This window comes from Sideroxydans sp. (assembly GCF_054604835.1).
In genome coordinates this window covers 55,707-105,359 of sequence record NZ_JBTSFG010000007.1, presented here as the reverse complement: position 1 = coordinate 105,359, position 49,653 = coordinate 55,707, and the positions used below count along the sequence as shown (strand labels likewise).

General features: G+C 60.4%; 51 protein-coding genes (1 of these 51 cut by a window edge). 22 read left to right on the top strand and 29 right to left on the bottom strand.

Features of this window, described 5'->3' with window-relative positions:
* Positions 1–46: 46 nt before the first annotated feature.
* Both ACYCZ5_RS11910 and ACYCZ5_RS11905 read left to right on the top strand, forming a co-directional pair.
* Complete coding sequence (locus tag ACYCZ5_RS11910; RefSeq protein ID WP_461545022.1) at positions 47–199, top strand: hypothetical protein; 153 nt, start codon at positions 47–49, stop codon at positions 197–199.
* A gap of 37 nt (positions 200–236) precedes the next feature.
* The gene (locus ACYCZ5_RS11905; RefSeq protein WP_461545021.1) at positions 237–1,709 is read left to right on the top strand and encodes a hypothetical protein; all 1,473 of its coding nucleotides are present in this window, start codon (positions 237–239) and stop codon (positions 1,707–1,709) included.
* Here the strand turns inward: ACYCZ5_RS11905 and ACYCZ5_RS11900 are convergent.
* Together ACYCZ5_RS11900 and glk are read right to left on the bottom strand one after the other, a co-directional pair.
* The gene (locus ACYCZ5_RS11900; protein WP_461545020.1) at positions 1,706–3,397 is read right to left on the bottom strand and encodes a SulP family inorganic anion transporter; all 1,692 of its coding nucleotides are present in this window, start codon (positions 3,395–3,397) and stop codon (positions 1,706–1,708) included. The two genes, ACYCZ5_RS11905 and ACYCZ5_RS11900, sit on opposite strands and share 4 nt — an antisense overlap.
* Before the next feature lie 36 nt (positions 3,398–3,433).
* Entirely contained in the window at positions 3,434–4,417 is a 984-nt protein-coding gene (gene glk, locus ACYCZ5_RS11895; protein ID WP_461545019.1) for a glucokinase, read from the bottom strand.
* 111 nt (positions 4,418–4,528) lie between these two features.
* Here glk and ACYCZ5_RS11890 point away from each other — a divergent pair, with 111 nt between their 5' ends.
* Positions 4,529–5,377 carry a zinc dependent phospholipase C family protein gene (locus ACYCZ5_RS11890; protein ID WP_461545018.1) on the top strand — a complete coding sequence of 283 codons (849 nt, stop codon included), beginning with the start codon at positions 4,529–4,531 and terminating at the stop codon, positions 5,375–5,377.
* On the opposite strand, the gene ACYCZ5_RS11885 is transcribed toward ACYCZ5_RS11890, so the two are convergent.
* A complete protein-coding gene (locus ACYCZ5_RS11885) occupies positions 5,374–6,990 on the bottom strand; it encodes a methyl-accepting chemotaxis protein (protein WP_461545017.1) in 1,617 nt (538 codons plus the stop codon). The two genes, ACYCZ5_RS11890 and ACYCZ5_RS11885, sit on opposite strands and share 4 nt — an antisense overlap.
* 125 nt (positions 6,991–7,115) lie before the next feature.
* The gene (locus ACYCZ5_RS11880) at positions 7,116–7,709 is read right to left on the bottom strand and encodes an SRPBCC family protein (protein WP_461545016.1); all 594 of its coding nucleotides are present in this window, start codon (positions 7,707–7,709) and stop codon (positions 7,116–7,118) included.
* Positions 7,710–8,142: 433 nt separating this feature from the next.
* Here ACYCZ5_RS11880 and ACYCZ5_RS11875 point away from each other — a divergent pair, with 433 nt between their 5' ends.
* Positions 8,143–8,565 carry a YkgJ family cysteine cluster protein gene (locus tag ACYCZ5_RS11875; protein WP_461545015.1) on the top strand — a complete coding sequence of 141 codons (423 nt, stop codon included), beginning with the start codon at positions 8,143–8,145 and terminating at the stop codon, positions 8,563–8,565.
* Between the two features lie 32 nt (positions 8,566–8,597).
* On the opposite strand, the gene ACYCZ5_RS11870 is transcribed toward ACYCZ5_RS11875, so the two are convergent.
* On the bottom strand, positions 8,598–9,131 hold the full coding sequence (locus ACYCZ5_RS11870; RefSeq protein WP_461545014.1) for a phosphatase PAP2 family protein: 534 nt from the start codon (positions 9,129–9,131) through the stop codon (positions 8,598–8,600).
* Complete coding sequence (locus tag ACYCZ5_RS11865) at positions 9,097–10,311, bottom strand: glycosyltransferase family 4 protein (protein ID WP_461545013.1); 1,215 nt, start codon at positions 10,309–10,311, stop codon at positions 9,097–9,099. Before ACYCZ5_RS11865 ends, ACYCZ5_RS11870 begins: the two co-directional genes overlap by 35 nt.
* 213 nt (positions 10,312–10,524) lie before the next feature.
* On the opposite strand from ACYCZ5_RS11865, the gene ACYCZ5_RS11860 reads away from it, so the two are divergent.
* A complete protein-coding gene (locus ACYCZ5_RS11860; RefSeq protein WP_461545012.1) occupies positions 10,525–10,941 on the top strand; it encodes a hypothetical protein in 417 nt (138 codons plus the stop codon).
* Positions 10,942–11,277: 336 nt separating this feature from the next.
* Positions 11,278–11,688 (top strand): hypothetical protein, encoded by a 411-nt coding sequence (locus ACYCZ5_RS11855; RefSeq protein WP_461545011.1) that lies wholly within the window; start codon positions 11,278–11,280, stop codon positions 11,686–11,688.
* A gap of 21 nt (positions 11,689–11,709) precedes the next feature.
* On the opposite strand, the gene ACYCZ5_RS11850 is transcribed toward ACYCZ5_RS11855, so the two are convergent.
* The 11 genes from ACYCZ5_RS11850 to ACYCZ5_RS11800 all read right to left on the bottom strand — a co-directional run bounded on the left by ACYCZ5_RS11850 (position 11,710) and on the right by ACYCZ5_RS11800 (position 19,561).
* Positions 11,710–12,450, bottom strand: a complete 741-nt coding sequence (locus tag ACYCZ5_RS11850; protein ID WP_461545010.1) for a UPF0149 family protein — start codon at positions 12,448–12,450, stop codon at positions 11,710–11,712.
* A gap of 55 nt (positions 12,451–12,505) precedes the next feature.
* Complete coding sequence (locus tag ACYCZ5_RS11845) at positions 12,506–13,378, bottom strand: hypothetical protein (protein WP_461545009.1); 873 nt, start codon at positions 13,376–13,378, stop codon at positions 12,506–12,508.
* Positions 13,378–14,187, bottom strand: coding sequence for a hypothetical protein (locus tag ACYCZ5_RS11840; RefSeq protein WP_461545008.1), 810 nt, complete (start codon positions 14,185–14,187; stop codon positions 13,378–13,380). The genes ACYCZ5_RS11845 and ACYCZ5_RS11840 overlap by 1 nt, the downstream gene beginning before the upstream one ends.
* A complete protein-coding gene (locus tag ACYCZ5_RS11835) occupies positions 14,180–14,698 on the bottom strand; it encodes a hypothetical protein (RefSeq protein WP_461545007.1) in 519 nt (172 codons plus the stop codon). Before ACYCZ5_RS11835 ends, ACYCZ5_RS11840 begins: the two co-directional genes overlap by 8 nt.
* Before the next feature lie 19 nt (positions 14,699–14,717).
* Entirely contained in the window at positions 14,718–15,017 is a 300-nt protein-coding gene (locus ACYCZ5_RS11830) for a DnaJ domain-containing protein (protein WP_461545006.1), read from the bottom strand.
* Between the two features lie 162 nt (positions 15,018–15,179).
* A complete protein-coding gene (locus ACYCZ5_RS11825) occupies positions 15,180–15,446 on the bottom strand; it encodes a hypothetical protein (protein WP_461545005.1) in 267 nt (88 codons plus the stop codon).
* A gap of 24 nt (positions 15,447–15,470) precedes the next feature.
* Positions 15,471–15,842 (bottom strand): diacylglycerol kinase, encoded by a 372-nt coding sequence (locus ACYCZ5_RS11820; protein WP_461545004.1) that lies wholly within the window; start codon positions 15,840–15,842, stop codon positions 15,471–15,473.
* Positions 15,843–15,955: 113 nt separating this feature from the next.
* Positions 15,956–16,717 carry a GNAT family N-acetyltransferase gene (locus tag ACYCZ5_RS11815; protein WP_461545003.1) on the bottom strand — a complete coding sequence of 254 codons (762 nt, stop codon included), beginning with the start codon at positions 16,715–16,717 and terminating at the stop codon, positions 15,956–15,958.
* Between the two features lie 10 nt (positions 16,718–16,727).
* A complete protein-coding gene (locus ACYCZ5_RS11810) occupies positions 16,728–17,534 on the bottom strand; it encodes a lysophospholipid acyltransferase family protein (RefSeq protein ID WP_461545002.1) in 807 nt (268 codons plus the stop codon).
* A 6-nt stretch (positions 17,535–17,540) separates the two neighbouring features.
* The gene (locus ACYCZ5_RS11805) at positions 17,541–17,675 is read right to left on the bottom strand and encodes a hypothetical protein (protein ID WP_461545001.1); all 135 of its coding nucleotides are present in this window, start codon (positions 17,673–17,675) and stop codon (positions 17,541–17,543) included.
* The gene (locus tag ACYCZ5_RS11800) at positions 17,672–19,561 is read right to left on the bottom strand and encodes an EAL domain-containing protein (RefSeq protein WP_461545000.1); all 1,890 of its coding nucleotides are present in this window, start codon (positions 19,559–19,561) and stop codon (positions 17,672–17,674) included. Before ACYCZ5_RS11800 ends, ACYCZ5_RS11805 begins: the two co-directional genes overlap by 4 nt.
* Positions 19,562–19,698: 137 nt before the next feature.
* Here ACYCZ5_RS11800 and ACYCZ5_RS11795 point away from each other — a divergent pair, with 137 nt between their 5' ends.
* From ACYCZ5_RS11795 to prmC, 6 genes are all read left to right on the top strand, one after another.
* The gene (locus tag ACYCZ5_RS11795) at positions 19,699–21,741 is read left to right on the top strand and encodes a CHASE2 domain-containing protein (RefSeq protein ID WP_461544999.1); all 2,043 of its coding nucleotides are present in this window, start codon (positions 19,699–19,701) and stop codon (positions 21,739–21,741) included.
* A 52-nt stretch (positions 21,742–21,793) separates the two neighbouring features.
* The gene (locus ACYCZ5_RS11790) at positions 21,794–25,543 is read left to right on the top strand and encodes a tetratricopeptide repeat protein (protein WP_461544998.1); all 3,750 of its coding nucleotides are present in this window, start codon (positions 21,794–21,796) and stop codon (positions 25,541–25,543) included.
* 37 nt (positions 25,544–25,580) lie between these two features.
* Positions 25,581–25,976 (top strand): hypothetical protein, encoded by a 396-nt coding sequence (locus ACYCZ5_RS11785; RefSeq protein WP_461544997.1) that lies wholly within the window; start codon positions 25,581–25,583, stop codon positions 25,974–25,976.
* An 83-nt stretch (positions 25,977–26,059) separates the two neighbouring features.
* Positions 26,060–27,313 (top strand): glutamyl-tRNA reductase, encoded by a 1,254-nt coding sequence (gene hemA / locus ACYCZ5_RS11780; RefSeq protein ID WP_461544996.1) that lies wholly within the window; start codon positions 26,060–26,062, stop codon positions 27,311–27,313.
* Positions 27,310–28,392: a peptide chain release factor 1 gene (gene prfA, locus ACYCZ5_RS11775; RefSeq protein WP_461544995.1), complete on the top strand. Its 1,083-nt coding sequence runs from the start codon at positions 27,310–27,312 to the stop codon at positions 28,390–28,392. Before hemA ends, prfA begins: the two co-directional genes overlap by 4 nt.
* A gap of 5 nt (positions 28,393–28,397) precedes the next feature.
* Positions 28,398–29,255, top strand: a complete 858-nt coding sequence (gene prmC, locus ACYCZ5_RS11770) for a peptide chain release factor N(5)-glutamine methyltransferase (protein WP_461544994.1) — start codon at positions 28,398–28,400, stop codon at positions 29,253–29,255.
* Between the two features lie 190 nt (positions 29,256–29,445).
* Here prmC and argH read toward each other — a convergent pair whose 3' ends face one another.
* Positions 29,446–30,834: an argininosuccinate lyase gene (gene argH, locus ACYCZ5_RS11765; protein ID WP_461544993.1), complete on the bottom strand. Its 1,389-nt coding sequence runs from the start codon at positions 30,832–30,834 to the stop codon at positions 29,446–29,448.
* 36 nt (positions 30,835–30,870) lie between these two features.
* Between argH and ACYCZ5_RS11760 the strand changes: the two genes are divergently transcribed.
* The 5 genes from ACYCZ5_RS11760 (at position 30,871) to ACYCZ5_RS11740 (ending at position 34,838) form a co-directional block, all read left to right on the top strand.
* Positions 30,871–31,902 (top strand): sensor histidine kinase, encoded by a 1,032-nt coding sequence (locus ACYCZ5_RS11760; protein ID WP_461544992.1) that lies wholly within the window; start codon positions 30,871–30,873, stop codon positions 31,900–31,902.
* On the top strand, positions 31,899–32,681 hold the full coding sequence (locus tag ACYCZ5_RS11755; protein WP_461544991.1) for a LytR/AlgR family response regulator transcription factor: 783 nt from the start codon (positions 31,899–31,901) through the stop codon (positions 32,679–32,681). Before ACYCZ5_RS11760 ends, ACYCZ5_RS11755 begins: the two co-directional genes overlap by 4 nt.
* A gap of 1 nt (position 32,682) precedes the next feature.
* Entirely contained in the window at positions 32,683–33,465 is a 783-nt protein-coding gene (locus ACYCZ5_RS11750; protein ID WP_461544990.1) for a nucleotide-binding protein, read from the top strand.
* A complete protein-coding gene (locus tag ACYCZ5_RS11745) occupies positions 33,462–34,097 on the top strand; it encodes a hypothetical protein (protein WP_461544989.1) in 636 nt (211 codons plus the stop codon). The genes ACYCZ5_RS11750 and ACYCZ5_RS11745 overlap by 4 nt, the downstream gene beginning before the upstream one ends.
* Before the next feature lie 111 nt (positions 34,098–34,208).
* Positions 34,209–34,838: a hypothetical protein gene (locus tag ACYCZ5_RS11740; RefSeq protein WP_461544988.1), complete on the top strand. Its 630-nt coding sequence runs from the start codon at positions 34,209–34,211 to the stop codon at positions 34,836–34,838.
* Positions 34,839–34,890: 52 nt separating this feature from the next.
* On the opposite strand, the gene ppc is transcribed toward ACYCZ5_RS11740, so the two are convergent.
* Positions 34,891–37,662, bottom strand: coding sequence for a phosphoenolpyruvate carboxylase (gene ppc / locus ACYCZ5_RS11735; protein WP_461544987.1), 2,772 nt, complete (start codon positions 37,660–37,662; stop codon positions 34,891–34,893).
* An 83-nt stretch (positions 37,663–37,745) separates the two neighbouring features.
* Between ppc and hemC the strand changes: the two genes are divergently transcribed.
* From hemC to ACYCZ5_RS11715, 4 genes are read left to right on the top strand one after another with little or no spacing between them, the layout of a single operon-like run.
* Positions 37,746–38,690 (top strand): hydroxymethylbilane synthase, encoded by a 945-nt coding sequence (gene hemC / locus ACYCZ5_RS11730; protein WP_461544986.1) that lies wholly within the window; start codon positions 37,746–37,748, stop codon positions 38,688–38,690.
* Positions 38,683–39,441, top strand: a complete 759-nt coding sequence (locus ACYCZ5_RS11725) for a uroporphyrinogen-III synthase (protein ID WP_461544985.1) — start codon at positions 38,683–38,685, stop codon at positions 39,439–39,441. The genes hemC and ACYCZ5_RS11725 overlap by 8 nt, the downstream gene beginning before the upstream one ends.
* 7 nt (positions 39,442–39,448) lie before the next feature.
* Complete coding sequence (locus tag ACYCZ5_RS11720) at positions 39,449–40,534, top strand: uroporphyrinogen-III C-methyltransferase (protein WP_461544984.1); 1,086 nt, start codon at positions 39,449–39,451, stop codon at positions 40,532–40,534.
* A complete protein-coding gene (locus ACYCZ5_RS11715) occupies positions 40,531–41,724 on the top strand; it encodes a heme biosynthesis HemY N-terminal domain-containing protein (RefSeq protein ID WP_461544983.1) in 1,194 nt (397 codons plus the stop codon). The genes ACYCZ5_RS11720 and ACYCZ5_RS11715 overlap by 4 nt, the downstream gene beginning before the upstream one ends.
* Here ACYCZ5_RS11715 and ACYCZ5_RS11710 read toward each other — a convergent pair.
* Entirely contained in the window at positions 41,684–42,703 is a 1,020-nt protein-coding gene (locus tag ACYCZ5_RS11710; protein WP_461544982.1) for a CDP-6-deoxy-delta-3,4-glucoseen reductase, read from the bottom strand. The genes ACYCZ5_RS11715 and ACYCZ5_RS11710 overlap by 41 nt on opposite strands.
* A 52-nt stretch (positions 42,704–42,755) precedes the next feature.
* On the opposite strand from ACYCZ5_RS11710, the gene ACYCZ5_RS11705 reads away from it, so the two are divergent.
* On the top strand, positions 42,756–43,613 hold the full coding sequence (locus tag ACYCZ5_RS11705; RefSeq protein WP_461544981.1) for an SDR family oxidoreductase: 858 nt from the start codon (positions 42,756–42,758) through the stop codon (positions 43,611–43,613).
* Between the two features lie 18 nt (positions 43,614–43,631).
* Here the strand turns inward: ACYCZ5_RS11705 and ACYCZ5_RS11700 are convergent, their stop codons facing one another.
* The 9 genes in view from ACYCZ5_RS11700 to lptB are tightly spaced (at most 51 nt apart) and all read right to left on the bottom strand, a layout consistent with a single transcriptional unit that may run on beyond the window.
* Positions 43,632–44,231, bottom strand: coding sequence for a flavin prenyltransferase UbiX (locus ACYCZ5_RS11700; protein ID WP_461544980.1), 600 nt, complete (start codon positions 44,229–44,231; stop codon positions 43,632–43,634).
* The gene (locus tag ACYCZ5_RS11695) at positions 44,228–44,806 is read right to left on the bottom strand and encodes a Gx transporter family protein (RefSeq protein ID WP_461544979.1); all 579 of its coding nucleotides are present in this window, start codon (positions 44,804–44,806) and stop codon (positions 44,228–44,230) included. The genes ACYCZ5_RS11700 and ACYCZ5_RS11695 overlap by 4 nt, the downstream gene beginning before the upstream one ends.
* On the bottom strand, positions 44,787–45,182 hold the full coding sequence (locus ACYCZ5_RS11690; protein WP_461544978.1) for a NusG domain II-containing protein: 396 nt from the start codon (positions 45,180–45,182) through the stop codon (positions 44,787–44,789). The genes ACYCZ5_RS11695 and ACYCZ5_RS11690 overlap by 20 nt, the downstream gene beginning before the upstream one ends.
* Positions 45,169–46,005: an RNase adapter RapZ gene (rapZ, locus tag ACYCZ5_RS11685; protein ID WP_461544977.1), complete on the bottom strand. Its 837-nt coding sequence runs from the start codon at positions 46,003–46,005 to the stop codon at positions 45,169–45,171. Before rapZ ends, ACYCZ5_RS11690 begins: the two co-directional genes overlap by 14 nt.
* A 3-nt stretch (positions 46,006–46,008) precedes the next feature.
* Entirely contained in the window at positions 46,009–46,941 is a 933-nt protein-coding gene (hprK, locus tag ACYCZ5_RS11680) for an HPr(Ser) kinase/phosphatase (RefSeq protein ID WP_461544976.1), read from the bottom strand.
* 6 nt (positions 46,942–46,947) lie between these two features.
* On the bottom strand, positions 46,948–47,403 hold the full coding sequence (locus ACYCZ5_RS11675; protein WP_461544975.1) for a PTS sugar transporter subunit IIA: 456 nt from the start codon (positions 47,401–47,403) through the stop codon (positions 46,948–46,950).
* Positions 47,404–47,454: 51 nt separating this feature from the next.
* Positions 47,455–47,778 (bottom strand): ribosome hibernation-promoting factor, HPF/YfiA family, encoded by a 324-nt coding sequence (gene hpf, locus ACYCZ5_RS11670; protein ID WP_461544974.1) that lies wholly within the window; start codon positions 47,776–47,778, stop codon positions 47,455–47,457.
* A gap of 17 nt (positions 47,779–47,795) precedes the next feature.
* Positions 47,796–49,220, bottom strand: a complete 1,425-nt coding sequence (locus ACYCZ5_RS11665) for an RNA polymerase factor sigma-54 (RefSeq protein ID WP_461544973.1) — start codon at positions 49,218–49,220, stop codon at positions 47,796–47,798.
* A 29-nt stretch (positions 49,221–49,249) separates the two neighbouring features.
* Positions 49,250–49,653, bottom strand: partial view of an LPS export ABC transporter ATP-binding protein gene (lptB, locus tag ACYCZ5_RS11660; protein WP_461544972.1) — the 3' portion only. The gene runs 319 nt beyond the window's last position; only the last 404 of its 723 coding nucleotides appear in the window; its start codon lies off the right edge, out of view; it ends in the stop codon at positions 49,250–49,252.

Here is a 49,653-nt window from a genome sequence, read left to right as displayed (position 1 = left end):
CCCCCCCCCGACTCCAGTGAGCGGTTAGATAACTTAGGGAGGCAATATGCGTAGATTCATCGCTTTGATGCTGTCGGTCGGTTTCCTGTGTGTAACGACAGGTTGTGCCACGAAGAAAGAACAGGACGATTGGGAGCAATACCGTGCCAAGAAGGCACAGGATGAACTCTCGACCGAGACGCAGAAGAGCGCGCCCTGATTCCGGCCGGATGTAAGGTAGCTTCGGATCGTCTTGCATGACATCTGGTGATCGATGCACGCCGTTACTGTTGTGCGGGATGCTCATCGTGCCGCAATGCGTGGCGGCGTCTGACGATTTCGAAAGCTACCGCCGGCAGCAACAGCAGGGCATACACAAGCAGCAAGCTGAGTTCCAGTCCTACCGCGAGCAGCAGGATGCCGACTTCGCCGATTTCCTCAAGATGCGGTGGCGCGAGTTCGACAGCTTTCAGGGCAAAGTGCGCATCAAAGAGCCCAAGCCCGCGCAAATCCCCGTTGCGCCGGGAGTAACTCCACCCAGACAAATCATCGCACCGAAGCCGGTCGCGCCCGTGCGCCCCGCTCCGCCCGTGCCGTCCAAGCCCTTGCCGGTGTCGCCGGACAGCTTGCGCGTCGATTTCTACGGCAATCCGCTCGACTTCAGCTTCGATCCGGCATGGCAGCGTTACCGTTCTGTCGAGCAAGCATCATCACAAGCGATGAGTGCCTTCTGGACGATGATGAGCGGTAGCCGCTATGCGCAGACGCTGCAGGCTATCGACAAGGCCAGCCAACGACTCAAACTGGACGATTGGGGCAGGGTCTCACTCTGGCGCGCGGTGGCACAGTCCCTGCAGCCCGGTCGCAAGACTGAACAAAGACTCCTGCTCTGGTACTTCCTGATCAAATCCGGCTATGACGTGCGTCTGGGCTATGCGGGCAACGATGTCTATCTGTTCGTGGCGGTGCGGCAACCGGTGTATGCGACCAAGTTCACTCGCGTCGGCGACCAGACCTACTACGCCGTACTGGCGGACGATCGCGGCGACAGCATCGGTCGTTTCTATACCTATGAGGCCAACTACCCGGTCAAGTTGAAAGCACTGGATATCAGTTCTGCCGCGATCGGTTTCACGCGCGAAGTGCGTGCAGAGCGCAGCTTGTCTTTCGACTACAAAGGACAGGCGGTGAAGTTGAGCGTGCCGTATGACCGCAGCCTGGTCGAATATCTGGAAGGTTTTCCGCAGTCGGAGTTCGCGCTTTATTTCGATACCGATGGCAGCTCGTTGTTGCGCCGCAGTGTGTTGGCTGAGTTGCGCGCATACACGGCAAAGATGAAAGAACAGGAGGCGGTCAACTTCCTGCTGGCCTTCGTGCAGCGCGCTTTTGCCTACAAGACGGATAACGAGCAGTTCGGACGCGAGAAATATTTCTTCATCGAGGAGTCATTGTATTTTCCCTACAACGACTGCGAGGACCGCTCGGTGCTGTTCGCCTGGCTGGTGCGCGAACTGACGGGCCTGAAAGTGATCGGCTTGTTATACCCGGGTCATATGACGACGGCTGTCGCCCTCACGCAGCCGGGAAACAGTATGGCGAGCGTCGAACATCACGGGCAGCGATTCGTCATCGCCGACCCTACCTATATCGGTGCGACGGTCGGCATGGCGATGCCGGCCTATGCCGCGACCAAACCCAGCCAGATCGTAGCCATCAGGAACGGAAGCTAAGCGCCGTTCGGTTTCGGCAGCAGTTCGCGCGCGCGCCGCAGCGCCTCTTCCACGCTACCCACCACGTTCTCCCGGCCCACCTGGTCGAAGAAGCCGGACTGATGCATCAGGAAATAGGGCTGGGTATGCGGGCCGCACAGGATGAGGTGCTTGCCGCGTTTGCGCAGCTTGTTGTGCAGGTGTTCCAGCTTGTGCAGCGCGCTCGAATCCATGCTGATCACTTCGTGCATCTTGAGGATCAGCACCTCGGGTTCGTTATGCAACTCGATGAGGATGTTCTCCAGCTTGTCTGCCGCGCCGAAGAACAGCGCGCCGAACACACGGTAGATCACCACGCCCTTGGGAACCGCCTTGCGCATGACAGTGGCCTCGCCGTCGTCGGGCTGCGGCGACTCGTCCGCCACACTGACATGGGTGAGGTCGGTGATGCGGTGCATGAAAGAGAACACCGCTATGAACAGGCCGACCTCCACCGCCACCGTCAGGCCGAACATCACCGTCAGCACGAAGGTGACAACCAGCACGGCGCTGTCGCTCAGCGGATATTTGCGCAGTGTGCGGAAGCCTTCCCATTCGCCCATGTTGATCGCCACCACCAGCAGGATGGCCGATAGCGACGCGAGCGGGATGTATTGCGCCAGCGGCGCGGCGACCAGCACGATCACCAGCAGCGTCAGCGCATGCACGATGCCGGACACCGGGCTGGTCGCGCCGCTGCGCACATTGGTCGCGGTGCGCGCGATGGCGCCGGTGGCGGGCAGACCGCCGAAGAACGGCGTGACGATGTTGGCGATGCCCTGCGCGATCAACTCCTGATTCGAGTCATGCTTGTCGTCGATCATGCCGTCCGCCACCGCCGCAGACAGCAGCGACTCGATGGCGCCCAGCAGTGCGATGGTCATCGCCGGTGCGAACAGGTGGCGCAGGGTGGCGAAGGTGAGCTCCGGGAATTCGAAGCTGGGCAGACCCTGCGGGATGCCGCCGAAGCGGCTGCCGATGGTCTCGGTGGGCAGATTGAACAGGCCGACCAGCAGCGTGCCGATGATGAGGGCCACGATGGGTGAAGGCAGCTTCTGTGCCCAGCGCTTGGGATAGAACCAGATCAGCAAGGCCGAGGCGATGGCCAGCGCGACGGTGAGCGGGTCTATGCTGCCGATGGCCGCATAGATGGCGCGCAACTTGCCGAGGAAGTCGGCCGGCATCACTTCGATCTGCAGGCCGAAGAACTCCTTCACCTGACTCAGGATGATCAACACAGCGATGCCGTTGGTGAAACCGATGATGAGCGGGCGCGGGAAATATTTGATCAGGTTGCCCAGCTTGAAAAGTCCCATCGCCATCAGCATCACGCCGGCCATCATGGTGCAGATCAGCAGGTTGGCATAACCGTACTGCAGGATGATGTTGTACACGATGACGATGAACGCGCCGGTCGGCCCGCCGATCTGCACGCGTGAGCCGCCCAGGGCGGAGATGATGAAACCGGCGATGATGGCGGTGAAGATGCCCGCTTCGGGCTTCGCACCGGAGGCGATGGCAAAGGCGATGGCCAGCGGCAGGGCGACGATGCCGACGGTGATGCCGGCGGAGATATCTGTTCTGAAGCGCGCTTGATTGTAGTCGCGCAGTGAATCGATCAGACGGGGACGAAAGTAAGACGAGATCGTGGCAAGTATTGCGTGTTTCATGATGGCTGTTTCAGCACCTCCTGTTGGGTGGCGATCCTACGCCTGTCGTTGTGCGGCGAAAAGGGCCGGACCGTATAAAGCTGCGCGGTCGTTGAGGATGACGCGCACCGGTATCGCTTCGAGTAGCGGGCGCATGCGGCCCTTGTCGAAGAAGGCGTTGAGGAACACGCCACTTTCCAGCAGCGGCATGATCTTGGGCGCGATGCCGCCGCCGATATACAGGCCACCGCTGCACATCGTCTTCAGTGCCAGATTGCCCGCCTCGGCACCGTACAGGGTGATGAAGCGGTGCATGGTTTCGGTACACAGTGCATCACGTGCCGCGATCGCGGCTTGAGAGATGGCAGCTGCTTTGCCGTGCGCCTGCATCGCCTCAGCCAGCCAGTCGGGCGTGTGTCCGCCATTGCGTGCCAACAGGAAGTCGTACAGAGCGGGGATGCCCATACCTGACACCACGCGCTCCCAACTCACATGGCCGAAGCGCTCGCGCAGCGCGTGCGCGAAATCCAGCTCCAGCACATCGCGCGGTGAGAAGCAGGCATGTCCACCTTCGGTGGCATAGGGGCGATGACTGTGGCCATCCCAGAACAGTCCGGCCTCGCCCAGCCCGGTACCGGCGGCGATGATGGCGCGGTTGCCGTGCGTATGCGGGCTGCCCGCATGCAGGGTGAAAAGGTCGTCCGCCTGCAGCGCGGGCAGGCCGTAAGCGGTCGCTTCCAGATCGTTCAGCAGGTGGCAGTTGGCGAAGCCGAAACGCTTGCGCAGGGCTTCGGCTTCGATGCGCCATGGCAGGTTGGTGGTTTGTACCGTGTCGTGGTGTACCGGCCCGGCCACGCCGAAAGCGGCGGACTTTATCGCACCGGCAGTGGCCATGAATTCGGCCAGCAGATCATCGAAGGTTTTGTAGTCGGTGCTGACGAATTCGCGCTCGCTGGTGATCGTCGCTTGCGTGCCGCTGACCTCGACCAGCGCCAGTCGCGTCTTCGTGCCGCCGATATCACCTGCCAATACGCCCGCCATGTAAGCCTCTAGCCCGAAAGGAAATGTAGGCGCGGATGATACGCCCAGTCTTCATCAAAATCTCACGCACTTGTCATCTGCGCTTCATACGGGCTGCACATACTGCGCACCATGAAGATCGTGATGGGACATTGGCGCTGGTGGATCCCGCTGCTGTTATGGAGCGCGGATGCCAATGCATGGGGGCTGTACACCCACGTCTATTTCGCCCAGCTGCTGCTGTGGGCCGTGCCGCTCACCGACGCGCGCTTCCGCAAGGCCGTGCTCGCCTATCCCCGCCTGGTGCTGGCTGGCGCCTGTCTGCCCGACCTCGCGCTATGGAGCGACCGCAGCTGGGGCGAACCGTTCACCACCACCCACCAGTGGCAACGCGCCCGCAAGCTGCTGGACGATGCGCAGAGCGACGAGGAATGCGCGCTGTCACTGGGTTTCGTCAGCCACCTGCTGGTGGACGTGATCGCGCATAACCACTTCGTGCCCGCCCACGAGAAACTGTGGGGCAATGTGCCGGTGCTCACCCATGCCGCCTGTGAATGGGCGATGGACATGCATATCCGCGCGCAACTGTTCGCCGCACCGGGTGAGTTGATGGACGCGCACCGCAGCGAGCTGGCCGAATACGTCGCGCAACATTTCGCCTGCCCGCAGCCCATCGCCAAACGCGGTATCGCCATGCTGTCGGGTGCTGAGCAGTTGCTGCGCGTCAGCCACCTGTCGCAGTTATGCCATCGTGGCGGCAAGCTGTTCGACGGCGGCATGTCGCGTCGCTTCGACTATTACCTGAACGAGACCGGCGCGCGCCTCGCGCATATCGACCGCATCCTGACCGGCGAAGAGCCGGTGTGGGACGCCAACCCGCACGCCGACGATCCCGCCATCCGCCAGCGCATCGAACTGCTGCGCCCGCGCGAACTGCGCCACCGCATGCCGCTGCCGCAGGACGTGTTCAGCGAAGGTTAAGCCGCCTTTGCCAGCTTGAACTGTCCGACGGTATCGAACAGCACCTTGGAGCTGTTCGCCAGCGTCAGCATCTCGTTGCGCGCCTGCTCGAAGCTGACGGCGGTATCGGCGCTGATGGTGGCGACGGAGTCGATGTTGCGCCAGATGTGTTCGCCGGCGGCGGACTGGTCCTCGGTGGCGCTGGCGATCTGGCGCATCATGTCGGCCACGAGCAGGACCGCGTTCTCGATCTCCAGCAACATCTGTCCCATGCCTTCGCCGTGCAGCACGCCCTGCGCCACTTCCTGCTTGGCCAGCGTCATTGCCTTGCTGGCACCGGCCGTCTCGGTTTCGACGATCTGCACGATCTTGTTGATGTCGGTGGTGGCATTGGCGGTGCGTTCGGCCAGCTTGCGTACTTCGTCGGCGACCACCGCGAAGCCGCGTCCCTGCTCACCGGCGCGCGCCGCTTCGATGGCCGCGTTCAGCGCCAGCAGGTTGGTCTGGTCGGCGATGTCCTTGATGAGCGTGCTGACCGAGCCGATCTGCTTGATCGACTGATGCAGCGCCTGCATGGTCTGCACCGAGGAAGCCACGGTCTGGTCGATCTGGTTCAGCGCGACGATGGTGGCGCGGCCGGTGTCGCTGCCGGCGCGCACCAGGTCCAGCGTCTTGCTGGATGCGGCGGCAGCATTGCCCGCGTTGCTGGCGATGGTTTTGATGGTGCTGCCCATGCCTTCGATGGCATCGCTCACCTGCGAAGCCTTGGCTGATTGTTCCTTGGCGTTGGCCGTGACCGAGTGCGCCATCTGGCTCACGCCGTGCGCGGTGCGCTGCGTCTGGTCAGCCGAGGTGTGCACCTCGTGCAGGATGTCCTGGAAGCGCGCGATGAAGTTGTTGATGGTGGTGGCGAGATGGCTGATCTCGTCGTTGTTGTACACCGGCAGGCGGCGGCTCAGGTCGCCGTGATGCAGATGGGTGATCTCGCTGATGAAGGCGTCCAGTCGTTTGCGCAGGTGCTGGCCGAACATCGTCTGCGACACCAGTGTCAGCAGCCCCAGCAACAGCATCGGCGCCAGCACGATCCACAGCAGGTCGTTCATGCCGCTGCGGATGCTCAGGGCCGACGCGACTTCAAGTTCCTTGTTGGCCAGCGCCATCCCGTCCAGGCTGTGAACGATGGGCTCCAGATACATACCGTAGATGGCGTCTGGTATCACCAACGCATCTTCCGGGCTGGTCGCCGCGATCTTGATCGCGCTGCGGAAACCCTTGGCATATGCCGCCCATTGTTCGGCTATCTCCTGCAGTTGCTTCTGCATGTCGGCATCGGCCGTCGCTTCCGTGATGCGCTGCAGCGATACGGCGATGTCGGCGCCCGCCTGTTGCAACTGCGCCTCGCTCTCGACCATCACCGGGTCGGCGCGGCTCACCGCCAGCGCGGTCGCCTTGATCTCGATCAGGCTCTTGGATGTGGTCTGCAGCGACTGGTATACGCGGAACTCCTGACGCAGATGGTTCAGGTTCAGCATCACGAACACGATCACCGCCAGCATGCCGAGCAGCGACAGGCCAGTCATCAAACGCAACTGGTGTTGCAGGGTGAGCTTCTTGAGCGGTGAGAATAGCGTCATGGTCGTGTACTCCGAAGGATAAATATAAGAAGAATCTTATAGACTGTTTGTTGCAGTCCCGTGAATACGGTGCAGCCGCTAGATGATCTGAAGGGACAATGGTTGATCAGCGCACCCAGTGCCGTTCATCGCGTGGCGAGCCGGGTCGCTTGCGGGCATTTGCCGGATAGCTCGGCGTTTTGTTCTTCGGCCAAACGGGCGATCTCACCGAAGCGTTTTTCCAGATCGTGTTTGGCGAAGTGGTCGATGATGAACAGCGGTAGCAAGGTGTCCGGTTCCCATCGGCCTTCGAATCGCAGTGTGCTGCCGGATAAGGTCGGTTCGATCAGCCAATGACCGCTGAAGGATTTTGAATCGCCGGACAGTTGGGTGAAGGTCAGTTTGTTGTTGGGGTATTCGGTGAATTCCATCACCGAGTGCAGGTGGATGCGCATGAACAGCACGCGCTCTTCGGCGGTGCGCTCGACTTTCACTGTGTTGTCCGACTCGCGGTAGGCCTTGGAATCGAGGATGCCGGGCAGCTTGGTGGCGGACTCGTAATCGGTGAGATAAAGGTATGCCGCACATTGCGATAGCGAGGTGTCGAAACGGGCGTTGAGCAGATAGGTGCCGCCGTTCCTTTGTACTTCGACCAGTAATGCGTTATCGCCGGAGAGCGGAGTGGCATTGGCAGCAAGTGCCAGAAATAGTGCGACGACCGATATCGATGTGCGCTTCATGCCGCATGTTTATAGCCCTGTCGCATGAAAAGTATGTGAAGGATGCAATACAGTTTGATGATGCCATCCCCTCGATTGAGGGGATGATCCTGCAGCCGTAAAATCTTCCAGATTTTCTGCGGCATTAAGGAAGGTCTGATTAAGTCCGAAAGCCATGGTTCGATACATTTTCCGTTCGTCCCGATAACCAGCCACTTGCCAGCTTGCTGGCTTAGTGGATTGGCTAGTAGTTTCATCAGTGCCGCGCTTGCGCGGTGTATCGAGGGAGCGAACGGAAAATACTCACCACGAACGGACTTAATCAGACCTTCCTTAATATGTTCTTAACGGAAGTCATCCAGAATATGGCGCTCTGGAATGATCCAATGCCACATGGACGGCGGAAGGTCGCCCGATTGATCCCCTTGCAATCCGCTATTGCCGCACTACAAATATGCCCAAGACGATTCCGATCCAACCCGAGAGCAAATGCTCCAGCTGCAAGACCTCAAGTTGCTGCACCTACATCACGCAACCGATCAAGAAGCCCCGCGATCAAAGCGATTACAAGAATCTGCTCTGGCAGGTCTCGCATGAGAACGTCTCGGTGTTCAAGGACGGAGACGGCTGGTATCTGATGATCGATGGAAGGTGCGAGCATCTGCAAACCGACGGGCGCTGCGGGATCTATGAGAGCCGTCCCGATGCGTGTCGGGATCATAGCGACGAGTCATGCGAATTCGACAGGGTGCTGTCGGCTGATTTCAAGCTGTTCTTCCCGACGTATGAATCCTTGCTGGCGCATTGCAAGAAGAAATTCAAGGATTGGGGGAAAGAGGAAGTCGAACTCAGGAAAAAATCAAAGAAGAAATCCTGAAAGCGCTGAATGGATCAGCGCTTCCCTGGAACCTAGACTAACAGGAACGACACCCAGGCGATCATCGCCCCCAGCGCCGCACCGGCCAGCACATCGCTGGGATAGTGCAGCCCAAGGATGGGACGCGACAGGGCGACCATGCTGGTGAACGGCACCAGCAACCAGAACAGGCCGGGGTAGTAAGACAGCGCAACGAGGGTGAACACCACCGAGTGCAGCGTGTGGCCGGAAGGAAAGCTGAACTGGTCCAGCGTCTTGCCCACGCACTGGATGGCGGGATAGACGTTGAAGGGGCGCGGACGCAAGGTCTTGCCCTTGATGAGTTTGTACAGCACGGTGCCGGTCAGGCCCGCGCCCAGCATGTGCAGCACGGCAGGCACTGCCTCGTAACCATCCTGCAGCAGGAACGAGATCATCAGCACATACCAGAACACGCCGTCGCCCAAGCGGCTGGCGAGGCGGAACAGGTTGCGCACGGTGAAGCTGCGGCTCTGCCGGTTGCAGAGCACGCACAGGTCGACGTCGAACTTCTTAATCTGTTGCAGCGGAGAGCTGAGGTTGGCCATGTTTCACTCCCTGTGAACGTACGGTGTCCAGCAGTACAGCTTCCATCTGACCCATGATGTGTTCCCAGGTCAGCGATTCCACGGTGTCGCGTGCCGTCTTGCCCAGTCGGCGCACGCGCGGCAGATCGTTCGCCAGCGTGCGTGCCTCGGCGATGAAGGCATCGCTGTCGGCAAAGGTCGCCAGCAAGCCATTCACATCGTGTTTGATGTGCTGCTGCGCGGCGGCGTAGTTGTAGGCCAGCGTCGCCAGCCCGCTGGCCATCGCCTCGACGGTCACGTTGCCGTAGGTCTCGGTCAGGCTGGGGTAGAGGAAGATGTCGCCGGAAGCGTAGTGACGCGCCAGCGCCTCGCCGGTCTGCATGCCCGCGAAGATCACCTGCGGATGCTGCTTCTGCAGCTCGGCGCGCGCCGGGCCGTCGCCCACCATCACCAGACGCAGCAGCGGGTTGATCTTGCGCATCTGCTCGAACGCCTGGATCACCACCTGCAGGTTCTTCTCCGGTGCGATGCGGCTCACCAGCATCACCACCGGCGTGTCCTCGTCCGCGTTCCACGAAGCGCGCAGTTCCGCATCGCGCTTGGCTGGGTGGAACAACTCGGTATCCACCCCGCGCGACACCACCAGCACGTTCTGATAACCCTCGTGTTCCAGCTGCTGCTGCAGCGAAGCGGTGGGCACCAGCGTGCAGGCAGCCTTGTTGTGGAAGTGGCGCAGGTAGGCGGCGATGGGCTTCTTCAACAGGCCGATGCCGTAGTGCTGCGTGTAATTGTGGAAATTGGTGTGGAAGTCCGTGCTCACTGGGATCGCCAACTTGCGCGCCGCCGACAACGCCGACCAACCCAGCGGCCCCTCGGTGGCGATGTGCACCACGTCCGGCCGCTGCGCGCGCCACAACTTCAGCAGCAGATTCTTCGCGGGCAGGCCCGATTTCAGCTCCGGATAACCGGGGATCGGCATGCCCGACACCAGCGTCTCCGCATAGCTGCCCTCGGCGGCCGGCGCATCCTGCTTGCCCTGACGCGGCCGCACCATGTGGATGCGATGCCCGCGCTTGAGCAGCCCGTGCACCATGCGACCGATGGTGATCGCCACGCCGTTCACTTCCGGCACGTAGGTTTCGGTAACCAGCGCGATACTCAGCGCCGGCGCGACTTGGAGAGTTTCGTTCGGTGTATTCATGGCGCGCATCGTGGCGCGCGCGTGTGAATATTTGATTACGGGGGAGTGAAGAGTTTGTGACGGGGATGAGTGAGGCTAGAAAATATATAGGCCAAATTTCTGCTTGGAGGTCTTAGGATGGCGGGCTACGATGAAGGGAAATAGGGCAGTAATTGATCTAAGGTAATTCGATGTAGCCCCATTTAATCCGTTAGGCTACTTATGGGAGTACCGATGAATCTCCATTTCAAAATTATTTCTGCGCTTTTCCTGCTCTTCTGTCTGCCGTCTGTCGCTCAAGCTGGTGCTGACTCTTACACGTGCAAAATTCTTCAGGTGGTGGAATTGTCTGACGACGGACACATCGTCGAACACAAAGGCATTTGGAGAACCAGAATTGGTGAGAGCTTCGCTGTGAATCGAATCACAGGGAAAATGGTTGGCCTTCCATTCGGAACAGAGGGCTGGCTTGGTGGTGTCAAAGTACTCAACCGAGGCGGGGATGGAAATGGCTACAAGGCTTTGGTTCTCTCTGGGCAGCCAAATGTTTCCGCCAAGTACATTTACATTGCAGAGCAGAATGAACGTGCTTCTAAGCAGTTCTGGGGAAGCGGAGATGATCAGGTGATCTTTAGTGGGATTTGCATGTGAACTTATTGGTCAGCTTTCTAACACTGCGTTTCAAGGGACGCTGCGCAATAAAGCTGCGCCGGTGATTTCAGACGTTATGCCGTATGAAGATTACGCAGTCTCGGGGTCAGGTCTTGCATTACGACGTTCTCCTCCACGCCCAGTTAAACGGGTCGAGAAGTAATAAGGGATGGGACTAAACGGGTCAGCATCGAATTAACTTTTGGCACACTTATGTCCCGCCTCCGCGCTGAGTTCTTATTGCTCCTGTTGACCTTCTTGCCCGCCTTTAGCCACGCAGCCCCGTGTAAACCACAAATAGAGGGTGCCTTCTGGGCGGAGCGGGATCTGCGGATCGTGGGGCTGGATGCGGTTTACAGTGCTTGCCCGAGCTGGTTCAGCGGGGTGCGGGTGGGCGCTTCGTATTTCGCGGATGAGCGCTTCGAATACAAGGGCGTGACCAGTTCGGCGCGCTTGCAATACGGGGAACACATTTCGCCGTTCGTAGGCGTTGGTGTGCTGGTCGGCATGGCCAGCCATCAGGCAGATGCCACGCAGGACAAGCTGGACAATAACCGCAACGGACAGATCGACGAGCCGGGCGAGACGTACATGAAGCATGAATTCAGTGCGGTGCTTTATCCGGAGGTGGGTATCGCGTGGTACACACGGGTGGTGGGCATCACGCTTTCCGCACGGCGCTATTACAGCTCCACATTTTCCGGAAACATCATCTACAGCCTCGGTTTCAGCACGCCACTCGATTGAGTCGCGGCAGGCCCGAGCTTTTCAATCCTCGCCCTTATCTGCCCCGCAACACTTCTTGAACTTCCTGCCGCTGCCACAGGGGCACGGTGCATTGCGGCTGACATGCTTCATCTCGCTATCGTCGGACTTGCCGTGGATGCGTTCTTCTGCGGCGCGCCGTTGCGGTGCCCAGTATTTGTAGATCGCGGCCACGCTGGCGGGGATGGTCTTCGATAGCGCTTCGCGTTGCGCGGGTGTCTCGATCAGTGCTTCTTCTTCCTCGGTGATGTCCGGCGAGCCGAGCAGGTAGAGGGGGCGCAATACTTCGGCGGCGTGGCGGGCTTCGAGTAATTTCTTCCAGTTGTCGCGCTGCATGGCGATGCCGGTCATGTAGCCGTGCGCCCAGTTCTCTCCGTCCAGGTATTCGTGCTCGTCGCCTTCGTAGACGTTCAGATCGAAGATGGGTTCGAAGCTTTCCAGCTCCTGATTCATGCTCCATACGATGGCGTTCAGGTGGCGGGTCAGCAGGTCGGTGATGGTTTCCCGTTGCGCGTCGCTGGCGAACTTGGGTGCGTCGCTTGCGCTGGGGCCCCACACGCGCGGCATCCATTCGTCCTGCTCGGGCAGGGATGGGCCCGAAGCGAGGGCGGTGAAGAAGCCGTCCAGTTGGTCCAGCATCATCACTTCGCTGCTGGTGGCATCGGACATCAGGAAGTTGTCGAGCGCTTCCATCTCCGGCTCGGAGAGTGCGGGTTGGGCGGGTGTGGGTTCCTGTGCGGACATGAGGGCGCTTGCTTCCATTAGGTGTGTTGTGCGAGTTGAACAGCGGCGCGCCGTATCAGGCGTAGTCGATGTCCTGCTCGCTGCCGATGTATTGGTCTTGCAGGGTGGTGAGCAAGGTCTTGGCCTTGGTCTTGCCGTACAGTTTCTTGACGATGGTGTCGCGCAGTTGTTCCATGCGCTCACGCAGCAGTGGCTGATATTCGGGCGGGATCTTTTTCAGGAATTTGTCCCAGCTGGCATCGACATCGGGCTTGGTGTCGCGGATGTGGGCGATGAGGTTCTCAAGTGGCCGTTGTGCGGTGCGCGCGACGATGCGTCCATCGCCGTACAGTGCGAACAGTACGGCCACGGTCATCGCGGCACTGGCATCCATCTCGGAATCTCTGACCACGCCGCCGGCGTTGTGCTTGCGCAGCCATTTGCCGCAGTCGATGTATTGCTGGTTGCGTTTCCGGTCCGCCATCTCGTTCTGGAAGATGGCGTCACCCGACCAGTTCGATGCGGGGTCGGCGCTGCATATCTCCATGAAGATCGCTTTCAGGTTGCGCTGCTGCACGAAGGGATCGTTGTCGAAATCGGAGACGTAGGCGGTGTAGGGCAGGGCGGACAGTTCCTTCATATGGCGGAAGCCCATCTGGAACACGTATTCAGCGCCGTGCTGCAGCAGGAAGGAGAGTTTGGCTTCGCCGCTGTCGGCGATGTCCGCCTGACTGATCGCCAGCGAGATGCAGCCCACGGTGAGATGGAATGCGTCGTGTATGCCTTCTGCGGTGCGGTCGTTGGTGAACTTCTTGGCGACCAGTGCGGTGATGCCGCACAGTTCGTCGAACAGGATGCTGGCTGCTTGCTGATTGTCCGCGCGCTGGCCGAGCGCTTCCAGTGCTTGCACAAGCTGGGGCGTGCGGGCGGTGTAACTGGTGATGTTCATCAGGAGAAGATGTCCTCGCCCAGACTCGGACGTGCGCCCGGTTTGGCCGGCGTGGCGGCTTTGCTGGGCACTTGTTTGCGCAGGCGCAGCAGCAGTTCCTTGGTGCTGCGGCCCATGGCGAACTGGCTTTCGCGCGACTCTTCGTCTTCTTCGGGATCTTCGTCGCTCTCTTCGTCCGGGCTGGGGTGCAATTCGTTCTCGCCGGGGCGCCAGTCGGGGAAGATCTCGAACAGGATGCTGTCCCACGCTTCCTGGTCGTTGCGGATGATCTCCAGTGCCAGCGGGATCACATCATGGTCGGAAGTGGTGCTGCCGCTGCGCGGGGCGCCGAGGTTCTGGATGTCGTTGGCGATCTCGATGATCTCGTCGATGGCGGTGGAGAACATCACGGCAAAGGCCGTCGTACCCCAGGCTGTGGCCAGTGCCGCGTTGAGCAGCTCGGCGCGACGGTCTTCATCTTCGGTGGCGTACAGGATGCCGTGGATGTGTGCGAACAGCGATTCGGTGAGCACTTCCGGTTCGTCTTCGATCCAGTCTTCGTCCCAGGTGGCAGCGAAGTAGGCGAGACTCTCGGCCCAGGCTTTGGGCGAGATGAGCATGGTGGCCAGCGACAGCTTGCCGCCGTCGAAGGACGACAGGTGCAGCGAGGCGACATGCGCTTCCAGCGCGTTGAGCACCTCGACCACGGCGAGGTCGCCGAACTTCTCGGCGGTTTCGTTGATGGCTTCTTCTGCATGCTCGGGCGAGCCGGCCAGCACCAGTTCGGTGACTTGCAGGCTGATCGCTGGAAGCTGGGATCTGTCAGTCATTACCGTCTCCGCGTGTGTCGAACAGGTGTTCGATGTTCTCGCCGTGGAAGGACTCGTCTTCATCCTCGTCAGCGTTGGCTTTGTCTTCCTCTTCCTGCAGGGCGGCGAGCGAGTTGTCTTCTTCCTTCCAGCCCTTGGCGTTCTTGAACAGGAAGGCGGTGATGACCGCCTTGCGCGCCAGCTCGGGATCGGCGGCGAACACGGCGGCCAGCGCATCGCCGGAAGTGGCGGTGGTGGTGGATACCAGCTTCATCACCTTGGCGGCATCGCCCTCTTCATAATCCTGCGCTTCGGCCAGCAGGCCCTTGGCATCGCCGAACACCAGATGGTCGACCAGCGCGAAGCTCAGCATGTTCACATCGTCGATCACCGTGCCATTGGCGTACTCGCCGATCAGGGAGGCGATGACGCGCTCATAGCGCTTGCGGTCGGGCGGTTCGCCCAGTGTGTCGCTGATCTGGTAGCCGAGTTCGCGGGTCTGGTAGTGGAATTCTGGATGGATGCTTTTCATGGTGGTCTTCTTGAAATGTTTAACGGTCGTTGCGCGGCTGTTCGATGCCGCAACGGGTGAATAGGGCGCCCCACAGGTTCTGTGCTTCCTGCTGCGGGTCGACGACGATGCGGTTGTTCAGGCTGTAGTTGTACTCCGCCCGCTTCTGCGGGTCGGACAGCAGCTCGTACGCCTTCTTGATCGCGTCGAATCTGCGTTCGGCGCTGGCGTCTGGGTTGCGGTCCGGGTGATGGCGCATGGCAAGTGCGCGGTATGCCTTCTTGATGTCGTCGGTCGAAGCGGTCGGCGAGACGCCAAGGATGTTGTATGGGTTTTCCAATGAGGCCTCCTGCAAGGCGCGCGATTTTACCAAGTTCCTTCAAGGACTGTTGAGGTTCCACTCGATGCGGCAGGAACGGGCTTTGAGCAGGAATCCGGGACCCAAAGTGAACAGCGGCCGCTGCTCGCGCAACGACCGCTGTGCTTTTGCGGGGGAATGTACTTACTTTTTGGACTTCTTGTCTGCCATGGCCTTGAACTTGCCCGTTTCCTCGATATGGGTGTTCAGGGCTTTCATGTTCTTGCGCCATTCCTGCAGTTGTTCGTCTTCCACTTCAAGCTGGATGGCGAGCGCTTCTTCGCGGGTGAGTTTTTCCTTGTGCAGGCGTTTGGGCAATTTGCCGCTCATGCGGGAGAGCAGGCGTTCGGCTTCATCTTCGCTGAGTGCGCGTGCTTTGGCTTCGTATTCCGGGCTGCTGATCTTTGCCATTTTAGAATTCCTCCTGAGGTTTTATTATTTTGTCAGCAACACCAGACCCCACACCACGCAGACATTGAGCAGGCTCACCAGCACGGCCGAGCTGCCGATGTCTTTTGCGCGTTTGGCGAGGTCGTGGTTCTCCAGCGATATGCGATCCACGGTGGCTTCGATGGCGGAGTTGATGAGTTCGACGATGATGACCAGCAGCACGCTGCCTATCATCAGTGCCTTGGCGATCATCGTCACCGGCAGCCAAAGCGCGAGCGGGACGAGCACGATGGCTAGCCACACTTCCTGGCGGAAGGCGTCTTCATGTTTGTAGGCGGCGCGGAAACCTGCGATGGAGTAGCCGAAGGCGTTCCACAGGCGTACGAGACCGGTCTTTCCTTTGTGGGGACTTTGCAAAGTTTGCTCCTGAAGCGTTGTCATATTGGGCCCGATTGGGTTCGAAACTATACACAAAAAAGAACGCGCACCAGACAGCGTGCGCGCAAGGGAGGAGAGAACATGCAGCGTGCTTATGCCGCCTTTCTGAGGAAGTGCTTGGCATAGCGCGCGTTCATGCGCGACACCGGCATCAGGATGAACAGGTCGGCACAGTTGAAGTCGGGGTCCCATGCCGGTTCGCCGGCGATGTAGGCACCGAGGCGCAGATAACCTTTGATCAGCGGCGGGATGGTGACTTCCAGATCCTGTTGCAGCGATTCCAGCGGCAGGCGGCAGTGCGGGAACACGGTGTATTCGGACGGTGCGGCGTGCAGCTTGTGCACCTTGTTGTACACGCTGGCGGCGTAGTGGCCGCCGTCGGCCATGCTGATGCTGGCGCAGCCAATCAGGTATTCGTGGTTGTGTTTGCCGATGTAGTCGGCCAGGCCGCTCCACAGCTGGGTGATGGTGGCGCCGTCGCGATAGTCGGGGTGCACGCAGGAGCGGCCCACTTCCACCATGCGGTCGCGCAGGTTCTGCAGACGCGACAGGTCGAACTCGGTCTCGGAGTAATAACCGCCGGCATTGACGGCCTGCTCGGGCGGCAGGATGCGGTAGGTGCCGACCACTTTGTCGTTGCCGTGGTCGCGCACCAGCAGGTGGTCGCAATATTCGTCGAATCGGTCGATGTCCAGACCGAGTTCGGCGCTGGGCAGGTTGGCGCCCATCTCTTCGCCGAATACCTTGAAGCGGATGCGCTGTGCTTCGGCGATCTCGGCCACCGAGCGTGCCATGTTGAAAGTGAGGCGGCGCGTAGTTTCCTGTTTCTGCTGCTGACGGATCAGATCCAACATCGTCTTGCTCCTAAGTTGTCGATGGGAGCAGATTAGTGTCTGAATGTTGCGTGTCGGTTAACGCAATATGAAGCTTGTGTGACTCGGCTTGTTGCAGCGCGGCACTGATCGATTCATGCGCACGCCGGGCCAGTTCGCGGCGCTCGAAATCGGCAGCGTGCAGCGTGGGAGTGGGTATCAAGCGCACATGCAGCCTGGGTGTGTTGAGCAGCGTCCACATCGAAGCGCCGAAGGAGATGTTGTCGAAGTAGGCGGCGGCGGTGCTGCGTGCACCGCTTTCGTCCTGATAGCGGATGGCGATGGGATGCAGCGCTACGCTTGCGTCGATGGCCGGTTGCAATAGAAAGGCGTGGAAGTGCGCGACCTGTGCCCCGTCGGTGCTGGTGCCTTCCGGGAAGACGGCGAGGCATTCGCCTTGCTGCATCAAGTCGCCCAGTTGTTTATTGATACGGGCAGCGGCGCGTGCGTTGCCGCGCTCGATGAACAGCGTGTTGGCGCGCGCACACAGCCAGCCGATGGCCGGCCAGCGCCGCACTTCGGATTTGGCGACGAAGCGCATCGGTACCACACTGTTCAATACGAACACGTCCAGCCAGGAGATGTGGTTGCTGACGATGAGGCCGTTGCGCAATGCGCCCAGATCTACGGCTTGCAGCTTGACGTTGAAGATGTTGAGCAGATCGGCAGACCAGTTCTGCAGGATGGTGCGGCGCATGCCTGCAGGAAGTCGTGGATAGATCAAGGCCATGAGCAGGCCGTAGGCTATGTGCAACGCGAGGCGGAGCGCCCGGAACAGGGCGATGGATCTTTGCAGCATGCGTGCTCAGTCCAGCGAGAAGATGCACAGGGTGCAGAAGAAGGTGAGCGTGGCGTTGAAGCCTTTGGACATCAGCAGGCCGGGGATGCTGATGCGGCCATCTGCATGGTGGATGGATGCCTGGCGAGTGCTTCGCTTCATATCGTTTCCTTTGCGTAGGATGGATCGTAGTCGCGCTGTTCTACAAAGAGGCTGTTGCCCGGAATCTTCTTCGCCATCTTCTTGGCATCGGTCATGGCGGCGGAGACTTCGTGGTGTGACGAGAATTGGCCGGCCTCTATCCTGATCGCGCCGATGGACAGGCTGCTGAGGGGGTGGAACTTCACCGTGCCGTCGCGCCCTTCGCTGGTGTAACCGCCGGCGGCGATATGTTCTTCGCGGAACATCAGCGAGGCGGCCTGCTCGAACGAGCGCAACGCTTGTTCGCAGCGTGATTGCCAGTCGCGGCTTTGCATCAGTAGGATGAAATCGTCTCCGCCGATGTGGCCGAGGAAGTCGAGCTTGGGGTCGCATGTCCAGCTCAGCACGCGGCCGGTGAGCTGGATCATCTCGTCGCCCTTGCGGTAGCCGTAGGTGTCGTTGAATGGTTTGAAGTGATCAAGGTCGCAATAGCAGGCGACGAACGGGGTGTTCGCCTGCAGCAGGCGGCCGATGTGTTCGTTTATCGGCACGTTGCCGGGCAGCAGGGTGAGCGGGTTGGCATAGCGAGCGGCTTCCAGCTGCATCTGCGTGAGCTCGCGCAACAGCGCCTGGCCCGAGGCGACGCCGATGTAGCGGCCGCGCTCGGTGATGATGAAGCCCTCGGCGAAATGGCGGTCATCCGATTCGGCCAGGAAGTGGCTGAGTTCCTGTACCGGCATGTTCTTCTCCACCAGCAGCGGCGGGTTCTGGATCAGTTCCATGCAGGATTTGCGACCGTGCAATTCGCGCTGGTACGGCCTGGCGAAACGGTCGATGAAGCTGTAGCGGCTGATGAGCCCGACCGGTGTGCCGTTGTTGACCACCGGGATGGCGCGCAGCGCAGGATCGGCATTGAAGCGGTCGAAGATGTGTTCGATCAGCGTGTTCGGGTGCACAGGCTCGATGTAGGTCAGCAGCTTTTGCGCCGTGGTCTGCGCGTTGGGCGGGCAGGCGGGGCACGAGGCATCCGGGAAGATGGAGATGCTGGAAGCGTTGAGGATGCGGCCGGTCTCGGTGGAGGCGAACAGCGGCGGCGTGGGACTGGGGCGTGCGATGAAGTAACCCTGGCCGAGTGCGATGCCGAGTTCCTTCACCACTTTCAATTCGGCCTCTGTCTCCACACCTTCGGCGATGACGTGCGTACCGCAGCTCTCGGCGATGCTCTGGATGGATTTGAGGAACTGCAGCTTGATCGGGTCGCGGTCCACGCCCTGCACGAAATGCATGTCGATCTTGATGTACTCGGGGCGCAGTTCGGACCACAGGCGCAGGCTGGAGAAGCCTTCGCCCAGATCGTCGATGGCGATCTTGAAGCCCATACCCCGGTAATGCAGCAGCGCGCTGCGCATGGCTTCGAAGTCGAAGGTGGGCTGGTTCTCGGTGATCTCGATCACCACGCGCGACGGGTCGATATCCAGTTGTTCCAGAAAGGCCAGCGTCTGGCCGTTGCGGAAACTGGGCTGGGTCAGCGTCTGCGGACTGACGTTGAGGAACAGCTGGCCGGGCAGGTCTAGTCGGGCGAAAGCTTCGAGTACGGTGTGACGCGCGAGCATCTCGACTTCCAGCGCCAGGCCTTCGCGTTCGGCTGTCGCGAACAGATTGGCCGGCGAGTGTAGCGGGCTGTTGGCGGGGCCGCGGATCAAGCCTTCATAACCAAGGAATTCGCCGCGCTTGAGGTCGATGATGGGCTGGAACAATGCGCTCAGGCTGCGTTCGGCAAGTATTTCTTCCAGCGGTGTCATGACTTGCTCCTTGTGTTCTTCGGCCTGCAGCAGGTTGGCCATGAATTGCGCGCGCGGCGCGCGCGCATAAGCGTGTTGCTGGGCAGGCGGCAGGACGACGAACATGGCGCACCTCGGATCTCTGAATTAGGGACGGCAGGTTAGCGCCGCAGTGTTACGGGCAGATGACGGCTTTCCCATCTGCGCAAGGCGGTTACAATAAGCCCCGTTTCGTCGTCGCCTACATTCCAGAGGGTTCGCGCATGATCGTTCCGCAGTTGCTGCAAGACCTGTCCAAGCGTTTGAACAGCCGCGGTTTTTCCGTGCTGCTGTCGGCGCTCTCCGTGTTGTTCGTGCTGACCCTGTATTACTCGCAGAACCCCTTCCTTGAGGCGTTCGAGGCACGCACCTACGATCTGCGCTTCCGCGAGATGCGCGGTGCCATCCCGCTGGAACCTTCCATCGCCATCATCGCCATCGACGACAAGAGCATCGCCGAGCTGGGACGCTACCCTTGGACGCGCAGCCAGTACGCGCGGCTGCTGGAGCGGCTGAAGGCAGCGCAGGCGAAAGCGGTGATGTTCGATGCCTTCTTCCCCGAGCGCGAGGACATGGTGAGCGACCAGGCGTTCTCGGCGGCGATGCGGAAGTCGGGCAATGTCACGCTGGCGCAGCTATTCGAGTACGGCCCGGACGGGCAGGTGAAAGGCGTCACACGCTCGTTGCCGGAGTTCGAGCGGGCGGCGGTCTCTTCGGGCCAGATCAATCTGTTCCCGGACGAGGACGGTGTGAACCGGCGCGTGCCGCTGCTGATCGAGGCGGACGGCAAATTGCATCCTTCGCTGGGCATGACGGCGGCGATGATCGCGCTGGGCGAGAAGGAATATTCGGCCGAGGCTTTCGAGGTGCTGGTGGGCGAACGCTATATCCCGGTAGACGAACAATATGCGATGTGGATCAACTACACCGGCCCGCCGGGCGGTTATCCGCGCTACTCCTTCACCGACGTGGTGCACGGGCGGGTGCCGGCCGAGGCGCTGAAAGGCAAGGTGCTGTTCATCGGCGCCACCGCGCTGGGGGTATATGACATGCGCGTCACGCCTTTCCACGGCAACACGCCGGGGGTGGAGATCCACGCCACCGTGGCCGACAACATCATCAGCGACCGTTTCATCCGCCAGGGCGGGCTGGAGGCGCTGATGGACATGATGTTCATCGTGCTGTTGGGCACGCTGGCCTATTTCCTCACCACACGCCTGCGCCTGTACGGCGCCATCCCGGCCACGGTGCTGATGCTGTCCGCCTATATCTGGTTCGCCTACGACATGTTCGCGGCTGGGCACTGGATCAATATCATCTATCCGACTTTGTCGGCGATCCTGGCGCTGCTGACGGGCGGCAGCTTCCGCTATCTGGTGCTGGAGCGCAGCGCGCGCGAGATGCGTTCCATGTTCTCCAGCTATCTGTCGCCCAAGCTGGTGGCGCGACTGGAGAAGGACCCAGACGCGGCCAAGATCGGCGGCGACACCAAGGAGGTGACGGTGCTGTTCACCGACATCAAGGGCTTCACCACCTTCAGTGAATCGCACCCGCCGCAGGTGGTGGTGTCGCGCCTGAACGAATATCTGGGCGAGATGGTGAAGATCATCGAGCAGCACGATGGCACCATCGACAAGTTCATCGGCGATGCGGTGATGGCTTACTGGGGGGCGCCGCTGGCGCAGCCCGACCATGCGCGGCTGGCGGTGGAGTGCGTGGTTGCCATGGCGACGCGCATGGGGCAATTACGCGGCAAATGGGAGGCGGAAGGTGTGGTGCCGTTCTCGATACGCGGCGGCTTGCATTCCGGCGAGGTGGTGGCGGGCAATGTTGGCTTTGCGGGCAAGAAGATGGAGTACACCGTGATCGGTGATACGGTGAATCTGGCCTCGCGTCTGGAAGGCACGGCGAAATACTACGGCATCACCTATCTGGTGGGCGAACAGACCCGTCAGCTGGCGCCGGATGTCTGTCCGTATCGGGAAATGGACAAGATTCGGGTGGTCGGCAAGCAATTACCCGTTACAATTTATGAGCCTCAGGTCGGCCCGGATGCTTTGAGCAGCGGCCAACTGGCACGCTTCCAGGCGGGGCTGGCGCACTACAGGCAGCGTGATTGGGCTGCGGCGCAGTCCGAATTCGCGGCCGTACTGGAAGAAAGACCGGAAGACAGGCCAAGCCAGTTATACGTCGAACGTTGCACCTACTTTGCTGTCAATCCCCCGGCAGATGACTGGGACGGCGTTTTCAACCGGGCAGAAAAATAACGCGACCGTCAGTGTCGCGAATCTCATCAACAGAATTTGGATAGGTGGATACATGCGTAACTTGCTGATTGCATCCCTGATAGGACTCATTTCCCTTAGTGCCCATGCGGGGCTGAACGGCAACGGTCTTGCCAACGGCTTCATCAAGGCCGATTTCAAGCGCGAGATCGCCGCTGACAAACTGGAAAAGTTGCTGGCAACCGGCGGCGGCCTGCTGTTCGTTGCGCGTAAAGGCGGTGAGGTCGTGGCAATGGATGCGGGAGGGAAAGTCGCCTTTACGCTGGCGGCCAAGTCCGGCGAAGTGGAGTTGCTGAAGCGCCCGGAAGGTGCCGCAGTCACCAAGGACACCTTGTATGTGGTGGATAGCGATACCGACCAGGTAGTGATGTATACCTTGCCCGGCGGCAAGTACAAGGGGCGTTTTGGCGCTAAGGCGGGCGGCTTCTTCGGCGGTGACGATCAGGCGCTGGACGGCCCGCGTGGTATCGCGGTGCACGAAGGCGTGGTCTATGTGGCAGACACCGGAAACAAACGCATCCAGATGTTCGGTGTGAACGGGGTGTTCATCCATACGCTGGACTTGCATGCGAAGGGTAAAGACGAGAGCGGCAGGGAATTGCCGTGGCCGTTGAAGAAGGCCACGGATATCGCGCTGGATGAGGTTGGTCGCATCTATGTGATGGATAGCGATGAGAGTCAGATCAAGGTCTACGACCCCAGCGGTCTGTATCTGAGCTCTTTCAAGGATGTCGGTTCGCCGGTCTCGCTGGCAGTGGCTGAAGACGGTGTCTACGTCGCGGATGGAAGTAAACAGGTGGTGTCAAAGTTCGACTTCGACGGCAAGCCGGCTTTTTCGTTCGGCTCCAAGGGCGAGGGGAAATCCCAGACCAAGCAACTTTCCGGCCTTGCGGTAGAAAAAGGTCAGCAGGTCTACATCGGCGATGCCGGCAAATCGTTGCTCAATCATTTCCAGACCATCGCGGGTACGCGCATGGAGCCGGTGCCCAAGGCGGCCGGACGTTCTTCCGTCAAATGGCAGGGCAGCATCCCGGTCGAAGCGGTGCAGTTGGCCGGCGACGGCAAGGGGACGGTGTATGCCATCACCAAGCCGGGCAAGGATGGCAGTGCATTGCTCAAACTCAAGGACGGCAAAGTGGCGGCTGAGATCAAGCCCGCCGATATGGAGCTGACAGCGGTGACTGTGGATGCGAGCGGCGGTCTCTGGGTGCTGGATAAAAAGAAGAAGCGCTGTGTGAAACTGGATGAGGCGGGCAAGGAACTGGCGACTTTCGGCAGCGGCGGCAGCGGCGCAGGACAGTTCAGCAATCCTGCTTCTGTGGCGGTCGCGAGCAGCGGTCTGGTGTTCGTGGCGGATCGTGGCCATCGCTCGGTGCAGGTATTCCGCGGCGACGGCGTGTATGTGGACAAGCTGGGCGGCAATATCAGCAATCCGTTGGCGATCGGTATAGACCCGCAGGACCGCTTGTTCGTGCTGGACGGCAGTCGCAGCAGCGTGCTGGTGTTCAAGCCCAGCGGCGAGCTGTCGCATGAATTCGCCAGACCCAAGGAAGGCAGTCTGTTCGCCAAGCCGCTGGATATGGCGGTCACCGCCGACGAAGTGCTGGTGCTGGACGGCAACCAGGTAAAGGCGTTCGATCACCAAGGAAAACTGTTGCGGGTGTTCGGTACCAAAGCGACCGGTACGGCCAATCTGGGCGATCCGGTGGCGCTGGCCAGCAGCGGCGGTAGTACGCTGTTCGTGGCGGATGGCGAAGGCAAGCGTGTCGAATCCCTGTCGGTGATGTACAAGCCGCAGCAACCGGCCAATTTCACCGCACACGGACATGTGCATGCAGTAGATCTGAGCTGGGACAAGCCGGCGGCGTTCTATGTCAAGGCCTTCCATATCTATCGCTCCAAGAGCGAGAACGCCGGTTATGTGCAAGTCGGCACCAGCGAGACCAATGCCTATACCGATGCCGGGCTGGATGCGGATGTGCGCTACTTCTATCGCGTGGTGGCCGTCTCCGATTTCGGTTATGAGGGAGCGAGCAGCTCCGCTGCGAGCGCAACGACAGAGAAATTCACACCACCCGCTTTGAGCGCGGTCACGGCCGAGATGACACCCTGGCAGGCGAACCTGAAATGGGAAGCTGTCGATCCGCAATACTTCGCGGCCTACCGCATCTATCAGCAGGAAGGCGATGCCATGCTGCAGGTGGGCGAGGTCACCATGCCGGAGTTCACCAAGGACGCCCTGCAGCCGGAAACCAAATACACCTTCTATGTCAGCGTGTTGAGCACCGACCAGACCGAATCGGAAAAGCTGCCGGTGGAAGCGACGACGCTGGTGTTCAGCCGTCCGCCGCTGGATATCGAAGTGGTCAAGCTGGAGAACGTGTTCTCGAACTCCTACAAGCTGTACGAGCGTGACGGTATCGGCACCATCCGCCTGACCAACAACACGGACAAGAAGATGGAGAAGATCCGGGTCAGCTTCCTGTTGAAGAACTTCATGGATTTCTCGACCGAGAACAAGATCCTCAAGTTGATGCCGGGATCGAGCGAGGAATTGCCGCTGAAGGCGGTGTTCAACAACAGCATCCTCACCATGACCGAAGACAGCTCGGTGCAGGCACTGATCGAGGCCAGCTACTTCGATAACGGCAAGAAGGTGACTTACAGCCATAACGCCACGGTCAACGTGTACGACAAACACCGCCTGACCTGGGACGAGCGCGGGCGCTTCGCCGCCTTCGTCACGCCGAAAGACCCGCCGGTGCTGAATCTGGCGCGCGGTATCGTGGGCGAGTACCGCGAGACCAAGGATGAGGCGCAACTGGCGGCGGCACTGTTCGACGCGCTGGGTCTGTTCGGTCTGACCTATATCCAGGATCCGAGTAATCCCTATCAGCTCACCTCGGGCAAGGAGCATACCGTCGACTACATCCAGTTCCCGCGCGAGACGCTGGAGCGCAAATCGGGCGATTGCGACGACCTGGTAGCGGTCTACAGCGCCGGGTTGGAGAGCATGGGCATCAATACGCGCGTGCTGGAAGTGCCGGGGCACATGCTGATGATGTTCGATACACGCATCCCGGCCGAAGGCGATGGCTATACGATGAACAATCTGTATGTGATCCACGAGGGCACGCTGTGGGTGCCTGTGGAGACCACGCTGGTCGGTAATTCCTTCATCAGGGCCTGGGAGAAGGGCAGCGAGACCTACTACAAATACAAGGATGACGGCTTGACGGTGCTGGATGTGCATGCGTCATGGGACACCTTCAAGCCGGCCAGTCTGCCGGATTCGGACTGGAAGGCGAGTGGTTTGAATCGCGCCGCCATCGAGAAGAAGTTCCCGGGCGACATACTGTCGGTGTTGAAGATCAGCTCGCAGACCAAGACACGGCGTTATCTGGACATCATCAAGGACAAGCCGGGCGATGTGGATGCGCACTTGCAGGTCGGCATCATCCTGGCCAAGATCGGTGATCGCAAGGAGGCGATGAAGTACTTTGAAAAGGTGCTGAGTCTGGATGCGAAGAACGCCTCCGCGCACAACAACCTCGGCAATCTTTACATGATCGACGATAAGTATCAGGATGCGGTCAAAGCTTATGCCGCAGCTGCCAAGCTGAGCCCCAAGGATGCGCATATCCTGGTCAATCTTGCCCGCGCCTATAAGCGGCTGGGCAACACCAAGAGTGCCAAGGCGACCTTCATCCAGGCCAAGAAGCTGGATAAGAACGTGCAGGTACAATACCGCGCGCTGGCGCTGGAACTATTGAACGCATTGTGAGTCCGATGCCCGCAAGCATAATCAAGGAGATATGGCCATGAAGAGATTGATTTCGTTGTTCGTGTTGCTGGGTATCGTATTGGCAACGCCGATGCAAGTGTCTGCCGCAGATCAGGAACTGTCACTGTGGGAGCGCCTGCGCAAGAAGATCGAGTTGCTGACGCCGAAGAAGAAATTGACCACCACGACGGCTGCCGGTGGTGTGCGCGGCTCGCTGGCGGATGCGGATGACGTCTACTGGAAGGGCGAGGCTGAGCAGGCGGCCATCGATGAAGAAGAGCTGACCGCATTCACCAAGGCTGTCGAGCTGGTCGATACCGGCAAGACGGATGATGCGAAGGCTGCGTTCGCCGGTTTCGTCAAACAATATCCGGATAGTTCATTGCGCCCTGACGCGGAAGCGGCACTGGCGCAGTTGACGCCGGCCCAGTAAGTCCACAAAAGGTAGGGGCGGCTGGTAGAAAGCCGCTCCAACCACTATAATTCCGCCCCCGAACCTCCGGACAGCGGACATCCATGCAGTTATTCAGCTTCGGCCTTAATCACCAGACCGCCCCGCTAGACGTGCGCGAGCAACTCTCGTTCAACGTCGAGACGATGGAGGACGCTTTGCGTGATCTGGTTGGCAACGGCGCTGCCAAGGAAGCCACCATCCTGTCCACCTGCAACCGTACCGAGATCTATTGCAGCACCAGTTCGCCTGCGCAAACGGTCAACTGGCTGGCGGACTATCACAAGCTGCCGGCCAACGATGTCGAACCCTACATCTATCGTCTTCCGCAGGAGCAGGCGGTGAAGCACGCTTTCCGTGTCGCCAGCGGTTTGGACTCCATGGTTTTGGGCGAGCCGCAGATCCTCGGTCAGATGAAGCAGGCGGTGCGTCAGGCCGAGCAGGCGGGCACGATGGGTTTCCTGCTGCACAAGTTATTCCAGCGCACCTTCTCGGTCGCCAAGGATGTACGCACCCAGACCGAGATCGGCGCCAATCTGGTGTCGATGGCCGCTGCCGCGGTCAAACTGGCGGAGCGCATCTATCCCAGCATCTCGGAACAGAGTGTGCTGTTCATCGGCGCGGGCGAGATGATCGAGCTGAACGCCGTGCACTTTGCCGCACGCAAGCCCAAGAAGATAACGGTCGCCAACCGCACGCTGGATCGCGCCCAGACGCTGGCCCGCCGCATAGACGGCCATGCCGTCACCCTGAACGAATTGTCCGAACAACTGGCGCACCACGACATCATCGTCACCTGTACCGCCAGCCAGCTGCCTATCCTGGGCAAGGGGCTGGTCGAGCGCGCACTCAAGCAGCGCAAGCACCGTCCGCTGTTCATCGTCGATCTGGCCGTGCCGCGCGATGTGGAGCCGGAAGTGGCCGAACTGGATGACGTGTTCCTGTACACCGTGGACGACCTCGCGGAAGTGGTGCGCGACGGGCAGGATGCGCGTCAGGGTGCGGTGAAGGAAGCTGAGGTTATCATCGATTCCGGTGTGAATGAATTCATCCACTGGATGGAATCGCGCGAAGTCGTGCCCACCATCCGCGCCTTGCGTGACCATACCGAACGCCAGCGCCGTCACGAGATGGACAAGGCGCTGAAGCAACTGGCCAAGGGCGATGCACCCGAGAAGGTGCTGGAAGCCCTGAGTGCTTCGCTCACCAATAAATTCCTGCACGCCCCGACCCAGAGCCTGAATCAGGCACAGGATAGCGAGCGACAGACACTGCTCGACGCCGTCCACCGCATCTACCACCTGCACACCCCGGAATGAAACCCAGTATCGCGGACAAACTCGCGCGTCTCGCCGAGCGTTTGGATGAGGTCACGCGCCTGCTAAGCAGCGAAGAAGCTACGCGTGATATGGACGCTTTCCGCAAACTCAATCGCGAGCGCGTGGAGATCGAACCGGTGGTCGAGCTGTTTCAGGCATACCAGTCGGCCCAAGCCGACATCGCCGCAGCGCAGGAGATGGCCGACGATCCGGCTATGCGCGAATTCGCCGATGAAGAGATCAAGGCCGGACAAGAGAAGCTGGCGCAGCTCGAGATCGAATTGCAGAAACAGTTACTGCCGAAAGATCCCAATGACGAGCGCAACGTGTTCCTCGAAGTGCGTGCCGGTACCGGCGGCGATGAGGCGGCACTGTTCGCGGGCGATCTGTTCCGCATGTATCTGCGTTTTGCAGAGCGCCGCCGCTGGCAGGTGGAGGTCATCTCGGAAAGTCCGGGCGAGGTCGGCGGCTACAAGGAAGTCATCGCGCGCATCATCGGCCACGGCGCGTATTCCGTTCTGAAATTCGAATCGGGTGCTCATCGTGTGCAGCGTGTGCCCGCCACCGAGACTCAGGGTCGCATCCACACTTCCGCCTGCACCGTCGCCATCCTGCCGGAGGCGGACGAGGTGGGCGAAGTGGAACTCAATCCCGCCGATCTGCGCATCGATACCTTCCGCGCCTCGGGCGCGGGCGGCCAGCACATCAACAAGACCGATTCCGCTGTGCGCATCACCCACCTGCCGACCGGCACCGTGGTCGAATGCCAGGACGGGCGCTCGCAACACCAGAACAAGGCACAGGCCATGCGCGTGCTGGCCGCGCGCATCAAGGACAAGGAAGAGCAGGCGGCGCACAGCAAGATCGCCGCCGAACGCAAATCGCTGGTGGGCAGCGGTGACCGTTCCGAGCGCATCCGCACCTACAACTTCCCGCAGGGGCGCGTCACCGACCATCGCATCAACCTCACCTTGTACAAGATGGACCAGATCATGGACGGCGATATCACCGAACTCACCGATGCGCTGATGGCCGAGCATCAGGCCGAGCAGCTGGCCGCGCTGGGACAGGAAGGCTGATCGGCATGCCTGGCATCCGCGAGCGGTTGGCGCAGGATGTCGCTGCGATACGCCAGACATTGGGGCTGGAGCAGGATGAGGCACGCAGCGAGGTGCAAGCTTTGCTGCAGACCGCGCTGGGCGTGAATCGAGCCTACCTGCTGGCGCATCCCGAGCGAGTGCTCACCGAGCAAGAACTTTCCCGCTACCAAGCATCATTGCAGCGCCGTTTGCAGGGCGAGCCGCTGGCTTACATCCTGGGCGAGCGGGAGTTCTTCGGCCTGAATTTCAAGGTCACACCCGCCACCTTGATCCCTCGACCCGATACCGAACTGCTGGTGGAATTGGCATTGGCGCGGATCTCATCTGCGGGCTGCCGTGTGCTCGATCTGGGCACGGGCAGCGGTGCCATCGCGCTGGCTATCGCGCACGCCCGTCCGGATGCCGAGGTGACGGCGGTGGATGCTTCAGAACCGGCGTTGTCGGTGGCGCTGGAGAACGCCAGACGTTTGCAGATTCGCAATACCAGCTTCGTTTCCAGTGATTGGTTCTCCGCACTGGCGGGGCAGCGTTTTGACCTCATTGTCTCCAATCCACCCTATATCGCCGAAAACGACCGGCATCTGGCGCAGGGTGATCTGCGTTTCGAGCCGGCCACTGCTTTGGCGTCCGGTTCGGATGGTCTGCATGACATCCGTCGCATCATCAGCGAAGCAGGTGCTCACCTTGCGGCAGGCGGCTGGCTGATGTTGGAGCACGGTTATGATCAGGCCGAGCAGGTGCGCGCACTGCTGCTAAAAGCTGGTTTCAAGAATGTCCGGTCAGACAAGGACTTGGCGGGGGTAGAGCGCGTCAGCGGCGGGCAGTACGCCGGGGGTATATAGCTCTTTGGGGGTGGTATATAGGCCGATATATAGGCCAAACGGCATATAGGCAAGGCGGCAATGGCTACCTACAATCCGTCCCGAGTTGTGAGCTTTGAGTTGTTATCAACTCGATCTTTCATACTCTCCTCCTATTCTGGGCCATCGCAAGGTGGCCCGTTTTTTTTGCCCGCGATACGCGCGGGCAAAATCAGGAGAGCAGTTTGCGGGCGCGTGCGATGGCGGCTTCGACTTGTTGCGGGGCTGTGCCGCCGGTGTGGTTGCGTGCGGCGAGTGAGCCTTCCAGTGTCAGCACGGCATAGATGTCGTCGCCTATCAGCGTCGAGAACTGCAGCAGTTCATCCAGCTTGAGGTCGGCCAGATCGCAGCCCTTGCGCTCCGCATAACGCACCGCCAGCGCGACGGCCTCGTGCGCATCGCGGAAGGGCAAGCCCTTCTTCACCAGATAATCCGCCAGATCGGTGGCTGTGGCATAGCCTTGCAAGGCTGCGGCGCGCATCGCTTCAGGTTTGACGGTTATGCCGGCGATCATGTCGGCGTAGATGCGCAGTGTCTGGGTGAGCGTGTCCACGGTGTCGAACAGCGGCTCTTTGTCTTCCTGATTGTCCTTGTTGTAAGCCAGTGGCTGGCCTTTCATCAAAGTCAGCAGGGCAACCAGATGGCCGTTCACGCGGCCGGTCTTGCCGCGCACCAGTTCCGGCACGTCGGGGTTCTTCTTCTGCGGCATGATGGAAGAGCCAGTGCAGAAGCGGTCGGCGATGTCGATGAAGCCGAAACGCGGGCTCATCCACAGGATCAGCTCTTCCGACAAGCGCGACAGATGGGTCATCACCAGCGCGGCAGCGGCCGTGAATTCGATGGCGAAGTCGCGGTCGGATACAGCGTCCAGCGAGTTCTGGCACACAGCCTCGAAGCCCAGCAATTCGGCTACGCGCTCGCGCTTGATGGGATAGCTGGTGCCGGCCAGCGCGGCCGCACCCAAAGGCAGCCGGTTGACGCGACGACGTGCATCGATGAAACGTTCCGTATCGCGTTGGCACATCTCGAAGTAGGCAAGCAGATGATGGGCGAAGCTGACCGGTTGCGCGACCTGCAGATGGGTGAAGCCGGGCATCACGGTATGTGTGTGGTGCTGTGCCAGATCGAGCAATGCGGCTTGCAGGTTCTTCAGCAGTCCGACGATGGTGTCGATCTCGCTGCGCAGATAGAGGCGGATGTCGGTGGCGACCTGATCGTTGCGCGAGCGACCGGTGTGCAGGCGTTTGCCGGCATCGCCCACCAATGTGGTGAGCCGTTTTTCGATATTGAGATGTACGTCTTCCAGATCTAGCGACCACAGGAAATCACCGGCGATGACCTCGTTCTCGATCTGCGCCAGACCGCGGCGGATGTCCTGCAGGTCCTGCTCGCTGATGATCTTGTTCTCGGCCAGCATCTGCGCGTGCGCCAGTGAACCCTGTATGTCGACCAGCGCGAGGCGCTGATCGAAATCCACGGAGGCGGTATAGCGCTTCACCAGTTCCGCTACCGGTTCGTTGAAGCGTCCTGACCAGGTCTGATTGTCTTGCATCGTTGCCATGTCTTGTCCAGAATGAGCGGCACTCACGGGGGATCCATGCCGAGGACGCGCAGTATAAATCAAAACATTCCACACCGACTGTTACCGGACTTCCGCAATCTGGGCACGGTGCTGCGCATCGTGCTGCTGGCGAACGCATTCGCGCTGGTCTGCGCAGTCGCCCAAGTCTCTACAGTCGGCGAACTGTGGCAACGCATGCTGCTGGACTCGGCGTTGTTGCAGCCAGTGTTGCTGAGTGTGATGCTGGCCTTGTATGCGCTGAATGACGTGTTGCCGCGCTACACATACTGGTGGTCTGTGGCCGGCATTCTGGTGTTGGCGGCATGCATCACACTGTTCTTCTCGCGGATCGGCGGTGAATTGTTCGCCGAGGCCAACGAGTCTGCGGTCTTCCTCGATCTTCGGCGCATGTTGCTGGCTGCACTGCTCACATTCGTGTTGCTGACCTATTTCCGCTGGCGCGCCATGGCGATGTCGCCGGCATTGCAGGAGGCCCGTTTGCAGGCGCTGCAGGCGCGCATCCGTCCCCATTTTCTGTTCAATAGCATCAATGCGGTGTTAGCCATCGTGCGTGCGGAACCCAAGCGCGCAGAAGCCGCGCTGGAGGACATGGCCGATCTGTTCCGCATGGCGATGAGCGATGCGCACGATCTGGTCGCATTGAAGGATGAGGTGGCACTGGCGCAGCGTTATCTGGCGCTGGAACAACTGCGCATGGGCGAGCGCTTGCAGGTGCGCTGGCAGACCGAGCACATGCCGCAGCAGGCATTGATACCGCCGCTGGTGCTGCAGCCGCTGCTGGAGAATGCGGTGTATCACGGTATAGAACCTCTGGCCGCAGGCGGCATCATCGATATCGATATCCACGAAAAGAACGGGCAGCTGCATCTGTCGGTGAGCAATCCGCTGCCGGGCAAGGCGGTGCAGTCCGACGGTAATCATCTGGCTTTGTCGAACATCCGCGAGCGGTTGTCGCTGCTGTTCGATGTGGAAGCCGAGTACCGTGTGGAACGCAACGATGACAGTTATCATGTGCACATCGTGATCCCGCTGCGCGAACTGCCATGAACGATACCGTGATCCTGCCGCTGACCGTATTCATCGTGGACGATGAGCCGCTGGCGCGCAGCCGCCTGAAGGATCTGCTGCTCGATTGCGGTGCGCAGATCGAACTGCAAGTGGTGGGGGAGGCCGGTAATGGCCAGGAGGCATTGGACAAGCTCAACGAGATTCCCGCCGAGGTGGTGCTGATGGACATCCGCATGCCGCAGATGGATGGGCTGGAGCTGGCGCTGCACCTGAACAAACTGGAGCACCCGCCTGTCATCATCTTCACCACGGCCTATGATGCCTATGCCATCCAGGCATTCGAGCTGCGCGCCATCGACTATCTGCTCAAACCTATCCGCCTCGGTCGCCTGTTCGAGGCGATATCGCGTGCGCGCGATGCCGTGCCCCTGCGTACCGAAGTGTTGCGCGAGCTGATCCCGGAAGCGCGTACCCATCTGTCGGCGCACGAGCGCGGCAGGGTCATCCTCATCCCGATCGAGGACGTGATCTACCTGCGAGCCGAGATGAAATATGTCACGGTGCGCACCGCGACGCATGAATACCTGATCGAAGAATCGCTTACCGCTTTGGAAAAGGAATATGCTGCGCGCTTCGTGCGTATACACCGCAGCTGTCTGGTGGCGAAAGCCGCCATCGCCGGTTTCGAGAAAGGCGGCGAAGAGGGTGAGAGCGGCTGGCAGGTGAAGCTGCATGGATTGGACGAGCGGCTGCCGATCAGCCGCCGCCAATGGAGCAGCGTCAAGTCGCTGGGCGACGCGCAGGATCAGGGAGAGTAAGTTGCTGACCATATTGGTGATCAATTCAAAGGGCGGCTCGGGCAAGACCACACTGACGACCAATCTGGCCGCTTATTACGCCAGCAGGAATTTTCGCACTGCCATCATCGATTACGACCCGCAGAGTTCCAGTCTGCATTGGCTGCAGGCCCGTCCGGCGACGCTGCCAGCCATCCATGCGGCCAACGGTGCGCCTGCCAAAGGCAATGCGCACCTGTCCAGTCGTCAGGGCTGGGTGCCGCTGGATACCGAAGTGTTGATCGTCGATGCGCCGGCCGGCGCCAGCGGCCTGCTGCTGAAAGATCTGGTGCGCAAGGCCAACTTCATTGTGATCCCGGTCGCGCCATCACCCATCGACATCCGTGCCACGGCCGACTTCATCAAGGATCTTTTCCTGGTGGGCGGCGCGCGTACCAGCAATGCGCGCATGGCGGTCGTCGCCAACCGTGTGCGCAATCGCGGCAGTTCGATCTATGCTGCCCTCGAGCGTTTCCTCGCCTCACTCAAGATGCCTTTCCTCACCTCGTTGTCGGATAGCGAGGTGTATCTGCAATCGGCCGGGGAGGGGGTGGGTATCTTTGAACTGGACGAGCTGGTGAGCGGGCGGGAGCGGCAGGAGTTCATGCCCATCGTGCGCTGGCTCGACGGGCATTTCCCCAACCGCTTCGGGGTTCGCTCTGAAGACAAGCAAGCCATCCTGGAAGGTTCGCGCAAATGGGCAGCGTTCCGTTCTGGGAGTGCCACGGGTCGATTTCCCGCATTCCAGCCATCCGTTGGCAAATGATGCGCGGGCTGGCGAAGTTCTTCATCCTGGCAGTGGGCCTGGCGGTGCTGGGTGGTTATCAATTGTCGCAGCTGTTCCTTGAGGTCGATGTCTCTTCCGCCAAGCGCAGCGTGCAACTGCTGGAGATCGAAGAACATCTGGACGATGCCGCCATTGGTCTGGGTCGACAGGTGCAGGAATGGAAAGACATGCTGCTGCGCGTGCACAACAGTGTGCAGCATGCGCAGCATCAGCAGGGATTCAAGGAAGCCAGCATCGCGGTGCAGCATGCTCTGCTGGAAGCCAGGACCAACATGCTGGATATCGGCATGGATACGACGGATATCGATGGGCTGATCGCGGAACACAAATCCCTGTTGAGCGAATACCTGCAAGCCTATTCCGGCCTGAAACCGTCAGAGGTCGGTAGCGGTTCCAGAGTCGACAAGCGGGTGCTGGGTGTGGATCGCAACCTGCAAACACGCATCGTTCAGGTAAAATCGGCGATCTCGGAATATGCCAAGCTGCAACTGGCACGCGCGCCGCAGACACAGGGCAGCCGCAATCTCATGGTCGGGCTGCTCGGAGCGGTCTCCCTGTTCATGATGGCAGTGTTGGGTTTCGTGTACGCCCGGCGTATGCGTGCTGGCTGAGCAAGCAGACTGCGGCAGCATCGCGTATCAACCACGGAACTTTCATGGGTTTGCGGGTCCAATCCGCGCGGTGCTGGCATATGTGCCGAAAACCAACTAAAGGGAATTGAAATGGTATCTACAGAGTTCGAAGCACGTCGACGTTCGGTATTTTCTTGGGGGACGCTGGCCAAGCTGGGCCTGACGGCAGCATTCTTCTTGTGGTTCTACCTGATATGGACCAGTACCGACGAATTGGAAAAGCGCTTGAATGCAACCGAGGATCCGTTTGCAGTGGCACATGCCTTACAGGCGGAATACAAGATGGAAGTGCAGGAATGGAAGAACCTGTTGTTGCGCAGCGCGGACCGTCCCAGTCTGGACAAGAACTGGCGCGCCTATGAGCAACAGTATCGCAAGGTCGCCGTTGCGGCAGAAGCAGGTCTGAAGCAGAGCGATGTCCGGGCGGTCAATGTGAAGCTGCAGTCTTTCATCGATGCGCATCAGGAGAACTATCTGCAGTACAAGAAGGAAAAGGAATCGTATGCGCAGTCCGGTTACGATCCGCGCAAGGCCGATTCGGAAGTGCGTGGGATAGACCGTCCGCTCATGGAGGTGCTCGAAGCCGCCGATGAGGAGATGCAGCATGAGAAAAAACTCATCAACGGGCGCATGATCGCGCAGGCGCGCAACCAGATCGAACAGAGTCTGATGGCTTTGATCCTGATGGTATTGGTTGTGGTCTGGCGAGCGAAGTTCTAGCGCGTTTGCCCAGCAGTAAAAACAAAGCCCGCGATCCGCGGGCTTTGTTGTTTTAACCGCTGTTGCGCAGTCCGGCGGCGATGCCGTTGATGGTGAGGTGGATGGCGCGCTTCACCTTCTCGTCGTCGTCACCGTTGCGGTGGCGATGCAGCAGCGATACCTGCAGGTGATTGAGCGGATCGATGTAGGGCGTGCGCGTGGTTAGGCTGCGCGCGAAGGTCGGGTTGTCTTCCAGCAAGTGCGTGGCACCGGTGATCTTGAATAGCATGTCCACCGTGTCTCGCCATTCCTGCTCGATCATGCCGAAAATCTTTTCGCGCAGTGCTTCATCCGGCACCAGTTCCGCATAACGCGAGGCGATGCCCATGTCGGTCTTGGAAAGTACCATGTCCATGTTGGACAGCAGGCCGCTGAAGAACGCCCAATCCTTGTGCATCGCGCGCAGCTGATTCAGGCCGTCTTGGCCTTCACGTTCGACGAACTTCTTGACCGCGCTGCCGAAACCGAACCAGCCCGGCAACAGCATGCGCGTGAGGCCCCAGCTGAACACCCAAGGGATGGCGCGCAGGTCTTCGATGCGGGCCATCGCCTTGCGTGAAGACGGGCGGCTGCCGATGTTGAGTTCGGCGATCTCGCGGATAGGCGTTGCGGCGAAGAAGAACTCGGTGAAACCCGGTGTCTCGTATACCAGCTTGCGATAGGCAGCGATGGCATCCAGGCTCATGGCTTCCATGATGCGCATGAACTCGGGATTGCCGTCCGCATTGTGCGGATAGTCCATCAGTGTGGCTTCCATGGTCGCCGCCACCAGGATCTCCAGATTGCGACGGCCGATCTCCGGGTCGGAATATTTGCTGGAGATGACTTCGCCCTGTTCGGTGATGCGGATCTGCGCGTTCACGCTGCCCGGCGGTTGCGCCAGGATGGCTTGGTAGCTGGGGCCGCCGCCGCGTCCGACGGTGCCGCCGCGTCCGTGGAACAGGCGCAGCTCGACATCGTGTTTGTTGAACACCTCGACCAGATCCAACTCTGCCTTGTACAACTCCCAGTTGGCGGTCAGATAGCCGCCGTCCTTGTTGCTGTCGGAGTAACCGAGCATGACTTCCTGGGTGTTGTTGCGGCTCTTCTTGAGCAGCTCGCGATACCAGGGCAGTGAGAACAGCGCATCCATGATGGCGCCGCCGCCGCGCAGGTCGTCGATGGTCTCGAACAGCGGAATGATGTTGACCTGCAGCTCGCCGTCTTTCAGCAGGCCGCTCTGCTGCAGCATCAGCGCGACCTCAAGTACATCGCTCACCGCATCCGCTTTGGAGATGATGTAGTTGGGCAGTGCATTGCAGCCGAAGCGGTTGTGGATGTCAGCGGCGGCTTGCATCAGTTGCAGTTCGCCGCGTACCGTGGGCGAGAACCCATCCAGTTCGGCGGAAAGTTGCTTGCCTGCCTGCAGGGCCGCAAGCAGGCTGGCGCGACGGACTGCTTCGTCCTGTTGGGCGTAATCGGTGATGCCGGCCTTGGCCAGCAATTCACTCACGACTTGCTCATGTACGGCGCTGTGCTGGCGCATGTCCAGCGGCGCCAGATGGAAGCCGAACACTTCTGCGGCCCGGCGCAGTTCGCCCATGCGGCCGCGCGACAGGTAGAACGCGCCATGCCGCTCCAGCGACTGGATGACGATGTCGAGTTCGGCGATGAATTCTTCCGCCTTGGCGTACGGCTGCACCGTCTTGGCGACAGGATGCAGGTGATGCACGCGATGCCCGAGGTGCTCGGTGGTGGCGACCAGCCGTGCATAGATGGCGAGCAGGGCGCGACGATAGGGCTCATCCTCGCGGCTCTCCGCCTGGTCAGGCGAGCGTTCGGCAAAGGCGGCCAGTTCCGGGCTGATGTCGACCAAGCGATCGGAAAGACTCAGGCGTGCACTGAGCAGATTGGTCTCGGACAGATAGTATTCGAGCGCGGTGGCGGAATGGCGCTGTGCCGCATCCAGCATCACTTCGTGCGTGACGAAGGGATTGCCGTCGCGGTCGCCGCCGATCCAGCTACCCACGCGCAGGAAAGGCGGCAGATCGAAGCGCTGGCCGAAGCTCTTCTCCAGCTGCTTCTCCATGTTGCCGTACAGTTTTGGGATCTCGCGCAGGAAGGTGTAGTCGTAGAACGACAGGCCATTGTTGACTTCGTCCTCGACCTTCAGCTTGGTTGTGCGCAGCATGCGCGTGCTCCACAGGATGAGCACGAAACGATGCAGGGTCTCTTCGTTCTCGTCGAGCTCTTCCGGTGTCATGTCCAGGCGGTCACGTTCAGCCAGCAATTTGGAGATGACGAGTTGGCAATTCAGGATGCTCTTGCGCTGCACCTCGGTGGGGTGGGCGGTCAACACCGGCGAGATCACTGCTTTGTCGAAGAAAGCGCGTACAGCATCTGCATCCAGCTTCTTCTCGTGGGCGTGATTCAGCACCAGCTGCATGCTGCCTTCCTGCGGACGCGAGCCGGCTTTCTGGTGGGCGCGGCGGCGGCGGTTGTGGTGCAGGTCTTCGGCGATGTTGGAAAGCTGCGAGAAATAACTGAAGGCGCGTACCACCAGCAGTGTATCTACCGGGGAAAGCTCATCCAGCATCTGCTCCAGTTTTTCGCCGTCGCGCTCATCCTGCGTCTTGCGGAAGGTCACGGCGGCGCGGCGTATGCTTTCGATCAGCTCGTACGTCTTGTCGCCTTCCTGTTCGCGCAAAGTGTCGCCGAGCACGCGCCCGAGTAAGCGGATATCTTCGCGCAAAGGTGCGTCTTTGCTGGAGATGCTGGTGGATGCTGCGATCAGATTTGTCTTCATCTTTTAATGTCGTCGGCGCAAAAGCGCGGCGCTCCTGATAGAATGCGCCGCGCTCATGAACTAAATAAATGCAAGGAAAACCAATGATTCAGGCTACGTTCACTCCTCCATCCCGTCTGGTGATCGCCTCGCGCGAAAGCGCGTTGGCCATGTGGCAGGCCGAACATATACGGGACAGACTGCGCGCATTATACCCGCAAACCACGGTCGAGATTCTCGGCATGACCACGCAGGGGGACCAGATCCTGGACGTCACTTTGTCAAAGATCGGCGGCAAGGGATTGTTTGTTAAGGAATTGGAGACGGCGCTTGAGAACGGCAGCGCCGACATCGCGGTGCATTCGCTGAAGGATGTGCCGATGAACCTGCCACAAGGCTTCGCGCTGGCCTGCATCGGCGAGCGTGAAGATCCGCGCGACGCATTCGTTTCCAACGATTTCGACAGCCTGCAATCCCTGCCAGCCGGCAGCGTGGTCGGCACCTCCAGCCTGCGCCGCGAAAGCCAGTTGCGCGCGCGCTTCCCGCACCTGAAGATCGAGCCGCTGCGCGGCAACGTGCAGACCCGCCTGCGCAAGCTGGACGAGGGCCAATACGCCGCCATCATCCTGGCCGCCGCCGGTCTCAAGCGGCTGGGACTGGGCGCGCGTATCCGCAACGAGATATCCAGCGAAGACAGTCTGCCCGCTGTGGGTCAGGGTGCCCTCGGCATCGAGACCCGCGCCGACCGCGCCGACCTGAAAGCGGTCCTCGCTCCGCTGCATCATGCCGACACTGCCGCCTGCGTGTTTGCCGAACGCGCCATGAGTCGCGCCCTGGCAGGCAGCTGTTCCGTGCCACTGGGCGGCTTTGCCGAAGTGCGGAACGGCAAGCTGCGCATGCGCGGCTTCGTCGCCACACCGGATGGTTCGCGACTGCTGCGTGCCGAACACATCGGCGACATCGCCCAACCCGAAGCGCTGGGTGATCTCGTGGCGCAAGACCTGCTCAAGCAGGGTGCGGGCGAGATCCTTGCCGCCCTGAATGGCTGACAGGCCTCTCGCCGGATTGACCATCGTCGTCACGCGCCCGCGTGATCAGGCGCACGGATTGGCGGCAAGTCTTCAGGCGCTCGGCGCCGATCCGCTCATGCTGCCCCTGCTGGAGATCGCACCGGCACCAGACCAGTCCGCGCTGCAGGCTTTCGTGCAACGCGCTGCCGGCTATCAACTACTCATCTTCATCAGTCCGAACGCTGTTAGTTATGGCATGGCTGCACTGCATTGCATCCCGGCGGGGATGCGTGTTGCCGCCGTAGGCCAGGGAACTGCCAAGGCTTTGCGCAAGCATCAGGTCGAACAAGTGATCGTGCCGGGCGAGCGTTTCGATAGCGAAGGTTTGCTGGCCTTGCCCGAATTGCAACAGGTGAAAGGCTGGCGTATCGCCATCCTGCGTGGCGACGGCGGACGCGAACTGTTGGGCGAGACGCTTGCATCGCGCGGTGCACAGGTCGAGTATGTGACCTGCTATCAGCGCCGCAAGGCCGATCTGGATGCTGAAGTCTGGCTGGCCGCACAGCCCGATGTCATCACCGTGACCAGCAGTGAAGCACTGGCGCACCTGTGGCAGGGGCTGGGCGAGACTGCAGCCACGCTGGCGCGGACTGCGACCTTGTTCGTGGCGCACCCGCGTATCGCCGAGATCGCACAATCGCAAGGCTGGCGGCAAGTGGTCACAGCGGCAGCCGGAGATGACGGGATGTGCGCGGGTTTGGTAGCATGGGCCGCACAGCACAGAAAGTGAGTCGAGCATGAGCGAAGAGACAGCATCCAATACGACCCCCACCCCGCAAGATAAAGGGATAGAGCCTCCTCGCGCCGCGCATGAGAGTCGTGTGACTTCGGTGGTGTCGCGCATGTCGCTCACCCAGCTCACGCTGGTGGCGCTGGCGGCGATCTTTATCTGGCAATGGCTGGATGCGCATAACCGCATCAATCAGCTGCAGGAGGTGGTCGCGCAGCGCTTGACTGAAGTGTCGGGCAGCAATCAGGCGAACCAGACCCTGCTGGCGCAAAGTCAGGAACAGGTGCGCGACCTCGGCGGCAAACTGAGTCTGCTGGAGAATCGCTTTGCCGAGACACAGGCACAGCGTGCGGTGCTCGATGCGCTCTATCAGGACCTCTCCAGCAATCGCGATGTCGGCGTGCTGGCGGATGTCGAACAGGCGCTGCTGGTGGCGGACCAGCAGTTGCAGCTATCCACCAATGTTAAAGCGGCATTGATCGCCATGCAGAATGCGGAAAGCCGTTTGCAGCGTCTGGACAGGCCGGGTCTGTCCGAGCTGCGCAAGCGTATCTTGCGCGACGTCGAACAGCTGCGCGCGCTGCCGGAGGTCGACCTGCCGGAATTGAACAAGCAACTGGAAGGCATCATCATCGCGGTGGACAAATTGCCGCTGGCGCAGGATGTGCGCCCGCCTGCCAAGGCGAAAGCGGTCGTGGCTGAGCCGGTGGAGGGGAATATGTGGCAACGTTTCTGGCATGAGTTGTGGCAGGAGTTGCGCCAGCTCATACGTATCGAAGATACCCGCCAACAGGAATTGCCGCTGCTGTCACCCGAGCAGTCCTTCTTCATGCGCGAGAACGTGAAGCTGCGTTTGCTGACGGCCAAACTGGCCATGATGACGCACGATCAGAACGGCTTCCGTCGCGAGCTGAAGACCGTGCAAGTGTGGGTGAACCGCTATTGCGATAACACGGCGCGCAGCACGCAACAGGTGCTGGAAGGTGTGCAGAAACTGTCTGCCGCTACTATCGCCGTCGACGTGCCGGATATCAGCCCCACGCTGGATGCCGTGCGCAACTATCGCGCCGCACAGGAGCGGAGCGCGAAATGAGATTCCTCTTCTGGTTGCTGGCATTGTTTGCGGTGGCGGCCGGATTCGCTGTGTTCGCCCGCAATCCCGGCTATGTGTTGCTGGTCTACGCCCCCTGGCGCATAGAGCTTTCGCTCACCATGTTCATACTGGCGCAACTGCTATTACTGGTGGGCGCATATATGTCATTGCGCCTGCTGCTCGGTGCACTGACCTTGCCGGACTTTGTGCGCCGCTTCCGTGCCGAACGCGCGCAGAAGAAGGGGCGTGAAGCCATGCTGGCAGCATTGACCGCCTATTTCGAGGGACGTTTCGCCGTGGCGGAAAAGGAGGCGGAACGCGCGATAGCACTCGGCGAGAGTACCTCGCTCAACGCCATCCTGGCGGCGCGTGCCGCGAACGAATTACGCCAGTTCGACAAACGGGATGCGCACTTGCGTTCGGCCCAGGGCAAGTCGCCCGGCGACGATACGCTGCGGCTGATGGCGCAGGCGCAGTTCGATCTGGAGCAGCGCCAGCCGCAAAAAGCGCTCGGCGCCTTGAAGGCTTTGCCGGGCAACGCACAACGCAAACATGTCGGCGCGCTGACGCTGGAACTGAAAGCGCAACAACAGGCGCGCAACTGGGATGCGGTGCTGGAAGTCGCCAACCAGCTCGAGAAACGCAACGACTCGCACCGGCCGATGGCCGAGCAGATGCGGCAGCAGGCTTGGCTGGAGAAACTGCGCGCCTGTGCGGAAGACGGCAAATCGCTGCGCGCGGTGTGGAAGAGTATGCCGGGCGAGTATAAGCATCTGCCGCGCATCGCTGCCGAAGCGGCACGCACCTTCATGCGTCTGGGTGAGTGCGCGATGTCGCGCAAATTACTGGCCGAGACACTGAACGCGGAATGGGACAGCGGGCTGGTCGCGCTATACGGGGATTGCCGCGAAGGCAGTGTGGTCGCGCAGATCGAACAGGCAGAAGACTGGCTGAAGGAACACCACGACGATGCCGGTCTGATGCTGACACTGGGCAAGCTGTGTCTGCATCAGGAGCTATGGGGCAAGGCGCAGAGCTATCTGGATGCCAGCATCAGTCTGCAACCCAGCCGCGATGCCTACACGGCCCTGGCGCATCTGGCGGAGAAACAGCAAAAGCCGGATGACGCCTTCAAGTACTACCAGCTGGCTACGCAGCTGGCGGAGTCGGGCTCTTCGGTGCGAAAGTGAACGCGTCGGAATAGAAAGCGCTGTTCGGCAGGCCGCGCTGCGCAGTGAAATCGCGGTAGGCCGCTTCCACCACCACCGGCGCGCCGCAGGCATACACATCGTAGCCGGACAGGTCGGCGAAATCCTCCAGTACCGCCTGATGCACGAAGCCGCCACGTCCTTCCCAGGCTTCATCGGAAACCACCGCCGTGAACTTGATGCCATGCGCTTCCCATGCACGGATCTTGTCCAGCATGTAAAGGTCGGCGGCTTTGCGCACGCCCCAGTACAGATGCATCTCGCGCTTGAAGCCGATCTTGATCGCATGTTCGACGATGGCTTTCACCGGCGCGAAACCCGTGCCGCTGGCTACGAACAGAATCGGTTTCTCTGAATCCTCGCGCAGGAAGAAGGTGCCGAGCGGGCCCTTGATGCGCAGGATGTCGCGCTCCTTCATGGTGTTGAACACATGCTCGGTGAATGTGCCGCCGGGAATGTAGCGCACGTGCAGTTCCAGCAGGCCATCGTCATGCGGCGCATTGGCCAGCGAGAAGCTGCGCGGCTTGTCGTCTTTCTGCAGGATGTCGATGTATTGGCCGGCGAGGAACTGCAAGCGCTCATTGGCAGGCAGCTTGAGGAAGATCGCCATCACATCGTCGGCCAGTTTTTCCATCTTCTCCACGCGGCACGGCAGCATCTTCACCGGGATGTCCTGCGCGCGCGTCACCTCGTGACTTTCTATCACCACGTCGGACAAAGGTTTGGCGCAGCAGAACAGCGCCATGCCCGCGGCCTTCTCTTCATCGGTCAGCGCATAAGACTGATGGTCGCCGAAATCGACCTTGCCTTCCAGGACTTTGCCCTTGCATACGCCGCATGCGCCGTTTCGGCAGCTATACGGCAGCACCAAGCCATGCTCCAGTGCAGCCTCCAGGATGGTCTCGCCTTCCGCAACGGGAAAGGTGTGCTGGCTGGGTTGTATCGTGGTCTTGAAGCTCATGGGGCGCATTCCGGTTTGAATAAAGGGCGCGATTTTAACGCATAATCACCCAATGACTAATCTGCTCCTTGTTGGAAGCGGGGATATCGCGCGGCGTCTGTTGCCTTTGCTGCGCGGCCACTACCGCCTCTACGCGCTTTTTCGTGACCCAAAGAAAATCGCCGACTGGCGGTCGGCTGGTGTGACACCACTGCTTGTCGATCTCGACGATAGGCCAAGTCTGGCGCGTATCGGCGGTTTGGCGGATATCGTGATCCATCTTGCCCCGCCGCTGCCGGGCGGCAGTCGCGACACGCGCACCACGCATTTGCTGGCAGCCTTGTCGCAAGGAAGATCGCCGCAGCGCTTCATCTATATCAGCACCAGCGGCGTGTATGGCGATTGCGGTGGGGGGGCAGTAGACGAGACGCGCCGCCTTGCGCCACAGAGTGCGCGGGCAGCATTGCGCGTGAGCGCTGAACGGCAAGTGCGCACGTGGGCAAGCCGCAACGGTGTCAACGCCAGCATCCTGCGCGTGCCGGGCATCTATGCCGAGGAGCGTCTGCCACTGGAAAGATTGCGCTCTGGCGCGCCCGCGATCGTTGCCGCAGAGGATAGCTACACCAACCACATCCACGCCGACGATCTGGCGCGCATCATCGTCGCCGTATTACGTCGTGGCAAAAACAATCGTGTGTATCACGCGGTGGATGATGACGAGATGAAGATGGGGGATTACTTCGACAGTGTGGCAGATGCCTATGGTCTAACGCGTCCGCCGCGATCGGCGCGCGCCGAGGTGCAGCGGGTGGTGTCGGCGGGGATGTGGTCTTTTATGGCGGAGTCCAGACGGATGAGTAACGTCAGGATGAAGAGGGAGTTGGGGGTGAAGCTGCTTTATCCGACGGTTGGGGATGCGCTGGAAAAATAATTTAAGCACAAGGAGTGCTTACTCGCCCCACTTCTCCATCAAAGTCTGTTCCACCCCCAGATGATCCAGTATCCGCGCCACCACGAAATCGACCATCGCCTGCACGTTCTGCGGATGATGATAGAAACCGGGATTGGGCGGCATGATCACCGCACCGGCATGCGCCAGTTTGAGCATGTTCTCCAGATGGATGGCGGAGAAGGGCATCTCTCTGGGGGCGAGGATGAGGGTGCGTTTTTCTTTGAGCATCACATCGGCCGCGCGGCAGATGAGGTCGTCGCTGATGCCGCTGGCGATCTTGCCCAGCGTACCCATGGTGCAGGGACAGACCACCATGCCGTCGCCGGGGTTGGAACCGGAAGCCATGGGGGCGTACCAGTCCTGGATACCGAATACTTTTAGCTCGCCGCTGAATGTGCCCAAGCGTTCCTTGAGCATCTGCTCGGCATCCTGCGGACGGCTGGGCAGGGTGAAGTCCAGTTCCTGTTTGGCGACGATCTGTGCGGCTTGTGAGTAAACGAGGTGCACGCGCTGTCCACCTTGCAGCAGGCATTCGAGCAGACGCATGCCATAGGGCAGGCCGGAGGCGCCGGTAAAGGCGAGGGTGATGGTCTTCATGACTGGCTTCCTGATACTTGTTTGCCATCATTATCCATGAATCGCGCCGCGACCAATCCGTTCACAGTACCGAACACCAGTGCCGCGGTGGCGAAGATGGGGATGAGGTAGGCGATGCCGCTGTGTGGGATGAGCCACAGGTAGACCACCGTCATCTGTCCGATGATGTGTGCGAAGGAGGCGAGCACACTATGGGTGACGGGGCCGAACAAGCGTTGCGGCAGGTGCATGGCGAGGGCGAGTACGGTCAGGCTGCACAGTGCGCCGCTCAAACTCAGAAAGAATCCGGGCGCAAGGAAGTTGCCGAACAGCAGGCTGCCGGCGACTACGCGCAGCAACGATACCCAGACCGCCGCACGCCAGCCGAATCGGGCCAGCACGATGAGGGTGATAATGTTGGCCAGCCCCGGTTTGACGCCGGGCAAGGGCGAGGGGATGGCGTTCTCCAGCACGGTGAGTCCGAGCGCGACCGCAGCCATCTTGGCGAGGTGGTGGTCATCGACGGTGGTGTTCAGCAGGATTCTGGAATTCCGCTGCTCCCCTGAATCCTGCTTGTCAGTAGTTGAGGCTGTCATATTTCTTCTGCCCGCCCGTCAGTTCCACGCTGACCTCGTTCGGCAGGCATATCGCTATCTCTCCAGATCGCTCCAGCCAACCCTGACGCACGCAATACTGTCTTGGGCTGGGGTCGCTGCTGATGCGCGCTTTGCCTTTTTCGATGGTGATGATGCTGGTGCCGAGCGGGCCGGGCACTCCGATATGCTGGTCGCGCGAGAGCGGGACTGCGCTGAATATCTTGCCGCCGCTACGGATGACGGCGGTGTCGGCGAGGCCGCCGTTCCAGACTTGGTTGCTGAGCAGGATGATGCAGAGTCCGCCAGCCAGCAGGGTGAGCCAGTCGCCCGGTCTCAGATCACGCAGGAAGGCGGCGGGCGGCTCATGAGAGTTCACGGTGGCGCACCAACACCTGCTGCTGTGAGTGGAAGTGGCGGGCAAGGCGCTCGGACAGATAAACCGAGCGGTGTTGTCCGCCGGTGCAGCCGATGGCGACGGTCAGATAACTGCGGTTGTCGGCGATGTAGTTGGGCAACCAGTCCTCTACGAAGCGGCGGATGTCGTCATACATCTTGTCGACCATAGCCGTGTTCTGCAGGAACTCGATCACCGGCGCATCGCGTCCGGTCAACGGGCGCAGCACGGGGTCGTAGTGCGGATTGGGCAAGCAACGAACGTCGAACACCAGGTCGGCATCCAGTGGGATGCCGTGCTTGAAGCCGAACGACTGGAACAGCAAAGTGAGGCGCGCGCGGTCGAGCCGGATGAATTGCTTGACCCAGGCGCGCAGGGCATTGGCCCCCAGTTCGCTGGTGTCGATGCGATGGCCGGTGCTGGCGATGCGGGTCAGCAGTTCGCGTTCGTAGGCTACACATTCCGGCAGTGTCCTCACGCCGTCATTCAGCGGGTGCAGGCGACGTGTCTCGGAGAATCGTTTTACCAGTGTGTCGGTCTGCGCATCGAGGAACAGCAGGTGCGCATCCAGCCCTTGGGATTTGAGCGAATCGATGTGTTGCGGCAACGATTGCACGCTGCCGCCGCTGCGCACGTCAACGCTGACGCCGACGCGGGTGTTGCCGCTGTCGCGCAGATTCAGTATCAGGGCTGGCAGCAATTCGGCGGGCAGGTTGTCCACGCAATAGAAGCCGGCATCTTCGAGGGTCTTGAGTGCGACGCTCTTGCCCGAGCCGGACAGGCCGCTAATCAGAATAAGCTGCATGGCTCAGTCTCCGGAGAGTTGCTGTTCCTGTCGCGAGATGAATTCCTGCATGGTGTCGATACCGCGTTGTTGCAACACGAAGTTGCGCGCGGCGGCTTCGACCAGCACGGCGAGGTTGCGACCGGCCAGCACCGGGATCTCCACCTTGCTGATGGAGACGCCCAGTATGTCTTCCTGGCCGGACTGGGGCAGTCGATCGAGTTTGGACAGATCATCATGGGGCGGACGATACAGATGCACGATGAGTTTCAGACTCTTTTTGCGGCGCACGGCCGTCTCGCCGAACATGGTGCGGATGTTCAGGATGCCCAGCCCGCGTACTTCCAGCAGGTCGCGCAGCAGATCGGGGCAGCGGCCTTCCAGTGCCTCGGGCGAGATACGGAACAGGTCGACGATGTCATCGGCGACCAGACCGTTGCCACGGGTGATCAGTTCCAGTGCCAGTTCGCTCTTGCCCACACCGCTGTCGCCCGTGATCATCACGCCGACGCCAAGAACGTCCAGGAACACGCCGTGGCGCGAAGCGGAATCGGCCAGCGCCTTGACCATGTAGTGGCGCACCATCCACATCAGGTGCACGCTGCCCAGCGGCGAATGGAACAGCGGTGTTTCGGTACGGTTGGCGAACTCGATCAGACCTTTGGGGATCTCGGTCTCGCCGGCGACGATCAGGCACGAAGGTTTCTGCCGGTCCAGTGCGGCGAGCGAGGTTGCCAGGTCGGCAGGGGAGAGGTCATGCAGGTAATCCAGTTCGGTGTTGCTCAACACCTGTATCCAGTTCGGATGGACCAGGTTCAGGTGGCCGATCAGCCCCCAGTTGGAGGCGCTGACGGCTTCACTCTCGAGTGTGCGTTCAGAGCCGTCACCGGCGACCCAGGTGAGCCCGAGGCGTTCCTGTTTGTCGCGGAACAGCTGACGGATATTGACCTGGGCCACGGCGGATCAGGCGTTCCAGTCGTTGAACAACTGATGCATCTCGGTCGGGTCGTCGGTCGCTTCCAGACGATCACGGAATGATTGTTCGCTGAACATCTGGGCCAATTCGCCCAGTATCTGCAGGTGCAGGTCGGTGGCGCGCTCGGGCACCAGCAACACGAAGATGAATTTAACCGGTAGACCATCCGGTGCATCGAACGGGATGGGGGTTTGCATCTTGACGAAGGCGGCTGCCGCGTCGCGCAGGCCCTTGACGCGACCATGCGGGATCGCCACGCCTTGCCCCAGTCCGGTGGAGCCCAGTTTCTCGCGGGCGAACAGGCTGTCGAACACCTGGCTGCGCGCGATGCCCAGAGTATTCTCGAACAGGATGCCCACGTGTTCGAAGACGCGTTTCTTGCTGCCGGACTCGCTGTCCAGCATCACGCAGTCGGGGGCCAAAATCTTGCTGATTAGACTCATGCTGATTCACCAAATTAAAACGAGGCAGCGTTTGTCGCTGCCCCGTTCGGTTTACTCTGCTGCTTGATGTTTGCCCGAATCGTCATGGCGACGTGCTTCGAACTTCTCCTTGTGCTTCAGTACCTGACGATCCAGTGAATCGATCAGGGCGTCGATAGCGACGTACAGGTTGCCGTCTTCGGACTCTGCAAACAGCGTCTTGCCGCTGATGTTGAGCGTGGCTTCGGCTTTCTGCTGCAGTTTTTCGACGGAGAGGATGACGTTCACGTCGATCACATTGTCGAAATGGCGTTTGACCTTGTCCAGTTTGCCGATCACATGTTCGCGGATCGCAGGAGTGATCTCCATGTGGCGTCCTGTGAGATTGAGGTTCATAGCCTGCTCCTTTATGGTTAGAGTGATTTACGAAGGTTGACCGGGAGTATGTTCATGGATTCCCGGTATTTTGCCACGGTACGGCGGGCGACGATAATGCCCTGCTGTGCCAGGATTTCTGACATGCGGCTATCGGACAGCGGCTGGCGAGTATCTTCCTCGCTCACCATCTGTTTGATAAGTGCCCGGATGGCGGTGGAGGAACAAGCCCCCCCCGCATCGGTAGCCAGGCCGCTGCCAAAGAAATACTTGAATTCGTAGATGCCGCGCGGTGTGAGCATGAACTTCTGCGTGGTCACGCGCGAGATGGTGGATTCGTGCAGTTCGAGCTGTTCGGCGATCTCGCGCAGCACCAGCGGCCGCATGGCGATGTCGCCGTGTTCGAAGAACTGGCGCTGACGCTGCGCGATGGCCTGCGCCACGCGCAGGATGGTCTCGAAACGCTGCTGCAGGTTCTTGATGAACCAGCGTGCTTCCTGTAATTGGGTCGCCATGCCCTGCGCACTGGCATCGCCGCGCTGCTGCAGGATGTTGGCATACACCTGATTGATGCGCAGGCGCGGCATGGCTTCCGGGTTCAGTCGCGCTTTCCAGATGCCGCCCACCTTTTCCACCAGCACATCGGGCACCACATAGTCGGCCGCGCGATGCTCGAAGGCCATGCCGGGCTTCGGTTGCAGATGCACGATCAGATCCTGCGCGGTGCGCAATGCATCATCATCGCAGCGCAACAGGCGTTTCAGCTTGGCAAAGTCGCGTGCGGCCAGCAAGTCCAGATGCTCGCCGACGATGCGCAAAGCCATATCCCGTCCCGGAACATCCTCTGGGATGGCTTGCAGTTGCAGCGTCAGGCATTCGCGCAGATCGCGCGCGCCGATACCGGGCGCATCCAGATGCTGCAACTGCACCAGCGCGGTCTCCAGATCGTCCAGCGTGATATCCAGCTCGGCGGGGAAGATCTCGAAGATCTCTTCCAGCGGCTGCGACAGATAAGCGTTCTCATCCAAAGCGTCGATGAGCAGACCGATGATCTTCTTGTCGCGCGCGTCCAGCAGGCACATGTTCAATTGCCACAGCAGATGCTCGCGCAGGTTGGGGCGTTCGGAAGCGACTTCCTGATAGCCGTCGTCCTCATCATCCGGACTGGCACTACTGGCGTGACTGAAGTTGGCTTCGCCCCATTCGGGCGGGCTGTCTTGGGCGGTGTTTTCGGATGTGGCGGACTCGGGACTCTCCTGTGCAGGTGCCTGGGCATCGCTGCTGCCGCTATAGGTCTGGTTGGCGTTATCGTCTATCCGTTCCAGCAACGGGTTCTCGTCCAGCAAACGCGCAGCTTCCTGATTGATCTCCAACGTCGAAAGCTGCAGCAGCTTGATGGCTTGCTGCAACTGCGGCGTGAGCAGGAGCTGTTGGGATTGGCGGAGTTGGAGAGCGGGTTTCATCTTGGGTGTTTGGTGTCGGACGGCGCTTCTTATAGCTTGAAGTTCTCGCCCAGATACACCTTCCTCACGCCCTCATTATAGATGATTTCCTCCGGCGTGCCTTCCGCCATCACCGATCCGGCATTGATGATGTAGGCGCGGTCGCAGATGCCCAGTGTCTCGCGCACGTTGTGGTCGGTAATCAGCACGCCGATGTTGCGTTCCTTGAGGAAGCGGACGATCTTCTGTATGTCCAGCACGGCGATGGGGTCTACGCCGGCAAAAGGCTCGTCCAGCAGGATGAAGCGCGGGTCGGTGGCCAGCGCGCGCGCGATCTCGACGCGACGACGCTCGCCACCGGACAGGCTGATCGCCGGATTGTTGCGGATGTGGGTGATGTGCAAATCGTTCAACAGGGCTTCAAGACGCTGCGCTTGATCTTCCGGTGAATAGT

Bases quoted from the DNA above. Each gene is read 5' to 3' on its own strand.
- ACYCZ5_RS11910 (WP_461545022.1), top strand. From the start codon at position 47: ATGCGTAGATTCATCGCTTTGATGCTGTCGGTCGGTTTCCTGTGTGTA.
- ACYCZ5_RS11905 (WP_461545021.1), top strand. From the start codon at position 237: ATGACATCTGGTGATCGATGCACGCCGTTACTGTTGTGCGGGATGCTC.
- ACYCZ5_RS11900 (WP_461545020.1), bottom strand. From the start codon at position 3,397: ATGAAACACGCAATACTTGCCACGATCTCGTCTTACTTTCGTCCCCGT.
- glk (WP_461545019.1), bottom strand. From the start codon at position 4,417: ATGGCGGGCGTATTGGCAGGTGATATCGGCGGCACGAAGACGCGACTG.
- ACYCZ5_RS11890 (WP_461545018.1), top strand. From the start codon at position 4,529: ATGAAGATCGTGATGGGACATTGGCGCTGGTGGATCCCGCTGCTGTTA.
- ACYCZ5_RS11885 (WP_461545017.1), bottom strand. From the start codon at position 6,990: ATGACGCTATTCTCACCGCTCAAGAAGCTCACCCTGCAACACCAGTTG.
- ACYCZ5_RS11880 (WP_461545016.1), bottom strand. From the start codon at position 7,709: ATGAAGCGCACATCGATATCGGTCGTCGCACTATTTCTGGCACTTGCT.
- ACYCZ5_RS11875 (WP_461545015.1), top strand. From the start codon at position 8,143: ATGCCCAAGACGATTCCGATCCAACCCGAGAGCAAATGCTCCAGCTGC.
- ACYCZ5_RS11870 (WP_461545014.1), bottom strand. From the start codon at position 9,131: ATGGCCAACCTCAGCTCTCCGCTGCAACAGATTAAGAAGTTCGACGTC.
- ACYCZ5_RS11865 (WP_461545013.1), bottom strand. From the start codon at position 10,311: ATGAATACACCGAACGAAACTCTCCAAGTCGCGCCGGCGCTGAGTATC.
- ACYCZ5_RS11860 (WP_461545012.1), top strand. From the start codon at position 10,525: ATGAATCTCCATTTCAAAATTATTTCTGCGCTTTTCCTGCTCTTCTGT.
- ACYCZ5_RS11850 (WP_461545010.1), bottom strand. From the start codon at position 12,450: ATGTCCGCACAGGAACCCACACCCGCCCAACCCGCACTCTCCGAGCCG.
- ACYCZ5_RS11845 (WP_461545009.1), bottom strand. From the start codon at position 13,378: ATGAACATCACCAGTTACACCGCCCGCACGCCCCAGCTTGTGCAAGCA.
- ACYCZ5_RS11840 (WP_461545008.1), bottom strand. From the start codon at position 14,187: ATGACTGACAGATCCCAGCTTCCAGCGATCAGCCTGCAAGTCACCGAA.
- ACYCZ5_RS11835 (WP_461545007.1), bottom strand. From the start codon at position 14,698: ATGAAAAGCATCCATCCAGAATTCCACTACCAGACCCGCGAACTCGGC.
- ACYCZ5_RS11825 (WP_461545005.1), bottom strand. From the start codon at position 15,446: ATGGCAAAGATCAGCAGCCCGGAATACGAAGCCAAAGCACGCGCACTC.
- ACYCZ5_RS11815 (WP_461545003.1), bottom strand. From the start codon at position 16,717: ATGTTGGATCTGATCCGTCAGCAGCAGAAACAGGAAACTACGCGCCGC.
- ACYCZ5_RS11810 (WP_461545002.1), bottom strand. From the start codon at position 17,534: ATGCTGCAAAGATCCATCGCCCTGTTCCGGGCGCTCCGCCTCGCGTTG.
- ACYCZ5_RS11805 (WP_461545001.1), bottom strand. From the start codon at position 17,675: ATGAAGCGAAGCACTCGCCAGGCATCCATCCACCATGCAGATGGCCGC.
- ACYCZ5_RS11800 (WP_461545000.1), bottom strand. From the start codon at position 19,561: ATGTTCGTCGTCCTGCCGCCTGCCCAGCAACACGCTTATGCGCGCGCG.
- ACYCZ5_RS11795 (WP_461544999.1), top strand. From the start codon at position 19,699: ATGATCGTTCCGCAGTTGCTGCAAGACCTGTCCAAGCGTTTGAACAGC.
- ACYCZ5_RS11790 (WP_461544998.1), top strand. From the start codon at position 21,794: ATGCGTAACTTGCTGATTGCATCCCTGATAGGACTCATTTCCCTTAGT.
- ACYCZ5_RS11785 (WP_461544997.1), top strand. From the start codon at position 25,581: ATGAAGAGATTGATTTCGTTGTTCGTGTTGCTGGGTATCGTATTGGCA.
- hemA (WP_461544996.1), top strand. From the start codon at position 26,060: ATGCAGTTATTCAGCTTCGGCCTTAATCACCAGACCGCCCCGCTAGAC.
- prfA (WP_461544995.1), top strand. From the start codon at position 27,310: ATGAAACCCAGTATCGCGGACAAACTCGCGCGTCTCGCCGAGCGTTTG.
- prmC (WP_461544994.1), top strand. From the start codon at position 28,398: ATGCCTGGCATCCGCGAGCGGTTGGCGCAGGATGTCGCTGCGATACGC.
- argH (WP_461544993.1), bottom strand. From the start codon at position 30,834: ATGGCAACGATGCAAGACAATCAGACCTGGTCAGGACGCTTCAACGAA.
- ACYCZ5_RS11760 (WP_461544992.1), top strand. From the start codon at position 30,871: ATGCCGAGGACGCGCAGTATAAATCAAAACATTCCACACCGACTGTTA.
- ACYCZ5_RS11755 (WP_461544991.1), top strand. From the start codon at position 31,899: ATGAACGATACCGTGATCCTGCCGCTGACCGTATTCATCGTGGACGAT.
- ACYCZ5_RS11745 (WP_461544989.1), top strand. From the start codon at position 33,462: ATGATGCGCGGGCTGGCGAAGTTCTTCATCCTGGCAGTGGGCCTGGCG.
- ACYCZ5_RS11740 (WP_461544988.1), top strand. From the start codon at position 34,209: ATGGTATCTACAGAGTTCGAAGCACGTCGACGTTCGGTATTTTCTTGG.
- ppc (WP_461544987.1), bottom strand. From the start codon at position 37,662: ATGAAGACAAATCTGATCGCAGCATCCACCAGCATCTCCAGCAAAGAC.
- hemC (WP_461544986.1), top strand. From the start codon at position 37,746: ATGATTCAGGCTACGTTCACTCCTCCATCCCGTCTGGTGATCGCCTCG.
- ACYCZ5_RS11725 (WP_461544985.1), top strand. From the start codon at position 38,683: ATGGCTGACAGGCCTCTCGCCGGATTGACCATCGTCGTCACGCGCCCG.
- ACYCZ5_RS11720 (WP_461544984.1), top strand. From the start codon at position 39,449: ATGAGCGAAGAGACAGCATCCAATACGACCCCCACCCCGCAAGATAAA.
- ACYCZ5_RS11715 (WP_461544983.1), top strand. From the start codon at position 40,531: ATGAGATTCCTCTTCTGGTTGCTGGCATTGTTTGCGGTGGCGGCCGGA.
- ACYCZ5_RS11710 (WP_461544982.1), bottom strand. From the start codon at position 42,703: ATGAGCTTCAAGACCACGATACAACCCAGCCAGCACACCTTTCCCGTT.
- ACYCZ5_RS11705 (WP_461544981.1), top strand. From the start codon at position 42,756: ATGACTAATCTGCTCCTTGTTGGAAGCGGGGATATCGCGCGGCGTCTG.
- ACYCZ5_RS11700 (WP_461544980.1), bottom strand. From the start codon at position 44,231: ATGAAGACCATCACCCTCGCCTTTACCGGCGCCTCCGGCCTGCCCTAT.
- ACYCZ5_RS11695 (WP_461544979.1), bottom strand. From the start codon at position 44,806: ATGACAGCCTCAACTACTGACAAGCAGGATTCAGGGGAGCAGCGGAAT.
- rapZ (WP_461544977.1), bottom strand. From the start codon at position 46,005: ATGCAGCTTATTCTGATTAGCGGCCTGTCCGGCTCGGGCAAGAGCGTC.
- ACYCZ5_RS11675 (WP_461544975.1), bottom strand. From the start codon at position 47,403: ATGAGTCTAATCAGCAAGATTTTGGCCCCCGACTGCGTGATGCTGGAC.
- hpf (WP_461544974.1), bottom strand. From the start codon at position 47,778: ATGAACCTCAATCTCACAGGACGCCACATGGAGATCACTCCTGCGATC.
- ACYCZ5_RS11665 (WP_461544973.1), bottom strand. From the start codon at position 49,220: ATGAAACCCGCTCTCCAACTCCGCCAATCCCAACAGCTCCTGCTCACG.